Origin of the sequence: Streptomyces sp. IBSBF 3136 (genome assembly GCF_036815105.1) — a bacterium.
GTDB lineage: Bacteria > Actinomycetota > Actinomycetes > Streptomycetales > Streptomycetaceae > Streptomyces.
In genome coordinates, this window is sequence record NZ_JAJSZC010000006.1 from 1 (window position 1) to 57671 (window position 57671).

Annotated in this window: 36 protein-coding genes and 3 pseudogenes (1 of these 39 running past the window's edge); 25 read left to right on the forward strand and 14 right to left on the reverse strand. The window is 66.5% G+C overall.

Features of this window, described 5'->3' with window-relative positions; all coding sequences use genetic code 11:
* Positions 1–707: hypothetical protein (locus V7E45_RS02320; RefSeq protein ID WP_333772343.1), on the forward strand; the 707-nt coding region annotated here is incomplete at its 5' end.
* 36 nt (positions 708–743) lie between these two features.
* On the opposite strand, the gene V7E45_RS02325 is transcribed toward V7E45_RS02320, so the two are convergent.
* The 5 genes from V7E45_RS02325 to V7E45_RS02345 form a co-directional block, all read right to left on the reverse strand.
* Positions 744–2201, reverse strand: a complete 1458-nt coding sequence (locus tag V7E45_RS02325; RefSeq protein WP_333772400.1) for a penicillin-binding transpeptidase domain-containing protein — start codon at positions 2199–2201, stop codon at positions 744–746.
* A 23-nt stretch (positions 2202–2224) separates the two neighbouring features.
* Positions 2225–3586, reverse strand: a complete 1362-nt coding sequence (locus tag V7E45_RS02330; protein ID WP_333772344.1) for an FtsW/RodA/SpoVE family cell cycle protein — start codon at positions 3584–3586, stop codon at positions 2225–2227.
* Positions 3587–3683: 97 nt separating this feature from the next.
* Complete coding sequence (locus V7E45_RS02335) at positions 3684–4934, reverse strand: ATP-binding protein (protein ID WP_443055907.1); 1251 nt, start codon at positions 4932–4934, stop codon at positions 3684–3686.
* Positions 4931–5731, reverse strand: coding sequence for a hypothetical protein (locus V7E45_RS02340; RefSeq protein ID WP_333772345.1), 801 nt, complete (start codon positions 5729–5731; stop codon positions 4931–4933). The genes V7E45_RS02335 and V7E45_RS02340 overlap by 4 nt, the downstream gene beginning before the upstream one ends.
* Before the next feature lie 193 nt (positions 5732–5924).
* Complete coding sequence (locus V7E45_RS02345; protein ID WP_333772346.1) at positions 5925–6431, reverse strand: protein-tyrosine phosphatase family protein; 507 nt, start codon at positions 6429–6431, stop codon at positions 5925–5927.
* A gap of 100 nt (positions 6432–6531) precedes the next feature.
* Between V7E45_RS02345 and V7E45_RS02350 the strand changes: the two genes are divergently transcribed.
* Positions 6532–7338, forward strand: coding sequence for a nuclease-related domain-containing protein (locus V7E45_RS02350; RefSeq protein WP_333772349.1), 807 nt, complete (start codon positions 6532–6534; stop codon positions 7336–7338).
* 43 nt (positions 7339–7381) lie between these two features.
* Here the strand turns inward: V7E45_RS02350 and ligD are convergent, their stop codons facing one another.
* On the reverse strand, positions 7382–8263 hold the full coding sequence (gene ligD, locus V7E45_RS02355) for a non-homologous end-joining DNA ligase (protein WP_333772350.1): 882 nt from the start codon (positions 8261–8263) through the stop codon (positions 7382–7384).
* A gap of 80 nt (positions 8264–8343) precedes the next feature.
* Here ligD and ku (V7E45_RS02360) point away from each other — a divergent pair, with 80 nt between their 5' ends.
* The 3 genes from ku (V7E45_RS02360) to ku (V7E45_RS02370) all read left to right on the forward strand — a co-directional run bounded on the left by ku (V7E45_RS02360) (position 8344) and on the right by ku (V7E45_RS02370) (position 11672).
* Positions 8344–9381, forward strand: coding sequence for a non-homologous end joining protein Ku (ku, locus tag V7E45_RS02360; protein WP_333772351.1), 1038 nt, complete (start codon positions 8344–8346; stop codon positions 9379–9381).
* 48 nt (positions 9382–9429) lie between these two features.
* The gene (locus V7E45_RS02365) at positions 9430–10515 is read left to right on the forward strand and encodes a hypothetical protein (RefSeq protein ID WP_333772352.1); all 1086 of its coding nucleotides are present in this window, start codon (positions 9430–9432) and stop codon (positions 10513–10515) included.
* Positions 10516–10688: 173 nt separating this feature from the next.
* Complete coding sequence (gene ku / locus V7E45_RS02370; RefSeq protein WP_333772353.1) at positions 10689–11672, forward strand: non-homologous end joining protein Ku; 984 nt, start codon at positions 10689–10691, stop codon at positions 11670–11672.
* 110 nt (positions 11673–11782) lie between these two features.
* Here ku (V7E45_RS02370) and V7E45_RS02375 read toward each other — a convergent pair whose 3' ends face one another.
* Entirely contained in the window at positions 11783–13885 is a 2103-nt protein-coding gene (locus tag V7E45_RS02375) for a hypothetical protein (protein ID WP_443055908.1), read from the reverse strand.
* Positions 13886–14803: 918 nt separating this feature from the next.
* On the opposite strand from V7E45_RS02375, the gene V7E45_RS02380 reads away from it, so the two are divergent.
* Complete coding sequence (locus V7E45_RS02380; protein WP_333772355.1) at positions 14804–16078, forward strand: cytochrome P450; 1275 nt, start codon at positions 14804–14806, stop codon at positions 16076–16078.
* Positions 16079–16174: 96 nt separating this feature from the next.
* Here V7E45_RS02380 and V7E45_RS02385 read toward each other — a convergent pair whose 3' ends face one another.
* Positions 16175–16732 carry a GNAT family N-acetyltransferase gene (locus tag V7E45_RS02385; protein ID WP_333772356.1) on the reverse strand — a complete coding sequence of 186 codons (558 nt, stop codon included), beginning with the start codon at positions 16730–16732 and terminating at the stop codon, positions 16175–16177.
* Positions 16733–17088: 356 nt separating this feature from the next.
* On the opposite strand from V7E45_RS02385, the gene V7E45_RS02390 reads away from it, so the two are divergent.
* The 3 genes and pseudogenes from V7E45_RS02390 to V7E45_RS02400 form a co-directional block, all read left to right on the forward strand.
* On the forward strand, positions 17089–17316 hold the full coding sequence (locus V7E45_RS02390) for a ferredoxin (protein ID WP_333772402.1): 228 nt from the start codon (positions 17089–17091) through the stop codon (positions 17314–17316).
* Positions 17313–18683: pseudogene (locus V7E45_RS02395) on the forward strand (NAD(P)/FAD-dependent oxidoreductase); the annotation flags it as partial. The gene V7E45_RS02390 and the pseudogene V7E45_RS02395, both read left to right, overlap by 4 nt.
* A gap of 285 nt (positions 18684–18968) precedes the next feature.
* Positions 18969–19937, forward strand: a pseudogene (locus V7E45_RS02400) (cytochrome P450); the annotation flags it as partial.
* A 331-nt stretch (positions 19938–20268) separates the two neighbouring features.
* On the opposite strand, the gene V7E45_RS02405 reads toward V7E45_RS02400, so the two are convergent.
* Positions 20269–21432 (reverse strand): metallophosphoesterase family protein, encoded by a 1164-nt coding sequence (locus V7E45_RS02405; RefSeq protein WP_333772357.1) that lies wholly within the window; start codon positions 21430–21432, stop codon positions 20269–20271.
* Between the two features lie 401 nt (positions 21433–21833).
* Here V7E45_RS02405 and V7E45_RS02410 point away from each other — a divergent pair, with 401 nt between their 5' ends.
* The 4 genes and pseudogenes from V7E45_RS02410 to V7E45_RS02425 form a co-directional block, all read left to right on the forward strand.
* A complete protein-coding gene (locus V7E45_RS02410) occupies positions 21834–22433 on the forward strand; it encodes a hypothetical protein (RefSeq protein ID WP_333772358.1) in 600 nt (199 codons plus the stop codon).
* 45 nt (positions 22434–22478) lie between these two features.
* Positions 22479–24713 (forward strand): hypothetical protein, encoded by a 2235-nt coding sequence (locus V7E45_RS02415; RefSeq protein WP_333772359.1) that lies wholly within the window; start codon positions 22479–22481, stop codon positions 24711–24713.
* Positions 24714–24832: 119 nt separating this feature from the next.
* Positions 24833–25849: a hypothetical protein gene (locus tag V7E45_RS02420; RefSeq protein ID WP_333772360.1), complete on the forward strand. Its 1017-nt coding sequence runs from the start codon at positions 24833–24835 to the stop codon at positions 25847–25849.
* A gap of 69 nt (positions 25850–25918) precedes the next feature.
* Positions 25919–26184, forward strand: a pseudogene (locus V7E45_RS02425) (tyrosine-type recombinase/integrase); the annotation flags it as partial.
* Positions 26185–26322: 138 nt separating this feature from the next.
* Here V7E45_RS02425 and V7E45_RS02430 read toward each other — a convergent pair.
* Entirely contained in the window at positions 26323–26559 is a 237-nt protein-coding gene (locus V7E45_RS02430; RefSeq protein ID WP_333772361.1) for a hypothetical protein, read from the reverse strand.
* Positions 26560–27531: 972 nt separating this feature from the next.
* On the opposite strand from V7E45_RS02430, the gene V7E45_RS02435 reads away from it, so the two are divergent.
* The 8 genes from V7E45_RS02435 (at position 27532) to V7E45_RS02470 (ending at position 44073) form a co-directional block, all read left to right on the forward strand.
* Complete coding sequence (locus tag V7E45_RS02435) at positions 27532–28515, forward strand: hypothetical protein (RefSeq protein WP_333772362.1); 984 nt, start codon at positions 27532–27534, stop codon at positions 28513–28515.
* The gene (locus V7E45_RS02440; protein ID WP_333772363.1) at positions 28512–29159 is read left to right on the forward strand and encodes a DUF6308 family protein; all 648 of its coding nucleotides are present in this window, start codon (positions 28512–28514) and stop codon (positions 29157–29159) included. Before V7E45_RS02435 ends, V7E45_RS02440 begins: the two co-directional genes overlap by 4 nt.
* Before the next feature lie 1396 nt (positions 29160–30555).
* Complete coding sequence (locus V7E45_RS02445; RefSeq protein WP_333772404.1) at positions 30556–35268, forward strand: DEAD/DEAH box helicase; 4713 nt, start codon at positions 30556–30558, stop codon at positions 35266–35268.
* A complete protein-coding gene (locus V7E45_RS02450; protein WP_333772364.1) occupies positions 35265–36782 on the forward strand; it encodes a nuclease-related domain-containing DEAD/DEAH box helicase in 1518 nt (505 codons plus the stop codon). The genes V7E45_RS02445 and V7E45_RS02450 overlap by 4 nt, the downstream gene beginning before the upstream one ends.
* Complete coding sequence (locus V7E45_RS02455; protein WP_333772365.1) at positions 36779–39955, forward strand: helicase-related protein; 3177 nt, start codon at positions 36779–36781, stop codon at positions 39953–39955. The genes V7E45_RS02450 and V7E45_RS02455 overlap by 4 nt, the downstream gene beginning before the upstream one ends.
* On the forward strand, positions 39936–41738 hold the full coding sequence (locus V7E45_RS02460) for a DUF1998 domain-containing protein (protein ID WP_333772366.1): 1803 nt from the start codon (positions 39936–39938) through the stop codon (positions 41736–41738). The genes V7E45_RS02455 and V7E45_RS02460 overlap by 20 nt, the downstream gene beginning before the upstream one ends.
* A 464-nt stretch (positions 41739–42202) precedes the next feature.
* Complete coding sequence (locus V7E45_RS02465) at positions 42203–42835, forward strand: hypothetical protein (RefSeq protein ID WP_333772367.1); 633 nt, start codon at positions 42203–42205, stop codon at positions 42833–42835.
* Between the two features lie 53 nt (positions 42836–42888).
* Positions 42889–44073, forward strand: a complete 1185-nt coding sequence (locus V7E45_RS02470; protein ID WP_333772368.1) for a DUF262 domain-containing protein — start codon at positions 42889–42891, stop codon at positions 44071–44073.
* A gap of 657 nt (positions 44074–44730) precedes the next feature.
* Here V7E45_RS02470 and V7E45_RS02475 read toward each other — a convergent pair.
* From V7E45_RS02475 to V7E45_RS02485, 3 genes are read right to left on the reverse strand one after another with little or no spacing between them, the layout of a single operon-like run.
* Entirely contained in the window at positions 44731–49779 is a 5049-nt protein-coding gene (locus tag V7E45_RS02475; protein WP_333772369.1) for an FtsK/SpoIIIE domain-containing protein, read from the reverse strand.
* Entirely contained in the window at positions 49776–51209 is a 1434-nt protein-coding gene (locus tag V7E45_RS02480; RefSeq protein WP_333772370.1) for a hypothetical protein, read from the reverse strand. The genes V7E45_RS02475 and V7E45_RS02480 overlap by 4 nt, the downstream gene beginning before the upstream one ends.
* Complete coding sequence (locus V7E45_RS02485; protein WP_333772371.1) at positions 51209–53041, reverse strand: hypothetical protein; 1833 nt, start codon at positions 53039–53041, stop codon at positions 51209–51211. Before V7E45_RS02485 ends, V7E45_RS02480 begins: the two co-directional genes overlap by 1 nt.
* 430 nt (positions 53042–53471) lie before the next feature.
* Here V7E45_RS02485 and V7E45_RS02490 point away from each other — a divergent pair, with 430 nt between their 5' ends.
* The 3 genes from V7E45_RS02490 to V7E45_RS02500 all read left to right on the forward strand — a co-directional run bounded on the left by V7E45_RS02490 (position 53472) and on the right by V7E45_RS02500 (position 56511).
* A complete protein-coding gene (locus V7E45_RS02490; protein ID WP_333772372.1) occupies positions 53472–54689 on the forward strand; it encodes a DNA cytosine methyltransferase in 1218 nt (405 codons plus the stop codon).
* 155 nt (positions 54690–54844) lie between these two features.
* Complete coding sequence (locus V7E45_RS02495) at positions 54845–55501, forward strand: class I SAM-dependent methyltransferase (protein WP_333772373.1); 657 nt, start codon at positions 54845–54847, stop codon at positions 55499–55501.
* Positions 55498–56511, forward strand: a complete 1014-nt coding sequence (locus tag V7E45_RS02500) for an HNH endonuclease (RefSeq protein WP_333772374.1) — start codon at positions 55498–55500, stop codon at positions 56509–56511. Before V7E45_RS02495 ends, V7E45_RS02500 begins: the two co-directional genes overlap by 4 nt.
* A 268-nt stretch (positions 56512–56779) precedes the next feature.
* Here the strand turns inward: V7E45_RS02500 and V7E45_RS02505 are convergent, their stop codons facing one another.
* Entirely contained in the window at positions 56780–57334 is a 555-nt protein-coding gene (locus V7E45_RS02505; protein ID WP_333772375.1) for a hypothetical protein, read from the reverse strand.
* Positions 57335–57617: 283 nt separating this feature from the next.
* Between V7E45_RS02505 and V7E45_RS02510 the strand changes: the two genes are divergently transcribed.
* Positions 57618–57671, forward strand: the 5' end (the start) of a protein-coding gene (locus V7E45_RS02510; RefSeq protein ID WP_333772376.1) for a hypothetical protein. Its footprint extends 252 nt past the window's final position; the window shows 54 of its 306 coding nt (coding positions 1–54); the start codon lies at positions 57618–57620; its stop codon lies beyond the right edge, outside the window.

A 57671-nucleotide genomic window follows, 5' to 3' on the forward strand; every position in this document is an offset into this window, starting at 1 on the left:
GTCCCGGGCCCTACCCCCAGCAGCCCTACCCCGCCTGGGGCATGCCCCCGATGGGCCCGCCGCCGAAGAAGAGCCGGGTGGGCCTGGTGCTCGGCATCGTGGGCGGAGTCGTCGGACTGCTGGTGCTCGGCGTCGTCGGCCTCGTCCTGATCGGGCTGAAGGTCGAGCACGACTTCCCGGCGGCCGAGAACAAGCTCACCGTGCCGAAGACCCTGCTGGACGGGAAGTACGAACTCACCCAGGACCTCTCCAGCACCGAGGGCCAGAAGATCGAGGACGAGGTCGACGGCGCCTGGGACGCCAAGGTCACCGACTCCGTGGTGGCCCGCTACGGCGTGGGCGGCAGCGACGGCAGGGGCAGCCTGGTGATCTCCGGCCTCTACGGCCGTTTCCAGAACACGGCCGAAGGCCGCGCCAACATGCTCAAGGGAGCCGGCAAGGCCGACGGCGTGACCGTGGTGGAAAAAGCCAAGGACGTCACCCCGTCCGGCACGGACACCACCATCAGCTGCGAGGTCGTCACCGAGAACCACTCCGGTCTGAAGGCCACCTACCCGGTCTGCGCCTGGGCCGACGGCAACACGGCCGCCATGGTCGGCGAGATCGCCCCCAGCGCCCTGACCGCCGGCCCCGCCGACGTCGACCTCGAAGCGGCGGCCCGGCTCACCGCCGAAGTCCGCTCCGAGATGGTCCGGCCGATCGGCTGACCGCCGCCCGCCGGGGGCGCTGCCCAGGGCCTCGGCTCACAGGCCGAGAACCGCCCGCATGACCTCCCTGGCGATCGGCGCCGCGTCCCCGCCGCCGCTGATCTCCCCCCGGTCCGCCGAGGCGTCCTCGACCACCACCGCGACGGCGACCTTCGGCTCCAGGTCGCCGTCGGCCTGCGCCCAGGACACGAACCAGGCGTACGGCACCCCGGCGTTGCCCAGACCGTGCTGCGCCGTACCCGTCTTGCCGCCCACCGTGGCACCGCGGATGGCCGCGTTGGTCCCGGTGCCGTCCCGGACCACGTCGGTCATCAGCTCCCTGAGCCGCACCGCCGTCGACGGGCGCATCACCTGCCGCTCGGGCCGCACCCCGCCGCCCGCGACGGTCTCACCGCCCCGGCGGGTGGTGCGCTCCACCAGGTACGGCGTCCGCAGCCGCCCGTCGTCCGCGACGGCCGCCGCGACCATCGCCATCTGCAACGGCGTCGCCCGGGTGTTGTACTGCCCGATCGAGGACAGCGCAAGCTGCGCCTTGTCCACCCGGGCGTCGAAGGTGCTCGGCGCCACGGCGAACGGGACCCGCAGCCGGGTGTCGTTGAAACCGAACGCCTGGGCGGTGGCCGCCATGTCCGCCACCCCCACGTCCACGCCCAGCTTCGCGAACACCGTGTTGCACGACCACGCGAAGGCGTCCCGCAGCGTGGTGTCCCGGCAGCCGTCGCCCTCGTTGGTCAGCCGCGTGTCGGTCCCCGGCAGCCGGTACGGATCGGGGGAGCGGGTGCGCGCGTCCAGGTCCGTGACCACCCCCGCGTCCAGCGCCGCCGCCGCGGTGACCACCTTGAACGTCGAACCCGGCGGATAGGTCTGCCGCACCGCCCGGTTCAGCATCGGCTTCTCCGGGTCGTGGTTGAGCCGCGCCCACGCCGAGGCCGCAGCCTCGCTGTTGCCCGACAGCTCGGCCGGGTCGTACGACGGCGTCGACACCAGTGCCAGGATGCGGCCCGTGGCCGGCTCGATCGCCGCCACCGCGCCCTTGCGCCCGTGCAGCCCCCGGTACGCCGCCTGCTGCGCCTTCCGGTTCAGCGTCGTCACCACGTTCCCGCCGGGGCTCGCCCGGCGCGTCACGTCGTTCCACAGCGGCAGCGGCGCGAGCATCGGATCGGTGCCGGAGAGCACCCCGTCCTCGGTGTGCTCCAGCAGCGTGGTGCCGTACAGCTGCGAGGCGAACCCGGTGACCGGCGCGTACAACGGGCCGTCCCGGTAGGTGCGTTCGTAGCGCAGCTGCTCCCCGGTGTCCGTGGAGCCGGTGACCGGCTCGCCGCCCACCAGGATGTCGCCGCGGGGCTGCTGGTAACGGGCGATCGTGGGGCGGCGGTTGGCCGGGTTGGCGTCGTAGGAGGACGACTGGACCAGCTGCACCCGGGCCGCGTTGACCAGCAGCGCCACCAGCAGCAGCACGCAGAACGCGCAGGCGTGCCGGATGTACCGCGCCATCGGCCGGCCGTTGCCGTACTCGGTCACGGGGCCTCCTGCCCGTCGTACTGGCTGCGCGCCGAGTCGCTCACCCGGATCAGCAGCGCCACGATCGCCCAGTTGGTGACGACCGAGGAGCCGCCCTGGGCGAGGAACGGCATCGCCATGCCGGTCAGCGGGATCAGGCCGGTGACCCCGCCCGCGATCACGAACACCTGCAACGCCAGGATCGAGGACAGCCCGACCGCGAGCAGCCGCCCGAACGGCTCGCGCAGCGCGAGCCCCGCCCGGTAGCCGCGCTCCACCAGCAGCGCGTAGAGCAGGATGATCGCCGACAGGCCCGCCAGCCCCAGCTCCTCCCCGGCCGTCGCCAGGATGAAGTCGGACTTGGTGGCGAAGCCGATCAGGATGGAGTGCCCGAGTCCGAGTCCGGTGCCGAGCAGCCCGCCCGCGGCGAACGCGAACAGGGACTGGGCGAGTTGGTTGGGCCCCAGCCCGGCCTCGATGGTGGCGAAGGGGTGCAGCCAGTCCTCGATCCGGCCGTTCACGTGCGGCTCAAGCCGGCCCACGGCCACCGCGCCGAGCACCGCGAGCAGCAGCCCCACCGCGATCCAGCCGGTCCGGCCGGTGGCGACGTACAGCAGCACGACGAACTGGCCGAAGAACAGCAGCGAGGTGCCCAGGTCCCGTTCCAGCACCAGCACCCCGACGCTCAGCAGCCAGATCGTCACGATCGGGCCGAGCACCCGGCCGGTGGGGAACTGGATCCGCCACAGCCTGCGGCCCGTGTAGGCGAGCGCGTTGCGGTTGGCCGCCAGGTAGGCGGCGAAGAACACCGCCAGCAGCACCTTCGCGAACTCGCCCGGCTGGATGGAGAATCCGGCGATCCGGATCCAGATGCGGGCACCGTTGACCGCCGGGAACAGGATCGGGAGCAGCAGCAGCGCCAGGGCCGCGACCACGCACACGTACGAGTAGCGCTGGAGCACCCGGTGGTCGCGCAGCACCAGGACCACGGCGATGAACAGGGCCACCCCCAGCGTCGACCACACCAGCTGGGTGGGGGCCGCCCGGTCGCCCGGGGTCTCCAGGTCCAGCCGGTAGATCAGCACCAGTCCGAGACCGTTGAGCAGCACCCCGATCGGCAGCGGCAGCGGATCGGCGTACGGCGCCCGGACGCGGACCGCGACATGGGCGAACAGGGCGAGCACCCCGAGCCCGGCACCGTAGCCGGCGGCCCCGGGCGGCACCGTACCGCTGCGCGCCAGCCCCACCGCGCAGTAGCCGTACACCGACAGCAGCACGGCCAGCACGATCAGGGCGAGCTCGACGCCACGGCGCCGGGGCAGGCGCACGGCGCGGGCACGTTCCCGAGGTGCCGCCACGGCGGTTCCGGCCTTGGTCATGTCCGGAACCTACCGAAATGCCGCAGCCCGACCGGACAGGCGCCCCGGGAAGCACGGAGCACCGCCACGGGCGACGGGCCCGGGGCGCTGAGCCCCGCTACGCGCCCCCGGCCCCCGGCAGCGTCAGTACGGCGACGGCGCCGCCGTCCACCGCGTTGGCGAACGTCAGCCGCGCACCCAGCACCTCGGCCTGCCCGACCGCGATGGTCAGGCCCAGCCCGTGTCCCTTGGCCCCGCCCTCGGTGCGGAACCGCTGCGGTCCGTGCGCCAGCAGGTACCGCGGATACCCGCCGCCGTGGTCCCGCACGGTCACCACGGGCCCGTCCACGGTCAGCACCACCGGCGGGCCCCCGTGCTTGTGCGCGTTGGCCACCAGGTTGCCCAGCACCCGCTCCAGCCGCCGCCGGTCGGTCTCCACCCGGACGTCCCGCACCACCCGCACCTCGGTGTCCGTCCCCGAGGCCCGCACCACCCGGCCCACGAGCGCGCCCAGCTCCTCGGTGTCCGCCTCGAGCCGCTCCCGTCCGGTGTCCAGACGGGAGATCTCCAGCAGGTCCTCGGTGAGCGTCCGCAGCGCCGCAACCCGGTCCCGGACCAGCTCGGTCGGCCGTCCCGGCGGCAGCAGCTCGGCCGCCGCGTGCAGCCCGGTCAGCGGTGTGCGCAGCTCGTGCGCCACGTCCGCGGTGAACCGCTGCTCGCTCAGCAGCTTGCCCTGCAGCGACGCGGCCATCGAGTCCAGCGCGGCCGCCACCACCGCCACCTCGTCCTGCGGACGCGTCGGGTCCTTCGCCCGCGGATCGTTCACCCGCGCGTCCAGATCGCCCGCGCTGATCCGCCGGGCCACCCGCGCCGTGCCGTGCAGCCGTCGCGTCACCCGGGTCACCGCGAACGCGCCGACCAGTACCGTCGCCCCGATCGCCAGTGCCGAGGACCACAGGATCGACCGGTCGAGCCCGGCGATCGTGCGGGACTGCTGCGCGTAGTCGACCTCCACCGCCAGCGCCCGGTGCCCGTCGGCCGGCCCCGCCGCCCACATGATCGGCCGCCCCTGGTCCGAGGTCACCATCGTGCCCCGCGCCCCGGTCAGCGCCAGCGTCCGCAGGCGCGCCGGCAGCCCCCGGGAGTCCACCCCGGCACCCGGCGGCAGCGCGTCCCCCGCCTCGTACGCCTGCGTGGCGTCCTGCAGCCGGGACAGCGCCAGGTCCCGGGCCTGGCCGACGGTCTGGTCGGTCACCGACACGTGCACCAGCACCCCGAGCAGCGCGGCCAGCGCACAGCACATCACCGTGATGAACGCGGCCGTCTTCACCGCGAGCGTCCCCGCCCACCGGGGCAGCGCGAGCCTCACCGGGTGCTCGCCGAGGGGGAGACGCCTGCCCTGGCCGACGCCGCGGGAGAGGCACCGTCGGTGGCCGACGCCGGGGGAGAGGCACCCGGCGTGGCCGACGGGGACGGCGCGTGGCTGTGCCGGCCCCGGCCGGTGCGCAGGAACTCGTCCCGGGAGAACACCATCGCGCGCCGCTCCGGGTCCCAGGTCCAGGTGGTGCGGTACTCGTACCCCGAGATCCCCGCCGCGGAGCGGACGATCACCGCCCGCCCCGCCAGCTCGACCCCGAGGATCGCGTCGTTGTCGGCGAGCACCTGCACCAGCCGGTGCTTCTCCACCGCGTACACCCGCACCGCCGTCTGGTTGGTCGGGTACAGCCGGAAGCCGAGCGTCATGTCGGCCCGGCCGTCCCCGGTCAGATCCCGGTAGTACGCCTTCAGCAGCGGGCAGCGCGCCCGGTTCCCGCCCGGCGCGCACTCCTTCATCCGGTCCACCGTCGCGTGGTACGCCCCCTTCGACCCGTAGTCCGACGGATGCGCGGCGAACTCGGCCCGCACGACGTCCACCGGGTCGACCTTCCGGATGTCGTCACCCGGCACCGCGACTTTCTTGACGGTCTCCGTGCTGCCCTCGTCGTACGCGTACGCCGGACTGGACGCCGGCCGCAGATCGGGCCACAGCCGCGCCGGGCGCACCGCGGTCGGGGTCGTCCCGGCGCCTTCGAGACCGCCCGCGTCCCCACAGGCGGCGGCCGTCACCGACAGCAGGACGACAGCGGCCGCGACGACGGCGGTGCGCACGGGACGACGGGCTGACACGGTGCTCCTGGGGCTGCGCAGGCTGGCTGCGGGCGACGGTCACGGGGGCTCGGACAGGACTGGGGCAGGACTTGGACAGGCCTTGGACGGGGCTCGGGCAGAGTTCGGACACGACTCGGGGCGATCAGGGATCGCGTACACCTTATTCGTACGGAAGTCCCTTTTGCGCACCCGGATCGGTGCTGGGGAGAGGCTACTCGGCCAGTTCCTCCAGCAGTCGGGCGGTGGCCAGTCCCGCCCTCAGGTACTCCACGAACAGTTGGTTGTGCAGGGCCCACGGGGAGCGCCTGGCGCGGATCAGTGCGATCGCCTCCTCGGCCGTCCGGCCCCGCCGCACCAGCGTGTGCGCCACCACGAGGCCCGATCGGTTGTACCCGTGGTAGCAGCGCACCAGCACCGAACGCCCCGCGTCTAGCGCCTCCTGCGCCGCCCGGGCCAGTCGCATCACCCCCGCCAGCTGGGTCCCGTCCAGCGGCCCGTCCGGTATCGGCCACACGTGGTGCTCGGTCCCGGGCCCCGGCCCGTGCCCCGGCAGCCGCAGCAGGCTCTGCACCACGTCGAACTGATCACGCACGACGGCGTACTCCAGCCCTCCCGCACGGCCCCGGAACTCGTGCCCGCCCATCCACAGGCCGGGTTCGATCTCGTTCCACGGGCTGTCCGGAGCAGGTACGCCGGGCTGCTCTCCGCGGGTCCGCAAGGGCGCCTCCCCAAGTCCCCACACCGGGCTGCCTCCAAGGTAACCGGGTTCTTGCCGAGGGAGCACCCCGCCTGTTCCCATGGTCGAGGGGTGATGGCTCATGAGCCGACTGCGCGTGGTGCCGACCTGGCGGCACGGCCGGGAGAGGCTGTACGTCTGCGGCCAGGACGGGGAGAACGTCGCCTGGTACGACCGGGAGACCGGCCGCGTGAACCTGATCGGCGAGGACCGCCGGGACGACGTGCTCGCGGCCCTCAAGCCCTTCCTGGCCGGCCCGGTCACCGTGGGCCCGCCCCCCGTGCCCACACCGGCGGAACTGGCCCGGCTGTCCCTGCACCCGGACGACGACCTCGCGCCCAACCGCCCGGGCGAGGCCCTGCTCGTCACCCTCGAACGCGACCCCGGCCCCACCCACCGGCTCCGCCCCGACCCGCGCCGGCGCGCTCTCACCGCCGAGCAGACGGCCGGCGAGGCCCTCGACCGCCTGGAGGGAGCCGGCTGGCACACCCTGCACTCCGTCCCGCTGCCCGGCGGCGACCGCCTCCACCACCTGCTCATCGGCCCCGGCGGCCTGTTCGCCGTCCATGCCCTGTACACCCGCGGGCGGCGGGTCCGGGTCGCCGACCCCATGGTCACCGTAGGCCGCCGCGAGGCCATGCCGCTGCTGCGCCGCCTGCGCGCCGACGCCGACCGCGCCACCTACGCCCTGACCGCGGAGGTCCACCCGGTGCTGGCCCTCGTCGGCCCGCCGTCCGACGTGACGACCACCCTCCCGCCCCGGGGCGTACGCATCCTCCAGGACCCCGAACTGCCCGCCCTGGCGCGCCTGGGCGGAGTCCTGAAACCGGCGGACGTGGAGGCGCTGCACGCGATGGCCCGGGACCGCAGGACCTGGGAGAGGCTGTGAGCGGCGCGGGCCGCCGCGGCCACCGGTGCCACGGGTGCCCGCCTCAGGGCAACGGCGCCGAACGCCCCGCGTCCAGCAGCGGAGCCAGCAGGTCCCCGTGATCCCGCACCCGGGGCGCGATGTCCCCGGCCAGGAACTCCAGCATCCCCGGCTCCCGGCACCCCTCGACCTCCTCCCACCGCACCGGCGCCGACACCAGCGGAGCCGCCCGGGCCCGCAGCGTGTACGGCGCCGCCGTCGTCTTGCGCGCCGCGTTCTGGCTCCAGTCGACGAACACCTTCCCCGGCCTGAGACTCTTCGTCATCCGGTGCACCACCAGCCGGGGCATCGCCCGCTCGGCCTCCACCGCGAGCTGCTTCGCGTACTCGCTCGTCCGCTCGGACGACGCCCCGCGCACGGCCGCCAGCAGGTGCAGCCCCTTGGACCCGGCCGTCTTGGCGTACGCCTCGATCCCGTCCGCGGCCAGCCGCTCCCGCAGCCACAGGGCGACCTCGCAGCAGTGGACGATCGTCGCCGGCGGCCCCGGGTCCAGGTCGAACACCAGCCGGTCGGCCTCCTCAGGTGACTGCACCAGCCACTGGTGCGTGTGGAACTCGGTCACCATGTTCGCCGCCCAGACCAGGCTCGCCAGGTCCTGCACGACCACCATCCTGGCCGGCCCCTCCGACCGGGGGACCTCGGCGGTGGTGACCCACTCGGGCGTACCCGGCGGCACGTTCTTGGCGAAGAACCGCTGCCCGTCCGGCCCGTCGGGAAAGCGCAGGAAGGACATCGCGCGGTCGCGCAGATGCGGCAGCAGCACGGCGGCGGTGGTCGCGTAGTAGTGCACCAGCTCACCCTTGGTGAAGCCCGTCTCCGGATACAGCACCTTCTCCAGGTTGCTGAGCGCGACCCGTCGCCCGTCCACCTCTGTGATAGGCGTCATAAGATGACAATCCCAGACATCGGCTCCCGTAACACCAGAGACCGAGCGATGCCGGAGACCGGAAAGGAAGGCTGCTGCCCGTGCGATCCATCTGGAACGGCGCCATCTCCTTCGGTCTCGTCAGCATCCCGGTCAAGCTGGTGAACGCCACCGAGAGCCACTCGGTCTCCTTCCGCCAGATCCACGCCGAGGACAACGGCCGCATCCGCTACCGCAAGGTGTGCGAGCTCGACGACCGCGAGGTGAGCACGGCGGAGATCGGCAAGGGGTACGAGGACGCGGACGGCACCGTCATCCCGATCACCGACGAGGACCTCGCCCACCTCCCGATCCCGACCACCCGCACCATCGAGATCGTCGCCTTCGTGCCGGCCGACCGGATCGACCCGCTCCAGATGGGCACGGCCTACTACCTGGCCGTCGGCGCGGCCCCCGCCGCCAAGCCGTACACGCTGCTGCGCGAGGCCCTCAAGCGCGGGAACAAGGTCGCCGTCGCCAAGTACGCGCTGCGCGGCCGTGAGCGCCTCGGCATGCTGCGCGTGGTCGGCGACGCGCTCACGATGCACGGCCTGCTGTGGCCGGACGAGGTGCGCGCCCCCGAGGGCGTGGCCCCGGACGAGAAGGTCACCGTCCGCGCCAAAGAACTCGACCTCGCGGACGCCCTCATGGACACCCTCGGCGACGTCGACCTCGACGACCTGCACGACGACTACCGCGCGGCGCTCGAAGAGGTCATCGCGGCCAAGGCGGCCGGCGAGGCCCTGCCCGAGACCCCCGAGCCCGACACCGGCGGCAAGGTGCTGGACCTGATGGCGGCCCTGGAGAACAGCGTGCGCGCGGCCCGGGCGTCCCGCGGCGACGGCAGGGCACCGGAGAAGAGGGCCGCGGCGAAGGCCCCCGAGAAGAGAGCCCCGGAGAAGAAGACCGGGGAGAAGGGGACTGGGGAGGAGAAGACCCCGGAGAAGAAGGCCACGGGGAAGAAAGCCGCGGAGCGGAAGCCTCCGGCGGGGAAGACGGCGCAGGGGTCCGCGCAGAGGACCGCCGCCCAGAAGGAAGAGCGGAAGAGCGGACGCAAGCCCCCGGCGAAGAAGGCGGCGCCGCGCAAGACCCCGGCCTGAAACCGCCTTCCCTCCCCCGGGACGGGAGGACTCGGGCACGATGAAGGCGTGACTTACGTGGTGACCGTGGCCATGGCCCACCCCAAGGGGGCCCCGGAACTCGACGCGCTCCAGCGCGAGGGCGTCATCTTCTTGCTGCGGAAGGGGTTCGACTCACTCGAAGCGATCGAGGGACCCGACGGCATGGAGATCGAACTGCTGGACGACCTCATCGCCGCAGGTCCCTCGGGAGCCCTGCTCAGGATCTTCGTGGACGCACCGGCACTGGAGTTCGCCGAGGACGCCGCCCGGGAGGTCGTCTCGGAACTCCTGGAGCGGACGGAGGCACTCGCCGACTGGCAGATCACCCGCTGCGGGGTGGAGCTGAACTCCGAACTCCTCCAGGAGAGCCTCGACGCGGCCGACGGCCCCGACGCACCGCCGGCCGACCCGGCGGAACGCGCGCGGCGCCACGCGGCGGCCGACACCGCGACCGGTCCCGACCGGCTCCACCCCGGCGAGGTCGAGGCCATGCGCGCCCGGCTCCGCGCCTTGGCGCCCACCCTGGCGGCCGTCCCCCTGGACGCCTTCGGGCACGGCGACGACCCCGAGGAGCGGACGGTGGGCCGGGAAGCCGCCGAGATCGCGGCCGGCGCCCTGGTGTTCGCCATCGACCTGCTGGTGGACGAACTCTTCACCGACCTCGCCGCCCTGGAGGAGGACGGGCCCACGGTGGCGGAGAGCGACGCCGCCTTCATGCTCCTGGACGACCTGCCCCCGCAGTTCGCCGACGAGTACACCGTCCTGTTCGCCCGCCGCCTCACCGTCACCGCCGTGACCCTGACGGGCCGCCTCGCCCAGCCCCGCCCGGTGCGCCCGTCCTGTGTGGCCGAGGAGATCCTGCTGCGCCTGCTGATCACCCAGGCCGAGGTGACGGCCGACCTCTACGACCTCCTCACCGACGAGGTCGCCACGGCCCTGGAGACGTGCGCGGAGGGCCTCGGCGCCGACCCCGACGCCGATGCCACGGACCAGGCACCGCTGGGAGTCGAGGACTGGTTCACCCCCTTCGACGACGACGGGGACGCCGGCTTCGTACACCCGTACGCGGCACACGACGACGAGGAGTCGCTGCAGGGGCCGACCGCCCGCTGACGGGCGCCGCCCGTTCCCTGCGTTCCCTGCGTTCCCGAGTGTCCGCCTGCCCACCTGCCCGCCTGTCCGCCGGAGGCCCCCCGGCCGGGCGTACGTGGCCTGCGTGCCCAGGGAGACTTACGTAGCCTGAGGGTGCTCGGGGCGACAGCGGAGGTCTGCAGCGGAGGTCTGCCATGCCCCGGACCATCTGGTCAGGAGCCATTTCGTTCGGCCTGGTCACCGTGCCGATCCACGTGGTCGGCGCGACCGAGGACCACAGCATCCACTTCCACCAGTACCACCTGGAGGACATGGGCCGCGTGCGGTATCGCAAGGTGTGCGAGCTGGAGGGCCGCGAGGTCGCGCAGGACGAGATCGGCAAGGGCTACGAGCTGACGAAGACACAGGTCATCCCCATCACGGACGAGGACCTGAGCAACCTGCCGCTGCCCACCGCGAAGGCGATCGAGATCGACGCGTTCGTACCGCTGGCGTCGATCGACCCGATCAGGATCGCCGAGGGCTACTACCTCCAGCCGGCCGGCCAGGTCGCCGCCAAGCCGTACAAGCTGCTCGTCCAGGCCCTCGGCCGCTCCAGCAAGGTGGCCGTCGCGAAGTACGCGTGGAGCGGCCGGGAACGGCTCGGCCTGCTGCGCGTGCGCGACGACGTCCTGGTGCTGCACGCGATGCGCTGGCCGGACGAGGTCCGCGATCCCGCCGAACTGCTCCCGCCCCCGGTCGAGGTGACCGACGAGGAGATCGAGGGCGCGCTCGCCCTCATGGACACCATGACCACCGACTCCCTGGAAGGGCCCGAGTTCCAGGACCAGTACACCGAGGCCCTCGCACAGATCATCGAGGCGAAACGCGAGGAGAAGCCGCTCCCGGAGGCGCCCGAGCCGGAGCAGCCCGCCCAGGTGCTCGACCTCATGGCCGCGCTGAACGCCTCCGTCCAGCAGGCCAGGGCGTCCCGCGGCGAGCGGCGGGAACCGGCCGAGGTGCACGAGCTGCCGCGGCCGAAGAGAAAGACGACGGCGAAGAAGGAGCCGGCGGCGAAGAAGGAGCCGGCCGCGAAGAGGACGGCGTCCAAGAAGACGACGCAGAAGAAGGCGGCGACGGCGGGGAAGCAGCCGACGACGGCGAAGAAGACGGCGCCCCGGAAGCCGAGAAGCGCCTGAGGGGCACGGCCGCCCCACAGCCCGTGAGGCGGAAGCACCACGGCCGCCGCACCGGGACGGTACGGCGGCCGTGGGCCGGAACGCTTGCGCAGGCGGCGGACAGCCGGCGGTCAGCCCTTGACGCGATCGCTGTCGAGCACGGCCTCGTTGTCACGCTGCGTCGGGATGACCGGGAGGGTGCGCACGGCCATGCCCGCCCGGTGCTCGTCGGCCTTGGCGCACAGCGCGCGGGACGCGTCGTTGAAGCGGACGACGGACGGCGGGTCGGACGGGCCCAGCAGGTGCAGCTTGAGCTCGGTGCGGTCCGCGGCGTAGGTGTCCTTCTCCGGGTGGCGCACGGACTCCAGCAGGGCCGGCACCCCGGAGGCGTCCGGCGTGAGGACGGCACCCGCGCGGACCGTCGGGAAGGTCTCCCGGAAGTCACGCTCGGGAAGACCGCTGGTGTTGGCGACGGCGTAGGGCTTCTCGCTCGCCAGGTAGTCCGAGATCACGCTGGAGACGTCGCTGATCAGCAGGTCGGCCACGTTGAAGCAGGCGTAGACGGTGGGACCGGCCCCGACGACGATCTGGTGCTCCCACACGGGGAACGAGGCCCAGTAGGCGGCCTCCCAGGCGGCGGTCGCGGCGGCCACGGCGTCGGCACGGCCCGGCTCCGGGGCGGACTGGAGCAGCATCCGCTCCGCGTCGTCGGCGCCCGCCCGGTAGGAGGACGAGGTCAGCCGGCCGAGCTCGGCGGTGCGGGCGGCCAGGTCTGCGGCGGCGGTGGGCGCGGGCCGCTCCTGGGCGTGCTGCGCGGCACGGGCGGTGTTCGCGGCGCGGATCATGTCCTGGATGCGGACGTTCGCGGCGCCCGCACGGGGGTCGACCGAGCCGGTCAGCGGGTGCGGCTTGTACAGCAGCCGGACCTTGGGGTCGGCGAGGAGGGCGCGGACGATGTTCTCGCCGGCCTCGACGACGGAGGTGTTGCCGGGGTTGCCGTCCCAGCCCTCCCAAGTGGGGGCGTAGAGGACGGTGGTGTACTCGCCCGTGGGCGCACCGGCGTACGGCTCGATGGCGTGGAGCTGCGGGCGCCCGATCTCCACGACGTCGCGGTTGTCGACGCCGACGTTGGCGAGGGCGTACCGCTCGCGCGCCGCGGGACCGGCCACCCAGACCTCGTCGTAGGCCTTGGCGTACGGGTTGCAGCTGGACAGCTTGTCGCTCTCGCCGTGGTTGACGAAGGCGTGCTTGATCGTGGGGATCCGCAGGACCTGCGAGGTCTTGCCCGAGTTCGACGGGTGGATCAGCATCTTGAGCGTGGACTGCTCCAGGCGCATCAGGTCGGCGACCTTCGGCAGGCAGACGATCGGGATGTCGGTGGAGGCGATCCGCTTCACCATGAAGCGCTCGCGCAGCACGATCAGCGGACGGCCCTCGAGACGGGCCAGCGGCTCCAGCCACATGTTGGCCTGGTAGGCGGAGCTGGTGCCGCCGGAGAAGTACATGCCGACGGTCGGCTGGTACTCGGCGAGCCAGGACTCGAACCACTCCAGCGTCTCTTCGCTCGTTGCGGGCCGGCGGGACGGCAGCAGCCGTACCAGCAGCATGACGACGGCCACGGCCGCAAGGACGGCGGACAGGGCGATGCCGGCGGCGGCCAGCCGGGCCGAGCCGGTCGCGGCGGCGGCCAGCAGGCCGACCGTCGAGGGCAGACCGAACATGAGCAGCCGCTGTCCGGCACGCTGCATGACCAGCGCCGGGGGAGCGGGGCTCAGCCGCAGGGCCGAGGCGTCGACGTTGCGGGTCAGCACCGGAAGGGTGCGGGTACGGCGCACGACTATCGCCAGCGCCTGGCAGGCGAAGTGCAGACCGTAGAAGACGAGCAGGCCGCAGACGAGGGCCAGGTAGCGCGTCTCGTAGTCCTGCTCCTCGAGCCGGAGCAGGCCGGCCACCATCAGCAGGTCACGGATGACCTGACGCACGGTCACGGTGGCGTGCAGCTTGCCGATACTGCTGGCGAGGCCGCGCTGCCACCGGTGCAGGGCTATGTCGGCCACGAGCCCGACGGCGAAGGACGCCATGAGCAGTGGGACGCTCGGGAGGAAGGCCCCGGCAGCCAGACCGGCGAACGACAGGGCGAGCACCGTGGGGAGAAGGAGACGTGCCGCGGCGGTACGCAACCGAGCGGACAAGGGCGATGCTGACAACTTCGCGGGCTCCAGGCAACTCGACATCCCCGGGCACGGGCTTGCTGACTGGCCCGATCAAGGCCGAGCCCGGAAGCCGATACGTACGGATGTTCTTTTCTTGAAGTTAGTGGTGGGACTTTACCTGCGCGGCGCCATCTTCGGCAGAGGGAGGGCGGGAGCGGGACGTCACACCGCCCTGTATCAGCCGCACCGATGACGACTGTACCGACCGGGACATGACACGTCGATGGGGACGATGGGGAGATTGTCAGATTGCGGGATGATTTACACCTTCTGTCGAAGGCTGGATCGTGACAACGAGATTGACGAGGAACGAACAGGTGGAGGAGGACGAGTGAGGCCGGCTGGAGCGGCCAGGGGAAGCGACGGCCCGTGACGACTCCTGTCCGCCGGCTCTTCCTCGCTGCCATGGCACCCAGACGATCAGCAGAGAGGGAAGGCCGCAGGCGCGGACTCGGACGGGAAAGGATGCGCCGCCTCACCGAGGTGCGAGGTGACCGGTTCGCGCGAAAGCCGTTCCGTTCCTTCGGGGCGTTGGTGCCGCAGGTCTTGAGGTGCCCGGCGCCGCCACACCTGGCGGCCAGGGGGCGGCATTGACCGCCGGCAACGGGGCGACGTCGGCTGCGGACCCGGCCCGCGAGCACGCGCCTTGTAGCCATGTGCTATGTGCGAAAATGAACGTACGGCACATGGTGCTGAAGGCAAGCGAGAGGAGTGCCTCATGATCGCCAAGCTGCTCGCCAAGTTGTCTTTCACCCGCAACTACGGTGCGTACGGTGCCCACGACTGGGGCACGCACACCGGCGACGACAGGGTGTGATCACACGGTCGGCGGGCGCCTCCGGTTCCCGCCGGCTCCTGGCCACGCTGCGGACGATATCGGCCTGAGTGGTACGAGAAGTCAGGGGCGATCCCGTGGGCCGAGTGAATGAGCCGCCGCGGTTGCCCGGAGGCAGCTTCGCGGCCTGGAGTCGTGACCGGCTGGCACTGGCGCGCCGTGGCGCTGCCGAGTGCGGGGACGTCTGGCAACTGGAGCCGGGTGTCTACGTAGCCGCTACGGCCGAGGTGTGTGAAGCGGTCCTGCGTCGCGCGCAGGACTTCCCCAAGCCGTCCTCGCCCCTCTTCCCGCCGTTGAAGCGGGCCGGCGGAGTGCCGATGCCCGAGGAACGGGCGCACGCTCGCGCCGCCCGCATGCGCGGACTGCGCCCGCAGGCGGTTGCGGCCCGGATCGGTGAGATCGCGCCCGGGACCGCTCGGTTCGCCGATCAGTGGCCCACGGGCCGTGTGGTCGAGATTCTGCCCCTGGTCCGGCCCGTCCTGGCGGAGATCGGTGTGCGCTACCTGTTCTCCGAAGACGCTCCCGCCCTGCTGCCCTTCGCCTGGCAGCTCTTCGTGGCCCGGGAGGTGCTCGTACGCCCCTCGCGCTGGGTGTGGCCGCGCTGGGTCCCCACACCGGCACGGCGGTTCCGCACACGGCGGCAAGTCGCCTTCACCAACGCTGTCCGGTCCATCGTCCGCCGGCGCCGTTCGTCGGGCCGGCTCGGTGACGACGTGCTGGGACAGATGCTCCGGCCCTCCGCCCGCTACGGTCCGCTGTCGGAAGAAGTCATCCTCGACACCCTTCCCGGAATCACCGTCGCCACCTTCGAGACACCCTCCCGGGCAGCCGGATGGATCCTGCTCCACCTGGCCCGATACGCCCAGGCCGCGGACCGCGTCGCGGCCGAAGCCGCTCTGCTGCCCGCCGACCCGGCCACGACGACCAGCACTCACCTCGACAACCTGCAGTACACCCAGGCGGTGGTGCGCGAAGTGCTCCGGCTGCACCCCCCGAGCTGGCTGCTCACCCGGCGCGCCCCGCGACAGACTCAGCTCGCCCACTACACCGTCGACGCCGGATCCACCGTTCTCGTCTGCCCCTACACCGCCCACCGCGATGCACGGGAACACCCCGAACCGGACCGGTTCCGGCCCGAACGCTGGCTCGACGATTCGGGCTCGTCGGCGAAGCCCGGGGTCTTCCTCGGCTTTGGTACCGGGCCGCACGGCTGCGAGGGAGCCGCTCTGGCCATGGCCATGCTCACGCTCATGACCGCGCAGACAGCCCGCCGCTACCACTTGAGCGAGCCGCCCGGCGCGGAACCCGGCTACCGGGTCACCACCTTCGAAGGTCTCGCAACCGTCGGCCTGCACCTGCGTGCCACTTTGCGTGGCTGAGGGCAGTCCTGCTTTCGGTGGCTGGCCGCCTCCACCCGCGAACAACGAACGTCGATCAAGTCCGAGTGCCGTTCCACACGCGCTCGGATCACCGGCTCATGGTTCGCTCATCGTGTGTCGCCGGTCGAACTCGTTGACGAGCATGCCCATCATGACGAGGTCGTGGTGCCTGCCGGCGAGGAATACGTGTTCCCGCAAGCGCCCCTCCTCGGTGAAGCCGAGCCCACGGAAAAGTGCCAGTGATGCCTCGTTGTGGGCCAAAACCGCCGCCAGGCATTTGTGATAGCGCCGCTCGGCGAACATGAAGCGCAGCAGCAGCACCACGGCTTCCGTCGCGTAGCCCTGGCGCCGGTGGCCGGCGCTGATGGTGATATCGAACTCGAACCAGCCTGAGCGAGGGCCGGTGCGATGGGAGCCGACTGTACCGACCAGCTCTCCCGTGGCCGTCGCTTCGACCGCCAACCGGAAGCGGTCGTCCTCGCACTCGGCAACGGCCTGCTCCTTCGCCCAGGCACGGTAGCTCTCGGCAGACCTCGGCAGATCCAGCCGGCCCCCTCGCGGCCCGTCATCGTCGGCGAAACGCGCGAACGCCGGCCAGTCGTCGGGCTCGACAGCACGCAGGCGTACCCGATTACCGGTCCAGGACGATGCCATGCCCTATTTGATCACGCCGGGCCATCGGATTCGCCGGTATCGGGGCCGCTGTTACGCTGGTTTTGTGACGGTTTTCCGGCGTACCGTGCCACATGTTTGCGTCGGAACGGCAATCAAAAAAAGCGCCGCTTGCGTAACCGCGCCGCTTGCGTAACCGAAATGCAGCCGCACCAGGGATACGACCCTAGTGAGGCGCCGATCGCCTGAGCCGCGGTATTCAATTTTTTCTTGGTGACCCGACGAGCGCGGTGCACCCTCTCGCGCCTCGCGGGGGCGGGCAGCGGCCGGAAATCCTTGCGCGGCCGAAGTGGCGCCGACTTGAGGATTTGCAGCTCCCACTCCCTGTGGAGGTCGGGGTGAAGGTTGGCGTTGATCTTTCCCGATGTGCGGGGCATGCGCGGTGCGCGTTCCTGGCTCCGCAGGCGTTCCGTATGCACGGTGAGGAAGCGCTCATGTACGACCCGAACCCGGACGACGCCTGGCGCGGCCAAGTGCTACGCGCCGCGGCGGCCTGCCCGGTTCAGCCGATCCTGGTCGACCGGCCGGAGGCGCGGCACGCACCGGCAGAGGCGTCACCGTCGTGACCGGTGCCGACAACCTGCGTGCGTTCAGGCGCGATGGCCGCATCGTGGTCGTCGGGGCTTCCCTGGCGGGGCTGCGGGCTGCCGAGGCGCTGCGAGACGAGGGTTTCACCGGATCGTTGACCATGATCGGTGACGAGCTGGGCGAGCCCTACGACCGGCCTCCCCTGTCCAAGCAAGTACTGACAGGGTGGGTGCCGGCCGGGGGCACCACATTGCCCCGCCGTCGTGACATCGATGCGGAGTGGCTGCGGGGCGTGCCCGCCGGCGGGCTGGACCTCGCGACGAACCACGTGCGTCTCGCCGACGGACGCCAGGTTCCCTTCGACCGGGTGCTGATCTCCACCGGGGTACGGGCCCGGCCGTGGTTCGTCGAGTCCGAGGCGGCCCTGGACGGAGTGTTCGTCCTACGTACACGCGAGCATGCCGAAAGCCTGCGGCGAGCCCTCGCCGCCGGGCCCTCCCGCGTGCTGGTCATCGGTGCGGGATTCACCGGCTCCGAGATCGCCTCCGTCTGCCGCGAGCGGGACATCCCGGTCACCGTCGCCGAACTCGCGCCGGCCCCGCTGGTCGGGGCGCTCGGCGCCATGATCGGCGAGGTCGCGGCCGACATGCAGCGCGCTCACGGTGTCGACCTGCGGTGCGGTGCCAAAGTCGCCCGGCTGGAGGGCGACGCGCAGGGACGGTTTCGCCGTGCTCACTTCGACGACGGCAGCACGGTCGACGCCGATGTGGCGGTGGTGGCACTCGGGAGCATCCGCAACACCGAGTGGCTGCGGGAGTCGGGACTGGCGGCGGGCGTATGGGGAATCACCTGCGACACGGGCTGCCGCGCCCTCGACATCAACGGCCGCGTCACCGACGACGTCTTCGCCGCGGGAGACGTGGCACGTTGCCCGAACCCCATCTACGAAAACCGGCTCATCTCGATGGAGCATTGGACCAACTCCGTCGAGCAGGCAGAGGTCGCGGCACACAACATGGTCAGCGCCCCGGAGGACCGCCGGCCCCACCTGTCCATCCCGTTGTTCTGGTCGATCCAGTTCGGCCTCAACATCAAGTCCGTCGGCGTGCCGACCTTCGCCGACGAGGTGGCCGTCACCCAGGGATCGCTGGACGACCACCGCTTCGTCACCGCATACGGCTACCGGGGCCGCGTCACGGCCGCCGTGAGCTTCAACAATGCCAATTGGCTGAACCACTACCGACGGTTGATCGAGACGGCCGCACCCTTCCCGCCCCCCTGCCCCACGCCGGACCGGCCGGCCGACATGAAACCGGTTCCCGTCGACCTCCCCGGCCCCACCCTGCTCGCTCAGGGCGCCACCGTGGTCGTCACCGGCCATGACCCGGGTGAGCGCCGCGTCACGGCCGTGCACCAGCATCGACAGGCGGAAGGCCGGACGACCACGACCGAGACGCCCGGCACACTGCAACGGATCTTCGACTACTCCGCCCGGGCCGACCCGTACCCGCTGTATGCCGAGTTGCGCGAGACGCCGGTGGCTCGGCAGGAGGACGGCAGCTACGTCATCAGTACCTATCGTGAGATCGCGGACACGCTGAACGACCCGCACCTGAGCTCCGACCTGCGCAATCTGTCGCATCCGCTACCCCCGGTCGAGGGAGGGGCCACGTCGTCGTTCATCCACATGGACCCGCCCGAGCACGATCGCCTGCGGCGCATGGCGATGCGCCACTTCGGCCCCCCGCACACCCCGGGGCTGGTGACCGGCATGGAAGGCGACCTGACCGCCACCGTCGGCAGCCTGATCGACGACTTCGCGAGCAAGGAGCAAATCGACGTCGTCGACGATTTCGCCTTCCCGCTCCCCGTAACCGTGACCTGTCAGTTGCTCGGCGTGCCACGCGAGGACGAACCGAGGTTCCACGGCTGGGTGCACGACATCATGAACTCGGTCGACTACAACCCCGAGACCGACCCGAAGGAGAAACGGGACAAGGGCGTACAGGCCCGCGAGGACTTGCGCCAGCGCCTCGGCGAACTGGTGGAACAGCGCCACGGCCCGCCGGGCGACGGCCTGTTGGGCCGGCTGGCCAACGACGACGGGCCCGACGGCCGGATGGCCGACGCCGACATCGTCGCCACCGCCAGACTGCTGCTCATCGCCGGCCACGAGACCACCGTCAACCTCATCACCAACGGCATGCTGACGCTGCTGCGCCACCCGCGGCTACTGCAGCGACTGCGCGACGAACCGAACCTCGTCGTGCCGCTGGTCGAGGAACTGCTGCGCTACGAGCCCCCCGTGCACATCATTCCCTGGCGGGTGGCGTACAGCGACGTCACCGTCGCCGACACCGTCATCCCCCGGGGCTCGCAGATCATGCTCATGCTGGCCTCAGGCAGCCGCGATCCGAAGCGCTTCCACGATCCGGACCGCTTCGACCCGGATCGGCATGACAACCAGCACCTGGGATTCGGCAGCGGCATCCACCTGTGTTTCGGCGGCCCGCTGGCCCGGCGGGAAACCCAGATCGCGCTGACCGAGTTGGTACGCCGGCTCGACCACCCCAGGCTGGTCGCCGACCCGCCGCCGTACCGGCCCAGCCCCGTTCTTCGGGGTCCGATCCATCTGGACATCGAGCAGGGTGACGGTTGATACGGCAGCCGAGGGCAGTTGAAAGGTCGCGCCGCGGCCGGCCCGGCCGGCCGGCTCGGCATTCGAAAGCAACTCGCCACCCTCCTCAGCTTTCATCCCGTCCACCGTCTGAGCGCCACGGTCCCTCCACAGAGCCGTGGAGCCGACCGCCCCAGCCACAGACGTCTGGGCCTTGGAACCCCCCTCAGGCCAGCCTTTCCAGGCCGAGCTTCGCCAGCCCGCGACCGAATAGCGCTGTCTTGTCTGGGTTGATGCTTGACGTCGTGGCTTCAACGGCTGCCGCGGAGCTGATCTCGATCGTGGCCCACGCCTCAGATATGGAGGAGGGGCCTCAGTTGCAGGTGCCGCTGCCGGAGTCGCTGTACTGCAGCGCCGTGGAGTCGAAGCCGGGGCCGGGCAGGGCGGGCTTGTAGTCCCAGCTGTAGCTGTTGGACTTGAGGGTGAGCTTCATGACGCCGAAGGCGCCGGCCTGGGCGGTGACCACGTTGGGGTTGTCGTAGTTGCCGGGCGAGCCGGCGAGGGTGTCGAGGCCCTCGCCGCCGGAGCCGACGATGAACTCCGGGATGCCGTGAGCCGGGTCGTACTGGCCGGCCGGGTCCATCGGGCGCAGCCGGGCGTACGCGTGCTCATGACCGTTGAGGATGAGCGTGGCGTGGTGCTGGTACAGGAGCTTCCACCAAGCGTCGGTCGCTGCGCCCTCGACGCCGCCGGCGCCCGGCGCGGACGCGGGCACCGTGGCGGTCGACGCCGTCGTGGCACTGAAGGTCGCCTGGTGCCAGTACGCGATGGTGCACTGACGCTTGTTGGCGGCCAGGTCGTTCGAGAGCCACTGGGTCTCCTGGCCGAGGAGGCCGCTGTCCGTCGTGGAGCAGTCGTGTTCGAACGCGTCCGAGTTGCACTCGGCGTTGAGCGAGATGATGTGCCAGTTGCCGAGGTTGTAGGAGTACCACCCCTGCTTGTCGGCGGTGTCGTCGCCGGCCTGGCCCTGGGTCTCCGGCGTGCCGGCCTCGTCGTGGCCGTTGAAGTAGCCGAAGTATCCGGCACCGTTCTGCCCGGCTTCGTTGTCGCCCTTCTTGGTATACGGGTAGTACTCGTGGTTGCCCGGCGCCGGACGTTCGAGCATCTTCAGGCCGCCCCATGCCTGCTCGAAGGACTTCTCGAAGTCGCTCAGCTTGCCGACCTGGTACTGCTCGTCGCCCAGCAGAGCCACGGCATCGGGGTGCATGCCCGTGGCCTGCTTGGCGGTGGCGAACTCGGCGCTCATGCCGCCCAGGGTGGGGCTGCCGCACTTGAGCGACGCCGGGGTGGCGGCGTTCTCCGCGTCGTCGGGCTCGCAGGCGATGTCGCCGACAGCCGCGAGGGTGTACGAGGCCGCGCTGTGGTGGGCGTAGGGCCAGTCGTTGTCGCTCTGGTTCGCGGCGGCCACGGCGGTGCCGGTGACGGCCAGGACGGCCAGGCCGACAGTTGCGGAGGAGAGCTTGGTGACGCGTCTCATGTGCGGTGTCCTTCCACGGCGGGAGTAGCCAACGCACGTTAGGCAGCCGATCTGTCAGTTGACACAAACACGTCCCAACGGTTCGGTGAACTCCGTTCGTGGCAGGTGCTCGTTCCGACGCGCCTCGGGGCTCCGGCACCTTCTCGGCTCCCAGAAGGCCCAGCTGCTGTTCGCCGACGAAACCGCACACTCTGCGACACGAAGCCCCTCGAGGCCGTCAAGAAGATCACCGGTGGCCCGCCCCCGCGATGCAAATGCTCGTCAATCCGCCCAGGCCCGCCGGCACACGGTGAACGCGTCCTACCTTGTCGCCCTCGTCCAGGCCGGAGCCCGTTCGAAAGCGGCCGGCTCGTCGAACGCCACGAACTCGGCGCCGCCTCAGCCACCTCAATCGCTCCAGGATGACGATCACTCTGGCGGGCCACCGGCAGGCCGGTGGCCGTTGCAACGATGCCGATCCATGCTGTTCAACTGCCATATGTGACAATGCCGTTGCCAATGAGACGCGGTACGCCAGAGAGCTGATGGGGACAGGGGCCATGGCAGGAAGTACTCAAGGCGAGCACCACGCTGGAACGGGGCAGCCTGTTGGAATGCGGTTGAACCAGATGCCGGCCGACCTGGGCGGTGGTGGCTCCACGGGCGGTGGGCAGCCGGACCTCGCGTCCTCTCCCGCCGAGAAGAAGGCCGCGGCGAACACGCTCCACAACGAGATCGAGCCGCACACCACGACGGCGGGGGCCTGGGCGGACGACGAGACGAGCGCCGTGGTGAAGGCGTTCGATGCGAAGGACGGGCATGGCTGGGTCACGTCCAGCGCCGTGAGCAAGGCGCACAAGACCTGGAGTGAACAGGTCCAGAACCTGGTGAACCAGTTGTCGGGGGACGAATCGGCCCTCCGGAACAACAACACATTGATGAGCGGGACGGACGTCGGAGTGGGCGCCGGGGTGCGCAAGGTGTCTGTGCTCGACACGTACTCACCGCCACCAGAGCACTGACAGACAGCCGAGCCGTCTCGCACGCCACTGGACTAACGGGGACCCATGCCGACCTACCACGAGATCCTGACGACAGACCTGTCCACGCTCACCACGGCCGCCGAACGCTGGGACGGCATGGCGAAGGAGCTCCACAAGCAGGAGACCGCCTACCGACGGGACGTGCACGGCATCACCCTGCGCCCGACGTGGGTAGGCGAGAGCCAGCAGGCCGCCAACGCGCGCTTCAGAATCAGGCTCACGGAGTTCCAGAACGCCCAGACCGAGGCCAAGGCGATCGCCTCACTTTTGCGCGATGCGCACACCCAGTTCGTGGACCTGCGCAAGAAGCTCGAGTCGGCCCGGGACGACGCCATCGCCCAGGGGATGAAGGTGTCGGACCAGGGCGTGGTCTCGTACGACACCGGGAGGCTCAGTCAGGGAGATCGCCAGGCACTCGCGCATGATCCCGACTACCAGGAGAGCGTACGCAAAGCCGTCGCCTCCTGGCAGGCCGGCATCGACCAGTGCGTGAAGGACCTGGACGACGCCGACAAGGGCGTCGAGGTCGCCTTCGCCGCTGTCGTGAAGGGTCCCGACACGGGCCTCGGCAAGGTCCCCGACTTCAACGGTAAGGCTCAGGGCGACATCGAGAAGTACGAAGCCGACGAGGGCAAGGACATCGCGCAGCGCGTCAACTCCGGCAAGGCCACGGCGGCCGACTACCGGGAGCTGCAACGCCTCTTCCACGACAACTCCGGCGACAAGGCGTTCAGCCAGACCCTGCTGGACGAACTGGGCGCCAAGGGCACGCTGCAGCTCTCCAACAGCCTCGACGGCCTTGCGTACCACAACGACAAACAGCACGGCGGCCAGTACCTGGACATCCAGAAAGGCCTCGCCACCACGCTGGCGACCGCGACCCAGGACCCGCACTCGTCCTTCTACAAGGACTTCCGCGAGGACATGCGCAAGGCCGGAACCGAACAGTTCAAGGTCGATGGCCTCAGTCCCATCCCGGACGAGAAGATCCGCGGCTACCAGAGCCTCGCTACGCTGATGCAGCGGGGGCACGGCTACAACGGGCAGTTCCTGGAGGACACCGCGGACGACATCCGGCACGCGGAGGAGTCGTACACGGCCAAGGGGGACAACCCGACCGAGTCCTTCTGGGCCCTGCGGGACAAGTTCAGCGGCAACGACCGGGGCTGGTTCGCCAACGACCCGCTCGACGGCGTGCTCGGCATCATGTCCCATGATCCCAAGACCAGCACCGAGTACCTGGACCCGGCCCATAACGACAACCTGGAGTACCTGCTCCACGGGCGGGACTGGGACACCGTCGTGGACCACTTCGCGACCCCGCCCGGCGGTACGACGACGGGCATACCCGTCCTGGCGGAGGACGGCGACGTCCGCAAGGGCTTCGGCGCGGCCCTGGAGGCCGCGACGACCGGCCAGGCGCCGGGCGGCTATCACCCGATCGGTCAGCACACCGAGCCGCAGGCACGCATCCTGCAGCACACGATCAATACGCTGTACACCGACAAGCATGCCCAGGACCTGCCGAAGAACCTGGTCCAGCCGCTGGCCCACATCCTGACGTCGTACACGGCCGACACGCACGAGACCTACGCGGAGTCGTCGTCGAAGTACGACATCGACTGGGACAGCGAGGGTTCCGTCTGGAGCGACAAGGACGGCTCGCACATGGCCGTGGGGCACCAGCGCCTCGCTGCCGTCATGCGCGGCATCGCCAACGACCCGGAGGCGTTCGGACACCTCTATGGGGCCGAACAGCAGTACGCACACCATGTCATGGACGGGATCCCCGCAGACGCCGGAGACAAGACGATCCGGGATCGAGTTGTGGAGTCGTCCCGTGCCATGGGCGCCTATGACGGCATCCGGTCGGACATCATCTACGACGAGCGGTTTAAGAAGACGCAGTGGGCCGCCGACTTCAACCACGGCCTGGGCACGTCCCTCAGCACGGCGCTGATGTTCAACCCCGTCAGTGATCTCAGCCCCGTGGGAGACCTCAGCCAGAGAACCCTCGACGTGTGGTCGTACGAGTCGAACAAGGAGCACGTGTCCGAGGCGAACCTCGAGGCGACCGAGAAGAACGCGAAGACCTACGACGCCGGCCAGCACGATGTCGAGAAGCTGGTCAGAGCATGGGCGGACAGCCGCGGCCATGCCGTCGACAGCGACTGGACGAAGTACTACGTCCACGCAGGTCAGAACGACTACGAGCATGGCCGTGACCGGACGCTGAGCACGCTTCGCGCCGACCGCTGACACGGCACCGAACGTCCCCCGACAGAATGAGCACGATGCAGATGAAATCCGGGTTCCGACGTATACACGCCGGGTGGTACGCAGGGGCGTGCCTGCTGGCTGTGGCGCTTGTGGGGCTCGTGCTTTACGGCACTGGGGTCGTCGACCCGGGGAGCGATAACCGCTCACTGGACCGGGCCTGTGACGGCACCCTGGCCCAGGACGGGCTCCGGGCGGCTCTGCACTCGTCACACCTGAGCGCCGGCGACGAGGGCGACAGCGACTACCTGGCCGCCTGCAGTGTCCACAACTCGGCATCCGGCCCACAGGGCAGTTCCCTGGAGCTGAAGCTGCGCTGGAGCAGTACGGCGGCCCCCTCCGGGACCCTCGCCCGGTACAACGCGGACTACAACGGGGTGAAGGCGCAGGCGGCCCCACTCGGCCATGGCTGGTCTGGCGTCGTCAGGTACGACAGCGGCACCTCCCAGGTCATGGTCGCGCTCGACTGCGTGAACCGGAAGAGCAAGGCTCTGGTTGCCTACGGTGACCTGCTCGGTACGGCGAACAGTACGGCTCTGGACGGACTCGGCCGGGTGACCACCGAGACCGCCCAGAAGGCAGCCGAGAAGTACGGCTGCCAGGTGAAGACCGGCAAGCGGCTCACCGGCCTGTCCACCGCACGGCTCGGCGCGCCCGACACGGCCAAGCTGCTGCAACAAGCCGAGGGCTCGTGCGTCGCGCTGCGGGGTACGGCGGCGGCCCAGAACGGCACCCCTGAGGTCATGGAGTACCCAGCGGATCCCGACGCTCCGCAGACCAACTGCTACCTGGTGACGAAGACCGGGAAGCCCGGCTACGGCCTGTACGCCTATTACGGTGCCGCCGCCAAGGACTTCCTCACGAGCGAGCGCAGCCACCTTGAGAAGGGCTACGGCCCCACCGGCAGTGACCGGGACTATGCCTGGGCCACCGCGACGTGCCCTCAGTCCGCGCAGTCGGCGGTGTTCGTGCTGTACCACCTGTACGACAGGGACACGGACAGCTATCCGGTCCCGCACTACTCCGCGTCGTTCGCCGAACTCGCACTGAAGGCCTTCGCCGACCACGAAACGACGCAGCGCGGCTGCACCGCCGTGCAGATGATGTCCCGGGCATGAAGAAATCCGGGCGGACGGTCACAGCCCTGTTGTGCACTGCCCTGATGGCAGCGGCGGCGGGCTGCAGCCCGACCGGTCCCCGTCCCGCCCGTCCTGGTGGCGATCCTTCGGGCTCACCTGGACGCGTTTGGCGCGGCCAAGGAAGGCCGCGTGTTCGGAAACGAACGTGGGGGAGTGGTCGGCTCTTCCACCTACTGGCGGGTGTGGGAGGAGGCGCGGGAGTATGCGCTCCCGAGGTGATCCACCGGCGCTATCACGGCTGCATCGACGGCCACGAGGAAGCCGCCAACGCGAAGATCACAAAGGCATTGGAAGAGGACGGAGACGCTGCATAGCGCTCCGTGTCATCGCGCTGCGAGGGCGGTCCAGGAGATTCGGACCGCCCTTATGGGTCGGCACGTACCTGCGGCTCTCCCGGCTACGCCCGCGTGGGAGCGCCCCGCAGCGCGTGGCTGCGAGGCGCCTAGTGGGGTTTAGTCGACATCCTGCCCGTTGAACTTGCCGCCCTTGCAGGTCGGGAGCCCGGCCGCGGACGTGTTCGACCGATCGACCGTTCCGCCGCCCTGCTCGCACTCACCCGGGGTGAGGCTGGCGGGGGTGGCGGTTGTGGCGGTGGCGGTTGTGGCGGTGGCGGTGGCGGCGCCTGTGAGGCCGAGTCCGGCGAGGGCTGCCGTGGCGATGACGGCGGCGAGGATTCGTCGAATGTGCATTTGGTTCGCCTTTCATGGATTGCCTCGGTTGGGACACCACTCAGCTTGATGTTCATCCATTTGGGCGACACGTCATGTTAGGCCGTTCGGGTGACATTGCTGTCGGGTGCGGGGTCGGTGACGCGACCCGTCGGACAGGCCCTAGCTAGCGCTAGAGGTGCAGCGAGTGTCCAAAAGCCCTGTTGGCCCGCGCTATCGGCTCAGGCATCGCCTAGCGCCGCCCGGTACGCCTCGTATCGAACCCAGGCGTCTTCGAACATCTCGATGGCGGCTGGGATGGCGCCGCACTCTTCGAGGTAGGCGTGCTGCCCGACCACCCCTTCCGTGAAGGCCAGTCGGGATTATTAGCGACATCGCCGGCGAGGTCGCCGATGCCGCTGTTGTGATCGGTTTAGGTCATCAACCACGCTGTGAAGCTCTTTGGTTTGGGCATGTCCACATGCTTCCGCAGAGCCCCCCGACGTCGTCAGGGGTGCGGGTGCCCTGCTCGTGAGGAGCGCGTGTGCGTGTCGGAGGTGTGTCGCGTGCATCGCAGATGCTGCGCGGATAGCGAGAGACAACAAGAGAGGGCGGGAGTCAGTGAGACTGACTCCCGCCCTCTTCTGTCGGCATCCGCCCTGGTCAGCTAGTAAATTTGCTAGGTGATCTGGCGAGTGCCCCCGGCAGGATTCGAACCTGCGCACACGGCTCCGGAGGGCCCCTGCGAATCGCCCATTACTCCTAGTCAGACGGTTGTGTGGCTCCTCACTAGCCGTCCTTGTCCACGTATGGTCCACAGTCCGCCAAGAAGTGGTCGAACTGTGTCCTCTTCCGTCGGCCTGCGGCCCGCTTCGTGTCCAGGGCCTCTGTGTGTGGAAATTGGGAAGGTGGCGTGTGCCTTCAGGGCGTTATCGTCGGCCTATGAGATCAACCAGCCGTCACCGCCTGTCCGTTCGCATGGGCACGGCTCCTGTGCCTGCTCTCATGGAGGGCATGCCAGCGTCCCTCGAACCTGCGCTCCGCGCTTGGATCCAGGAGACGGCGGCACTCGATCCCGACGAGGCACACCACGTGATGGTGCGGTTGGATCTCGTCCTACCGCAGGCGGATTGGGACAGGTACGAACGCCAGCTGCGAAAGCGCGAGGTGGAGCAGGCACGGCTCAACCGGCGCTGGGAGGCGGAGCAGGCAACGAGGACGGAGAGCACTCGTGCCGTCCTAGCGCCAGTGGTGCCGCTGCCTCCTGACCCATACGTGCTCTTCCTGGCCCGGGGAACGGAGCGGGAAGTCCTGTGGGATGTCGTTGACGACTTGCTCTTCTTGCTGTGCACCGAACCGCCAGCCCCGGAGAAGTCGCCGTTTGTTACCTGGTTCAGCGGCAGTGTCAGACGGACCAAGCGCATTGTCGAGCCGCTGAACCGCTTGCTGGTTGAGTCACGGTCGGTATACGAAGTAACACCGGATCAGCGTGGCCTCCAGCGGAGGATGGAGGCGGGTCTTAGCGAGGCGCTGGACGTGGCAGCGAATGCCGCTGAGAGCAGCGGCTACCTTGCGGCTCGGCAGTACCTCGAGCGGGCGCGCAACAAGCTGATGGCGGTGCACACCGACCCAAGCGGTGCCTACGTTGCCTTGATCCGCGCGGTTGAGGCTGTTGCTTGTCCAATGTTCCTGCCACGGGACCAGCTGCCAACGCTCGGCAAGGTCCGGGATCACCTCCGGGACGCTGACGCGAAGTACGAATACGTGCTGACGGACAAGTCCGGGAAGCCGGGCAACACCGGCGGAGTGGTCACCATGCTCACGGACCTGTGGGAAGGGCACAGTGACCGGCACGCGGGTGGTCCGCGGGAGGTTCCCGTGTCCCAGGAGGCGGCCGAGGCCGCGCTGACAACCGCCACCGCCTTGGTGACCCTGTTGAGTAGGAGGGCGGTGCGGCCGCGAATCCATGCAGCGGCACAGCGCCAGGAGACCCGATGACGCTAAAGATCCCGCCGGTCCTGTGGGATCGGCACCACGTTGCTGGCCTGCTGCGTCGTTACTGGGCGGTCCTCCCCAACGGTGCGCCTGCCTATACCGGTGCGCGGTTCGAGCGGTTGTTAGGCGGCGGAGACCAGCCGGAGGTGGCGAACCACTTCACGCCGGCGGACTTCATTGCCGTTGCCACGTTGAGTGTCGACGTGCCAGTACGGGCAGTCCTCCACGTGCTAGAGCAGACGGGTCGCAACCCTTACAGCCGTCTACTCTCACAGATTCCCGTGGACCTCGAGCTCGCGGCAGCGGAGGATCGGCACGTCGCCAAGGACAGTCCAGCGTGGAACCTGTGGCAGAGCCTGCGCGATGTCGACGGCATAGGCTCGGTCGGCGCTGGGAAACTACTTGCTCGCAAGCGCCCTCGCTTGCTGCCTGTCTACGATTCGGTGATCAAGAAGGTCTTCGAGCGCCCCCCAACTGACTTGAGCTTTTGGTCTGACGTGCGCCGCGCACTTCGCGCTGACGACCGCATGTTGGTAGCCCATCTCGAAGACGTCCGCGGCCTGGCAGGCATCGGTGAGGACATCGGTGTGCTTAGGGTCCTCGACACAGCTGCATGGCTCCATGGCAGGGACGAGCAGCTCAGCTGAGAGGCGCTTCTGTGCGGCCCGACGCTATGGCAGCCCCGACAGACACCGCCTACACAATCGGATAGCGTGCCTGAAAGATGCAGAGATCTTCCTGGAGGACTGCGACGGGCGCGTCCTCCCTCGGACCAAGCCGCAGGGAGCACCCGCACCACTGGCGACCGGCAGGGTGCTGTTCGGTCAAGCTATGCGGGTGGTTGCTAGACGCCGCAGAGGATTGACTCCCTCTGTACCGCGTCCTCCGTACTGCGCAGGAGGAGGCGCGAAGCCGGATGCGCTGATTGCGCAGCCCAACCTGACCGCGACCAGCCGCTGACAGTCCTGAGTCCCGAGTCCTGGCACGGCGAGCGCGCCGCCCGCTATGGGACCCAGGTCGACCGGGAGACTGCCCCCGTGCCGCAGCGAGCGCGATGCTCTTCGCTATGCCGCATGCCGTGAGTCGTTCCGTGATCCGGTGGGTGGGAACGGGGGCGCACAAGGGGCGCACTGCCTTGGTGGTGTGCCCCACTGGTCTGAGCCGATTCGGCAAAACTGCTTCCGCTTGCTGAGCGGTTCCTGAAAGCTTGAACAGCGCACAAACGCGTGGATTTGTGAAGATCGATTCATGCGCCACCGAGGTGTGGCGCTGGGAAGCGGTCGCCGTTGGGGTGGCCGGTTGGGTCGGTCGAGGCGGCTCCGGGTGTGAGGCATTTTGCCTGGCAGGCAAACTTCCTGATGGCGTGACGTCTCTGTCGTAGCGCACCGCATGGCGCACGTAGATTGCGAATCGGTAACAGGGGTTCCCTGTCGTGACGTTTTGTTGAACGCTTAAGCTCCATAAATAAGGGGGACTTGTGAGGGTTGTTGAGCACGCCTGGCGGGGGGCCAGGCGGGGGGCTCGGGCGCTTCATTGATCCCGCAGTCACACACGAGGAGACCCGGCTGCACCCCGCTGGGGCTGGCAGGGCCACTCCCGCAGCGCGATGCACCCAGGGTCGATGTCGAAGGCTTCCGCTTTCAGGGCAGTCGGCCGTGCCTCAGCGGCTTCAGATCTGGGTCCGCCCTGAACATCGGTGCGTTGGGGCAGGGATACGCCCGGCTGATCCCGCCAACGAATGTGCGATGCCAGCCTGCAACCCCGATCGCTGGCATCGGGATGCGCTGGTTGCAGAGAAAGTTAGGGCCCTAACTCCGCCGACCCGCTGCAAGTTGGGCGTTCGAACGCCGGATGACCACGGCTCGTCCGCCAAGGCCACAAAAACCGACCTGATCGGGTGGCTGTTCTTACTGTCCGCAGCAGGTCCGGCAGTGTGTGATTTACGCATGAGTGAAAAACAGGGCGATCGTAGTTCAGGAGCCACGTAGATGCAGGGCAGTCAGCCTGCGTCGTGGTGACAGCAGTTGAGGCGGTGTAGTCGTGATGAACAAACGTGCCGATTGGGTCCCCGACGCCGGGTTGGTTCGCGAGGTTGATGCCCTCTTCGGGCGGGCGATTGATTCGTATCGTGCGAATCCGAACCTGATCACGGAGCACGCCAACCAGGAGGAGTCCATCCGGGTCGGGGGCTACTCGAACCGCACGCTTCTGGAACTCGTGCAGAACGCGGCTGACGCCATGTCGGGGGCTGCCGAACACGAGGAGGGAGCGGGGCGGGTCGAGATCGTCCTCGACCTTGACGGCCAGACACTGTACTGCGCGAACGCCGGCCGTCCGTTCTCCCGAAGCGGCCTCACCACGCTCGCCCATGCGCATCTCAGTGGTAAACGAGGCGACGAGATCGGGCGGTTCGGGCTCGGTTTCAAGTCGGTGCTCGCGGTCACCGACACTCCACAGGTGTTCAGCCGATCGGTCGCCTTCGAGTTCAACTCGTCGAAGGCGAAGGCGGCGATCGCGACGATCGCGCCCGCCTCCAAGAGACTCCCGGTCCTGAGGACCCTGACCCGGATCGACGCGGAGGCCGAGTTCGTCAAGGACGCGATCCTGGCCGAGCTGGCGGAGTGGGCGGTGACGATAGTCAGATTGCCGCATGCGACGAGGCTGGAAAATCTCAAGAAGGAGATCGAGGAATTCCGATCCGAGTTCCTCCTCTTCGTCAACTCGGTGCGTGAGATCCGGCTCCGGGTAATCGGAGCCGACGCGAACTTCTTGACGAGTCATGTGTCGCGGGAGCTGGGCGACGGCAGGTTTCGGATCGAGCGTCCAGACGGTGACCACGAAGAGTGGTACGTCGACAACCGAATGCATGCACCCAGTCCTGAGGCTCGGATCGAAGTCGGCGAAGCGGTGTCTCGTGACCGAATGAAGGTCACGGTCGCGATGCCGGCACGCTTCGCACAACTGAGGACGGGCGAGTTCTGGTCGTATTTCCCGCTCCAGGACAGGACATCGGCATCCGCCCTTTTCAACGCCCCCTGGAGCGTCAACGACGACCGCACCACCCTGCTTTCGAACACGTACAACCGAGAGATCCTCGTGACTCTCTCGGGGATGTTCCTGGACATGCTGCCGAAGGTCTCGTCCGTCGACGATCCGGCAGCACACCTGGACTACATGCCGGCGCGTGGCCGTGAGACCCATTCCTTCGGCGACGAGATTCTCTGCGCCCATGTTCCGCAGCTCGGCTGTGAGAAGGCTCTGATCCCCGACGCGACCGGCGTGCTACGCACGCCGCTAGAGCTCCGTCCCCTCGACTTCGGCGTCAGTGAGGCGTCCGAACGTGACCACGAAGAGTGGATCAAATCGCCACACACCGACGACGCCGTGCCGCACTGGCGTTGTTACGCCAACGGTCAGCAGCGTGTGACTCGCTTGAGGGCGCTCTACGTGTGCAGCGTCTCCACCGCCTTCGCCGACTCACGCCCCAGAGATGATTTGAAGGCGTTGGAGAAGATCTCCAAGAGAGGTGTCCTGTCTTGGCTGCGTGAGTGGGCGGAGGGGCCGGATGTGGCCTCTGCAGCGAAGGCGCTCTATTTCGTGCTGCGCAATCCCAACGGCTTCGGTCCCGCGAAGGTCATACCGACGACCGGCGGCATGTTGTCCATCAAGGACCGTGACCGGGTCTTCCTCCATCGTGCGGAGGATGTCGACATCGAAGGAGCGTGCTTCGTCGATCCGGACTTCCTGGCTGTTCCCGGCGTCGAGAAGAAGCTCGGGGACAGAGGCTTTCGGGATCTCGATCCCCTCTCGATGTTCGAGGCCAGGATGGCCAGGCTGTCGCCCGAGGCCGAGGACGACGAACTCCCGAAGTTCTGGGACGCTGCCACCGATGTGCCGATGGCACAGGCACAGAAGGTCGTGGCGGGCAACAAGGCAGGTGCTCTCAAGGTACCGACACGCGACGGTGGTTGGGCTCCACCGACGTACGTGCTGGACATCGACGGTCTTGGCGACAGCGCACCCGATCGAGTTCTGGACCGGACGAAGTGTGTTCCCCAGCTCGCACACGCCGCAGGCGTCATCACCGAGCCGGTCGGCTCGTACTCGCTCGAGGACGAGGTCCACTTCGATGACTACTGCCAGTACGTGCTGGACGAGGTGAATCGGAGGCTCGGGCCCGGAGAACGCCCCGTCGAGCAGGTGGAGTTCGACAGGGGGGACGGTCCCGGTCCATTCTCGGTACTCCTGATGTTGGAGGACGCGGGCGCGTCCGAACTCGTGCGCGAGCGGTGGACGGAAGGACTGCTCAGACTCGACCAGGCAGGTCACTGGCTCTGCACGGACATCGACACGGGGCTCAGCCACCGGGTTCTTTCCCCTGTTCGATGGGCGGCTGGCCGAGCCGGCCTGCTCAAGTCGGCTCGCGGTTACCGGACTCCCGACCGTGTAGTCTCCGCGTCGCTCGTCGAGTATGAGGCCCTACTGCCTCTCTTCCGAGGACTGCGCCACGTTGAGGACGCTCTGTCGCTGCCCAAGGATTTGAGTGAGGTTCCTTCGGAGGTACTGCGTGAAGCCCTCCAGACGGAGGTCACCTCACCCATCAGCAATCCGGCGCTGACGGGATTCGTCCTCACCGCAAGTAGGTTGGCTTACCCGGGCGGGCATCCGGTACTGATCCCTGCCCGGGTGGGACGCATCATCGAGACGAGGCGGCCCGATGCGGTGTATTTGGCGACGACCGAGGAGGAACGCGTGTTCCTCACTTCCAAGCAAAAGCCGTACCTCAAAGTTGATCAGGATGAGGCAGAGCAGTTCGTCGAAATAGTCGGGTGCCGTCGATTCGAGGACAGCTTCACCTTCTCGCTGCTGGTCGACGGTCGGCAGGTCGAGGAGCGCGTCCTCGACCTGTACACCGGACTGCGTTCGACGTTCGTCGAGGACAAGGTCATGAACGCGACCGTGGCGAAGGCCGTCCAGATCACGAAGCGCGCGACCACGGAAGATGGTGTCGAGGACCAGTCGCTCGAATGGCACCTCCAAGGACTGACCCTCGTGGTTCAAGCGGACCTGGACGAACAGCGTGTCCTACAGATCGTCAACGAGGCATTCGACCTGCGCCTGTCGAACGCCGAGCTGAGCGACATCCTCCAGGCACGGGTCGACCAACATCTCGAGACGCAACGGCAGGACGCCCGGGCCGCGTCGAGTGACGCGGAACGGCTGGCGATCTACTTCGGTGACGACACGCTGAAGGAGAACCTGCCGAAGGGACTCTGGCAGGCACTCAAGGGCCAGGGTCTGGTGAACGGCTCCACGTCCGTCGCCGAGCTGTTCCTGACCGTCTATGGCAGCGACTCGATCAAGCTTCTCGCGGAGGAGTTCAGCGCCGAGGGGTACACGGACGTCCCCACGACATGGGCGGGGGGAGCATCGACCGTCGCCTGGCTTCGGAAGATGGGGTTCGGCGCCAAGTACGCCGGGCGTCGCACCCGACACCAGGACGATGAGTTCGTCGTGCCCGGTGCCGTGAAGCTCAAGCCATTGCACGACTTCCAAGAGAAAATCAGGGAGGAACTGCAGAAGGTCCTGACGTCCCGGGGACGGGACGGTCGTGCGCTCAAGGGCATGGTGGAGCTCCCGACGGGAGCCGGGAAGACCCGGGTGGCCACCGAAACCGTGCTGCGGCTGTTCGTGGACGGCGAGATGAGCGGAACCGTGCTCTGGATCGCGCAGTCGGAGGAGCTCTGCGAGCAGGCGGTGCAGACGTTCGGCACCGTCTGGCGTTGGCTCGGGGACGAGCGTCCGTTGACGATCGGCCGGCTCTGGAACACTAATGTCGTCCACGAACCCGACACCGAGTTCAGTGTGGTCGTGGCCACCGACGCCAAGCTCGACCGGGTGGCCGACACTCCTGAGTACGAGTGGCTGAGCAGGGCCTCCGCGGTGTTCATCGACGAGGCGCACCGGGCCGGCGGGTCGAAGATGTACACGAAGATCCTCAGGTGGCTCGGAGTCGACGGGCGTAGCTGGGAACGGCCTCTGGTGGGCATCTCGGCGACGCCGTTCAAGGGCAGCGGCGATGTCACCGAGCCGACGAAGGAACTGGCGGCCCGCTTCGGTCACCACAAGATGAGCGCCTTCGACGGCAACGCCTACCCGGAGCTGTCGAAGAGAGGTGTCCTCGCCAGGGTCCGACACGAAGTGCTGGACGGCGTGAAGGTCCGGCTGGAGCCGGATGAACTCGCACAGGTGCGGTCCCTGCGCAAACTCGAACCCCAGGTCCTCGACCGCATCGGCCGGGACCAGGCCCGCATGAAGATCCTCGTGGACGACATCCTGAAGCGGGATCCGGAATGGCCGATCCTCGTGTTCACGCCGAACGTCCTGTCCGCCCAGGTCCTCGCCGCGACACTGCGTTACCGGAAGGTCGCGGCCGAGGCGGTCAGCGGCCAGACCGGACGGCAGACGCGCCGTGACGTCATCGAGAGGTTCAAGAGGAACGAGATCAGGGTTCTGGCCAACTGCGACCTGCTGATCCAGGGATTCGACGCGCCCGGCGTCCGGGCGCTGTACATCGCGAGGCCCACGTTCAGTCCCAGCGCCTACATCCAGATGGCCGGCCGCGGTCTGCGTGGTCCTGAGAACGGCGGCAAGGAGGAGTGCCTCATCGTGGACGTCGCCGACAACTTCGGCGCGGTCAACGACTTCCTCGGATTCCGTGCCTACGAGGGCCTCTGGCGAAAGCAGGGATCGTGATCGTCATACCGGATCTCGCCGACATCGAGACGACCACCACCAGCAACGCCGAACGGCGGGTGGCCCGGCTGCTGCGAGCGATCGACGGCCCCTCCGACGCAGTCGCCTTCCACTCCGTGAAGCTGCGGAGCCACGCGGTCAAGCAGCAGGGTGAAGCGGACTTCGTCGTGCTCTGGAACGGCGTAGTCATCATCGTTGAGGTCAAGGGCGGGGGCGTCAGGAAGTACGACGGTGTCTGGTACTCCATCGACCGCCACGGTGACTGGAAGAAGTTGCGCGAGTCGCCGATGGACCAGGCGCAGTCGGCGATGTACGCGCTGCGCGACATCCTCCAGGAGGAAGGCGTCGGTTGGTTCGCGACCGAGGCCGTTGCCCTCACCCCCGACATCGACGCGCCTCCGGCAGCCGTCGAATGGAAGGGGAGCCATTGGTGGGCCAAGGAGCAGATGAGCATTGCCGCACTGACCGAAGCCTTCGAGAAGGTCGCCGCCGAAGCGAGGACCGCTCCCCACGGAATCAGAGTCGCCCGGTCCGAGACGCTCCGGGCGCGCCTCTTCGGTGAGTTCACCAGGATGCCCGTCATCGACGCGCAGCGGGGTGCCGTGCTGGAGGAGCAGAATCGAGCGACCGAGGGGCAGGCCAGGGTCTTGGCCGCGCTCTCCCGGAACCCGAGGATGCTCGTCTTCGGTGGCGCGGGCACCGGGAAGTCCCTGGTGCTGGCGGAGGGCGCGAAGCAGGAGGCGGGCGAAGGGAAGTCGGTGCTCATCACCTTTCACTCGCCCGCCCTGGTCGACTTCTTCGGCCCGCGGATCGAGGGCAGAGAGATCGATCTCCTTCCGTTCGCGGACCTGTCCGGTGACAAGCAGTACGACGTCGTCTTCGTCGACGAGGCACAGGACCTCATGAACGCCGGAGGCATGGATGCCTTGGACGCCGTGATCCGTGGGGGTCGAGAAGGTGGCCGGTGGAGGATGTTCCTCGACCCCAACAACCAGGCACGCGTCGACGGCGAGTTCGACCCGGAGGTCTGCGAGTTGGTCCAGCAGGAGGCGCTCCAGTACGACCTGGACCGGAACGTGCGCAACACCCGTGCGATCGTCCACGTCGTGCAGGAGTACCTCGGCGCCGACGTCGGGGACCCGGGCATCGTCCATGGCGACCGAGTGGAATGGCGGTGGTCCGACGGGACGGCCGGCGTCTCCGCGGCCGAGACCGTGGCTCGCGACCTCGTCGCGAACGGGGCCCGCCGACAGGACATCTGGATCATCAGTGTGTCCGAGGATGCCGAGCCGCGCAGGAGCGAGGCCGGATTCCTTGTGACCAACCCCCGCTACGCCAAGGGGCTGGAGGCAGAGCACGTCATCGTCTGCGACCTGCCCCAGGAGTACAACGACCGGGGACTCGCCGCTTTCTACGTGGCCGTCACACGGGCGCGGGTCACGCTCCACGTGGTCGCGTCCAAGCAGGACAAGAAGCGGCTCCAGGATCTTCTTCGAAAGCAGGTTGGGAAGTGAACCTCACAGCAGCCCAGAAGGAGGCCCTTCACCACCTCCGAGCCTCCTACGTGGGGCCCGAGGCCGGAGACGAGGAGGTCACGGCGAACCTGCCTCACCGGCAGTACGCCGTCGGCATGCTGTTCCCTGTCGAAGCCGAGGCACGAGGCTCTCACGGCGACGAGAACACGGACGAAGAGGTATCGGCGGATATCCCCGATGGTGATGTCGAGGAGAGCGGGGCCGGTGTCCCTCTGGCCGAGGACTGGAAGCCCTCATCCGTCGCGCTCTCCTTCGTCACCGACGGCGACTCCGTCGACGTCGACTTCTCGTGCGGTACGTACGCCGCTGTCGAGGGAGACGGGCCGCCCAGGTGGCGGCGTACCCCGTTCTCCGTCGACGGCCTCGACCTCCGACGGGACAAGGGGCCCGAGCGCCTTTCCGTGGGTGGAGTCTCGGTCGAGATCGGGTCGCGGTGGCGCGACTTCCAGGGCGACTCGTTGGTCACCGTCCACGTACGGGTCCTGACCGAATCAACAGGCGACGACCGACACGACATCCCTCGGACGCTGTTCCAGGTCCACCTGGCTGCCGCTCCCTCCGCCGGGGCGGAGATCCGGGAGTACGACACGACGCGCTCGATCGACACCGACCCGGAAGCCGCCGAGCTGCGCCTGCGCTATCGAAACCGGAAGGTTTACGCGGTCGGGCACGGAATGGCCGCGGACTGGGAGTTCGCGGAGGGCCGTTGTGCCAAGGTCTTCCTCGAGCCCGTGCCGGCCTTCGTGGTGCCCGCCGTCGAGACCACGGGGTTCGACGAAGGGACGGCCGAGGCCGAGGCCTTGAAGCTTGGGCACCTCCAGCAGATCGACAAGGATCCCGATGCGGTCCTTCGGTCGTTGGACGCCTTCCTCGAGGCGTTCGCCGGCTGGGCCTCCCGCCAGATGGAACGGGCGGAGGCTTTCAGCGACGACAGGGCCGTGGCCGTCCGCATCGCCGGGCGTTCGCAGGACGCCGTCGACAGGATGAGGGAAGGCATAGACCTCCTCCGGGCGCCGGGAGGAGAGGACCTTCGAACGGCCTTCTCACTTGGCATGGCCGCCATGCGTCTTCAGATGCGGCAGGCGTCCATCAACCGCGGGAAGCCGGAGGAGCAGGTGCCGGAGCCGCGGTGGCGACCCTTCCAGCTCGGTTTCCTGCTCGTGTCGCTGGCCTCCAGCGTGGATGAGGGGCACAAGGATCGGGACCTCGTCGACCTCATCTGGTTCCCGACCGGTGGCGGCAAGACCGAGGCATACCTGGGTCTCGCCGCGATCGAGGTGTTCCGCCGACGGCTCGCTCACGGCACGGCCGGCGGGGGAACCGCCGTCATCACGCGCTACACCCTGAGGCTGCTGACCTCTCAACAGTTCCAACGGGCCGCGGCACTGGTCTGCGCGATGGAGCGGCTGCGGGCCACGGACGACCGGGCGAAGGGCATGGCGCCGTTCTCGATCGGTCTGTGGGTGGGCAACGACGTCACCCCCGGCACGCGAGTAGACGCACGTGAAGCACTCAAGCGGCTTCAGAAGGCCGCGCGCCCGGAAGAGGCGAACGAGTTCCAGGTCGAGAGTTGCCCATGGTGTCTGACGCCCCTGGTGCCGAGGCTCAGGAGCGACAAGCCAGAGGACTACGGCATGCGCTTGGACGGTGTGGACGTCGTGCTCCACTGTGTCGACGCGTCGTGCGACTTCGCCAGCGAGCTTCCGCTCGCTGTCGTCGACGAGGTGCTGTACAAGGAACCGCCCACGATCCTCCTGGCCACCGTCGACAAGTTCGCACGTCTGCAGTTCAAGCCGGAAGCGGGCAGGCTGCTCGGTCTCGGGACCACCTTCAGGCAACCATCCATGATCATCCAGGACGAGCTGCACCTGCTCTCGGGGCCGCTCGGAACCACCGTCGCCGTCTTCGACGCGATGATCCAGCTCTTGCTGAGCCGATCGAACTCCAGTCCCAAAATCGTGGCCTCGACGGCCACCATCCGCGCGTCCGAGGAACAGGTCGAGGGACTGTACGGGCGTGAGGTCGCCCTGTACCCGCCATCGGGACTCGACGACGACCGGACCTTCTTCTCCCGCCCGGTGGAAAGCGGAGAAGGACGTCTCTACATCGGCCTGATGCCACAGTCGGTCTCGCAGCCGTCGGCCGTCATCGCAGCCGTCACCCCCATGGTGGAGATGCCGGAGGCGCTCGCCGCCCGCGCCCCGTCCGCCGCGTCACGCGACGCGTACTGGACGCTGGTCATGTACCACAACAGTCTTCGTGAGCTCGGACGTACTGGGACGCTGGTCGTCGACGACGTCAACGGTCGTCTGGAACCCCGAGCCGAAAGGCTCGGCTTCCCCCTGCGGCGCGTCAGAGCGGTTCTGGAACTGACGAGCCGTCGCGGAGCCGAGGAACTGCCGAACGATCTCCGCGCGCTCAGGGTCAGGGCCGACGAGTCGCCGGAGGCCGTAGACGTGGTCCTCTCGTCGAACATGCTCTCCGTGGGCATCGACATCCCACGGCTCGCGCTGATGCTCATGGTGGGGCAGCCGAAGACCACGGCCGAGTACATCCAGGCCACGAGCCGTGTCGGACGTGGAGACACGAAGGGCGTCGTCGTCACGCTGTTCCGGTCGGGAAGGGCCCGTGATCGGTCGCACTTCGAGACCTTCCGTGGCTACCACGAGGCCCTCTACCGGAGCGTGGAGCCCACCAGCGTCACACCGTGGTCGCTGGCCTCGCGCGAGCGATCGCTCGCCGGCGCGCTCGTGGCACTGCTGCGGCAGTCGTTCACTGCTCTCGCCCCGAACGAAGCGGCGGGTCGGTTCGACCTCAAGGACGACAGGATCCACGAAGCGGTCGATCGACTCGTCGAACGGTTCCTCGTATACGTGACGCGCGCCGACGGCCTCGAAGCCCCGGAAACACGCTCCGCCGTATGGAACCTCCTGAGGGACTGGGACCGACGGGCAGGCCAGGCACGGGAGTCAGGCGAGCCTCTGTACTACCAGCGGACGAAGAAAGACCAGGCAGCAGCTTTGTTGAAGAAGTTCGGCCAGCCCGGCGAAGGGTGGCTCGTCGCCGACTCGATGAGGTCCGTGGAGCCCAACGTGGCGGTCGAGGTCCAGGAACCGCAGGAGGAGGTGCACCATGGAGAAGATCAGGCATGACCTGCGCCTCTCCGAGACGATCTCACCGTTCGGTGTGGGAGCGATCGTCGACGTGCGAGGCGAGTCGCTCATGGCGCCGGACACGTCCTGGTGGGACAAGAAGTTCGCCCATGAGATCAGCTGTGAGCGTCTGATGGCCCGCCTCGGTGCCGGTGTCCTGAGACAACCACCGGCGCACGCGGACCGGGCCGCAAAAGAAACCCCTGCGCTGCCGTACTGGCGCTTTCCCGCTTGGCGGTTCTGCGAGCGCTGCGACAAGCTCTCGAAGCTGACCGGTAGGAAAAAAGGCAAGTGGAGCAACACCTGCGACTGCGGCGGCGCGCTCGTACCGATGCGATATGTCGCCGTCTGCGAAAAAGGCAGCCACATCCAGGACATCAACTGGTTCCAGTGGGCACATCGTGGGCGCGCGGCGAGCCTGAACGAAGCGGTCTGCTTCTGCCGTGACTACAAGGCACTCAGGTTCCGCAAGCTGGCCACTCGTGGCGAAGGCCTCGCGGCCCTGGTGGTGAAGTGCCACGGGTGCGGGAATGAGCGCAGTCTCGCTGAACTCGTGACGAAGGGGGCCCTGCACCGCGACGGGATCCGTTGCGCGGGACGGCAGCCCTGGGAGCCGGAGGCCTCCGTCAAGAAGCCCTGCCCGTACGAGCTGGTTGCGGTGCAGCGCGGTGCCACGGGCAACTACATGGCCGAGAGAATCTCGGCTCTCGACATCCCGGAGGAACGCCCGCAGTCCGCGGAGACGGCCGACAAGATCCGTGGTCACATGCTCTTCGGGAAAGTCGTGACCGACAACGGCGGGCCCCAGTCGGAAGTGCTGGCGCAGCTGATCGCCGACGATATCGGAGTGACGGCGGAAACCGTCCTCGGCGTCGCGGCAGGGGAGGAAAACCCCGCGAGTGAGCTGCTGCTAGACCTGAAGGACGGTGAGTGGGCGGCGTTCCTGAAGAAACTCGGCCAAGGACGCGACCGCACGGGAAGCGACTTCGTCGTCGACGGGAGAAGCCTCGAAGGGCTCGCGGGACCGCAGAGCCTCCTCGCCAAGATCAGCGGCATCGGACAGGTACGCCGGGTACGGGAGGTCCGTGCCCTGCGGGGGTTCCGACGCCACGACGCGGAAGCGAAGCTGATCAACGCCGATCTAGGGGCTGACAAGTCTTATCGGCCCACCTACCCGGCGATCGAACTGTTCGGGGAAGGAATCTTCCTGCGGTTCGACGAGGAGAAGCTCGCCGCATGGGAGGCACAGCCGGAGGTGCAGGCACGCGCCGGCATCCTCAAGACGCGAAGGGGCGACTCTCCTTGGGCCGGCCGCCTCGACGTGCCGGAACCCAGGTACATCGCCCTGCACACGCTGGCGCACCTGCTCATCCGGCGACTGGCGTTCGCCAGCGGCTACGCGTCTGCCTCGCTGCAGGAAAGGATCTATGCGAACTCCGACCGCACGGACAAGACCGCCGGGATCCTGATCTATACCGCGGCAGGGGACGCCCAGGGGACTCTCGGTGGTCTCGTCAGGCTCGGGGATCCAAAGAAGTTGATCCCACTCCTGGTGGCAGCTCTGGACGACGCGGACTTCTGTTCCAACGACCCGGTCTGCATCGAAAGCGACCGTCAGGGAGCCTCACAGCTGAATCTCTCGGCCTGCCACGGGTGTTCCCTGGTGAGTGAGACCTCCTGCGAAACCGGAAACCGGCTACTGGATCGACAGCTGGTCCTGGGCGGAAGCGACGTGAGAGGACTGCTGGACGACGTTCTGACGGAGGTCCGACGGCCCAAGTGACCTACCTGCGGCCTCGTAGCGCATGCTTGGGGCCGCAGAGCAGCCATCCTCGGTCACTGCCGGGCGGGATCTGTAACCGTCGCTCCGGACCTTGAGGCGCTGATCAGCATGCCCGCGGCAGACCCTATGGTTTTCGCCCGTCGACGGGTTCGATCTACTGCGCAGCGCTGCTGCGACAGTTCCGGAGGGCCTTTGATGCCCAGGTTATGCAGCAGTTCACGGCCCTGCACGTGGCAGACCGAGCGAGAGCAGTCCACAGATGGTCCACGGCCTGCAGAGCCCGAGGATGGGGTTCGATGACGGAACGGCCTCGGGAGCTGTCTGTGGCAAAACCAAGCGACGCGATCCGGTGAATTGACCGTTATATTGCATTTATTCTAATTGATCAAGTGCGCGCACGCATGTAAGAAGGGAAGGGTTGTGAACTGACTGACATTGAACCCAGCAGCTGTCAGAATCACCCTGTGGTTATCGAAGCAGAGCGGACAGACGGCTCAAGCCGGGTCGATGGCGCGCTAATCCAGCGAGAGTTGGTGTCGCTCTCCCCTGGAGAGTTCGTCAACCACTACGTCATCGATCGTGTGCCATGGATATTTAGAAACCGTCGTCAGTACGTCGAGTGGAAAATCGAGCTGGGACGTGACCTTGACGTCGATCCGTTTTCAATCGTTGTGGTCGGAAGTGCCTGTGTGGGCGTCAGTCTTTCACCGAAGAAGAATTTCTCTCACTTTCATGGGGGATCTGACATTGACATTGCCATAATCAGCTCCCGCCACTTTGATGAAAGTTGGAGGTGGCTTAGAACATTGACTCCCTCGCAAAGCCTAGCGCTGACCAAGTTCGAGAAGAGCATGTTCAAATGGCATCATAAAAATCTGATTTTTGACGGTACAATTGCGGCAGATCAGCTACTGTCTAAGGTTCCATTCGGCGCCCAGTGGACGTCTGCGCTAGCGAGAGCTTCTCTCAAAGAGCCAACTCAAGGAAGAGAAGTAAAGGCGCGAATCTATCGAGACTTCGAATCCTTGCGTTATTATCAGGTTAAATGCGTCAGGGATTTGCGCTTTGAGTTGACGATGCCAGATAGCGAAGGCTAGGCACGCGGAAACCGTCGAGCAGAGTATACGAGATAATTCAAAGGAGCGGTTCGTTGAGCTATGAAACACCTGCCAATCAGCGCTTTGCGGAAGCCACGCATCAGACGATCGCATGGTTTTGGAAGAGGCTGAACGCGGGGGAGTTGGAACTGAGCCCACCCTTTCAGAGGAACCCGGTCTGGCAAGTTTCTCAGAAGTCTTACCTTATCGATACGATCCTTCGCGGTTATCCTGTCCCTGAACTGTATCTGCAGTCTTCCACTACGGCTGAAGGGGATGAAGTGCACACAGTCGTGGACGGGCAGCAAAGGATTCGCGCATGCATGGAGTTTGTGGATGGGTCGTATGCGCTCACAGATGATGCCGGGGATTACAGCGGTCTAGCCTTTTCGGATCTCGGCGATGATCTGAAGCGGCGAATTTGGCAGTACCGTTTCGTCGTCAGGTCTCTGCCCATCATGGAAGAAGATGAAATCCGAGACATTTTCGGTCGCCTCAACAGGAATAATGTAGCGCTAAATGGTCAAGAGTTGCGTCAAGCGACTTACTGGGGTGAGTTCATCACATGCGTAAATAAGCTTAGCCAAGACGAATTCTGGGTCACCTCGAAGTTGTTCACGGCAAATGATTTCCGCAGGATGCTGGATATCGAATATGTCGGTGAGCTAGTCGTAGCCGCATTGTTTGGTCCGCAAAACAAGAAAGCGAGCCTGGATAAATTTTACAGTGCGTTCGAAACGGATTTCCCGGATCGAGCGAAGGTGGAAGACGTCTTTGCTAAAGTTCTTGGAGAGTTGACGCACATTCTCGAATGGCCCAACAAGTGGCGATGGTCCAAAAAGGTCGACTTCTATTCGCTCTTCCTTGCGCTTTCTTCGCACGTAGATGAACTGCCTCTAAACTCTGCTAGCAGAGCTGCCTTCCGTGACAAGCTTATCGATTTCTCGGAGTCTGTGAATCAGTTGGTCCGACTTCCGGTTGGCGTGTCAGCTGATCCGTCGGTAAGTCTGGCTGCCCGAGTTTATGAAAGCGGGGTTCGGAACTCCAGCGACCTTGCAAGCCGGCGTAAGAGGGTCATGGCTCTTCAGAGCGTGCTATGGGGACCCGAGCTGACCGATGAGCTGGAAGAAGGCGAGGCTAGTCCCGTATCTCGACTCGCGACGATCGAAGACCTGTACGCCTCGGCAGCCAGTAGGGACGGCGAAGATGCCTCATCCCTGGATGACGCGCGAGAGTAAACAGGGAAGAGGGGGATCAGTCATGTTTTTGGTGACCGCTGTACACCCGTCGACGAGCCCGGATATAGCCGCAGCTGCTGGCCGCGGCTCAGTCACTAGGCCACCGCATTAGGAGTTCGATCTAATCTCGGCCTAGTCGGGCCTCGCCTCGTGCGCTGGCGCCGTCCCCGGCTGACGCGTGTTGCCATCGTCTGGGGTTGTTGATATTAGCGGAGCAGATCCGGCACCGGGCAGGCTTCCAAGGGCTCATCGGGCCGGTCTGCCCAACGCCACCAGACATGCTGTCCGCACTACTTCCATAGCGATCGTCAGTGCCGCCGGCCATCGCCCTGCCGCTTCGAGAGCACGAGGCCGACTGACCTCATGGGCTGAATGCACTCTGCACAAGCCGAGCGGTCGTCGCTCGTACAGCTGCGTACGTTAGCGGCATGACCCCTTCGTTCCGATGCAACTTGGGTGAGGGGGCTGCCTTGGGCGGTGTGGCTCTCACCTGCACTAATGGTCCGTAGACGTTCGCACTCGTCTGCGTTGTTCGCTGGCGTTGTCACGCAGTTAGACACTCACGAGCTGCTGCTCCCCGACAATATGCAAGCTTGGCGCGCCTCAACTCAGCCCCACGAACAGGGTGCGACAGCATGTGGCATGCGGCTTGCCCGGCTAGCTTCCGTCGTAGGCAACTTGCATTCGTATGGTGCCCTTGGCCGTGTGCAGGAAAGCGTCACCCTGCCCGGCCAGAGCCTCTGCGCCGGTCTCGTCCAAAATGATGCGGCTGTCAGTCGCGGTCTTTACCCTCAGGGCGAGCTGGGCGGGGAAGTTGGATCGGATGGTTGTCGAGATAACGTCCGCGCTCGGACGCTGCGTGGCAGCGATGACGTGGATGCCAGCAGCGCGTGCCTTCTGCGTCAGGCGCTTGAGTAGCGCTTCGATTCTCTTCTTCTCTTCGGGATCGCTGGTGAGGTCGGCGTACTCGTCCAGGACGATGACAATCCATGGCTTTCGGTCTGCTTTCTCGACCTTGGCGTTGTACTCGACGAGCTTGCGGGTGCGGATCGCCTTCATGTCCTTGTATCGCACGGCCATCTCTTCGACAGTTTCCTCAAGAATCTCGATGGCGTCGGCGGCATCCATACCGATCGTGCCATCAAGGTGAGGGTCGTCCTCGAAGTCCACAAGCTCGGTGCCCTTGGGATCGACGAGGCGGAGCCGCAGGGCGCTTTTGTCATACCGGACCAAGCCCTTGAGGATTGTGTCCAGGGCGACGGACTTTCCTGATCCGGTAGTGCCGGCCACCAGCAAGTGCGGGGAGTCCGCGGAGGACAGGTCGATGGTGACCGGGTTGCCTTCGATGTCGGCGCCAAGGGGGGCGATGAGGCTCTCGGGATCGGCCGGGCATTGCTGCCATAGCGCCTTGGCGTCGACCCCGTATTTCTCGTCGTCGATCTTAGGGATCTCGAAGAGCACGGAGCCGCGGTCGCTGCGGGTTCGAATGCTGAATCCGGAGGGTAGTGCCAGGGCTAGGAAGATCTCGTCGCGTCGGTTAGTCAGCTTGTCCACGGTAACCCCAGGATTGGGGATGAACCGGAAGATGTAGAAGCCGGGTCCCTCCTGCCACTTGCCCACCTCAGGGGCGGTCACCACGACCTTGTGGCGAGCGAAGACGTCGACAATCCTATTGTATCGAAGCCTCAGTTCCTCCTCGGAGAGCCCACCGCGATGAGCCTTCAGAGAGACAGGATCTACCTCTGTGGCAGAGGGATGCACAACTACCGTGCTCGGCATGGTGGCTAGAGCAGTTGCTTCGACAACCTTGACGGGCGCCGCTGGTGCTTCCGGAGCAGGCAGGTCGCCAGCAATTCCTGCTGAGGCGGTCTCGACGCCAGTATCGGGGATCGTCACGGTCCCACTGTGGTCCTCAGATACAACAAGGGGGTCGGCGTTGGTGGGGTCCTGGTTGGCGCGCAGAGCGCCGATGACGTTTAGCAGTTCGCGCTTGTTCAGCCTTACCAGGATGTGCTGGCCGAGGCTCCTGACCGCCGGTGCTGACTGGTCGTCCTCGGCTGAGACGACCACGGCAATGCCGGTGACTTGACCGAGCTGGACCTCCTCGGAGCGCAGGGCATCAAGGACCTTCGCTTCAACCTGACGGTGATCGTCATTGCCGATCAAGGTGCGAGCTGGAAGGTCTGCCGCGTCTAGGGCGTTTTCACTGGTCTGAGCGATTGCAGCGGCAAGCTCGTCCAGCCAGAAGGGACGATCGTGGCGAGCCTCGCCGTCCGAGCGGAAAGCGTCCTTGCACAGTTCGGTGGTGCGGTTGAGCTGTTCCTCAGCCGAACCGACATCGAAGGTCTGGCGGAACTTGGACTCGGCGACCAGGACATCCAGGCGAACCGTGCCGTCGTCCTGGACGGTCAGTACGAACCGGCCCAGATCGGCCCGGGTTTTATGTCCGCGACCGAACCAGCGATGGTGCTCGTCGAAGCTGATCCAGGTGACCAGGCTCGTGCCCTGCCGAGAGACGGGAAACTGCTGGTCGATGACAAACCGTGTGGCGACCAGGCCTACGACTTCGTTGACTGTGGTGCCGATACCGAGGGAGCGCAGCACGGCGCCAGGAGCCACGTTGCGGCCGACCTCGTAAATCCGCTTGGCGGTGCCTTCGGAGTCCTGCGGGGTGACGACACCGATCTGCTCCAAGCGGCGTCGCAGTCGCTGGACGACGAACTGCCGGCCGGTCTGGGAGCTGACAATGAGGGTGTACGACTCGTTCTTGCCGACATGCGGCTTGACGAGAATGACGTCAGGGCGGTTGCGCAGTGCATCGATCTGCTCACGACCGATGAAGCTGTCGAGGGTGACGACCCAGTGGGCTACGCGGTGCAGATCGGCGAACAAGTCTTGATGCTGGTCGAACTGCACCTGCATCTCGAAGTAGTCGATGCCGTCGACACTCTCTCGGGAGACCGGGGAATGGCGGTCATAGCGCACGCACAAGGTGGACCACGACTCAAGGGCCTCGTCGGCGGTTTCGGGCAACAACGCTCTCACGACATTCTCGCTGGTCTGAGCCAGATTATGTGAGGCCGGGTGCTTCCAGGGGTTGAAAAAGCCCGACATGGATTCCTTCTTGGTGCTCTCCTTGATGCTGGTCTGGGTGCCGAACAGTGCCGGAGCGAGGACGAGGTCTACAGTGTCTACCAGCCCAGACAGTTCTACTTTCTGGTCGGGTTCCCATGCCTGCAGGATGAGTTGAACGTCGGGCAGGAAGCTGTCCGCGGACATCTCCGCGCCGGAGAACTGCAGGTCAAATCCCTGGATGATCTCGTGATGGGTGGCCTGTGGGGCCAGCACGATCAGATCAACCTTCAGACGAGGGTTCTTGGCTCGTACTTGCTTGGCCACGCGCATTGGCAGGACGGGATCGCCGTTGCGGTCCAGAAGCAAGACGCGGAGGCCGTCGAGCTTGTGGGGGTAGGTCGTCAGGTAGTCGGTGATGACGCGGACCATCTCATCGATCGCGGTCTCGTCGACGCTGGAGAGCCATTCCTTAGACTCGTTGCCGCCATGGCGGACCGGTGCGTACTCTTCGTGTCCGGCCGACTCCCGCATCGGAATGGCGACCGTGCCGTTCGGCCCGACGAGGACCGCCGGTGTTCCGTGCGGGGAGATGCGGTCGATAGCGTCGAAGAAGAGATCCTCGTTCTCCTGGTTGAGGCTCAAACCTCCATCTTTGTCCAGAGCGATCTCAATGCTGCGGGCGGTCTCTGTGTAGTTCCGCGCCAACCATCGCAGCTTCAGCGGGTGGGTGGCCAGCATCATCATGCGGTGATCGGCTAGCCCGATGACGTCGGTCAGGACGACGGCCTTAAGGTCTTCGTCCGGAGCGTTGTTGGGCACCAGGACGGTGCGAGCTTCGCGGAGGATGCCTTCCCACTCGCGTACATAATCGTTGATGTTCCCGGCCTCGAGCCCTTCGGAGAGCCGCTCGAAGTGTCTCCGCTTGAGACGTTCCAGTTGGCCAGCGAAATGAGACCCAGGGACAGGTGCCGGCTCGTCGACCTGCCATTGCCGAGGGTCGTTGAACTTCTCGAGGAAGGTGTCGAAGGTCAGATCGCTGGTATAGTCTGGGGGGTTTCGCCAGCTGTCGATGAGGGCTGCCAGGGCTATCTGCCCGGGGATACCCAAAGGGTCCCAGCGAAAACGACGCTGGGCGGCGCCGTCCATCTCGACCAGGAAGCGCAAAGGTGCCCACTCGGTGTTCACGTCGAACGGCTCTTGGGTTTCGTGGGCCTCCGGCACGGCCGGCTTCGTCACGTCCAGCAGGCAGCCTTTCACCTCCAGAGTCAGCCGAAGCCCGGTGGAGTCCTGGATGTCATGCAGGGTGCGTGCGTACAGGAAAGCGAACAACCAGCGGCTCCACCGCCCGGCTTCCTGGTTGCCTTCAAGCCCGACGACGACGGTGCCTTCCTCTTCGTCGGAGAAGTAGGTCAGCTCGCGCAGCAGAGCACGCAGTGGGTCTTGGACGAACTGAGAGTCCGGGAAGGCAAGCTTCTCAACTTTGCGGCGCGAACGCTTGGACAGCAGGTCGGCCAGCGCATCAGCGCCACCGATGGGAGCCTCGTCAAGGAAGCGCTGTGCGGATTCCTGGTCTCCGCGGTCAAGCCCCTCTTCGATCATCATGGCGTCGAAGTCGTCGATCCGACCTGCGGCCTTCTTCTCGATTTCTTGCCTGACCTGCTGCCCAAGGCCGATCTTCTTGGACTTCTGCTCGAAGACCTCGAGCCAGAGGGCCAGGTCGTGCCCATAACGCAGCTGACGACGATCCTGCAGGTCAGGCCCACTGCGGTTGAGGTTGAGCACGAGGTTGCGCATGCGGGCTTTAACAGTTTCTGAATCTGCTCCGATGTGAGCCAGGGATTCCTCAGTGAACTCAGCCGCTGCGATGCGGTCTATCAGGTCTTCCGCGGTGATTTCCTTGCCGCTGGGTTGCTTGAAAGCACTGACGCAGACGTTTTTCTTGATCCGGGCAGGCAGTGCGGCAGGCTTGAAGAAGAGGCTTCGGTCCGGGAAGAGACCAAGAGCGGGCAAGGCTGCAGAAATCTCGACACAGACGACGTCAGGTGTGTGGACCCGAGTGGCTACGACCTTCTGTGCCGTCTCGACCAGGAAAGCTGCCCAGCGGTGCAAGGAACGGGAATCTTCATCGGTGACGGCACGCCAGATGTCGGGCAGGGATTCGGCCATAGGGGCTGGAACGGTGCCGCTGCCACCCGCCTCGCGCCATGCGTCGGCCATGAATCTGCCGAACCCGTGTTCGCCTGAGGTGTCATGGTGGTCGCCCAGGATCGCGGCATCGTCAAGAGCGTTCATGGCCGCCAGGCCTTGTTCGTCCGGAGACTGCCCCCACTCGAACAGCAACACCGCCGTGCCTTGCACAGAATTCCGCCATTTGGTCAGCTGGTCCCCCCGATTTAGCAGGAACTCACCAGGTACGCCGTCTATCTGTTCCGAGGTGCCGACCTTGACGACAACCTGAAGTTCTGGGGACTCCGATAGTTTCTGAGCCGTGTGACGAAGGGCCTCGGCTACGGTCGGCTGATCGAACCCGCTGACACGCAGGCCGACACCGGTCCCGTTGGATTCAGCGACCTTGCGCAGTGCTTCATCGGCGACGAACCGGCCGAGCGCTCGGATACTGCTGTCGGTCACCGGGGCTCCCCTCGAACCATGCTGGTTGAGTCTGAATACTGAGTGAGCAGACCGATGGCGGCCAGCTTCTCTCGGAACGCCTTGCCGTTGCGAGCAAGGACTGATGAATCGATCTCATGGGCCAGCGGGCTCGCGGACGCGACCTTGTTCTCCGCCACTAGGCCGTAGTTCTTGTACAGCAGGGCACAGAAGTGGTCGAACTCTACCTCCGTGCCCTGCGAGACAGTGGCTGATGCCAAAGCCTCAAGCATGGGGGGTTTCATGGTGAAGTGTCGACGCCCGACCGTTGCGTTCAGGGCTCCCACAGCGGCGAGGGTCTCGCTGAAGAATGCTCGGGGCGATGCGACTGCGCTGTCCGTCTCCTTGGTGAATCGCTGGTAGCGGTTTTTCTTAGCCTCGTCGCCTTCGGCCTCGTTGATCATTTCTCGGGCCTGTATGTTGATCGCATTGCCGATGTCGTGGCGGAAGCTGGTGAGATTGTTCTGCGACTCGCTGCGCAGCGGGGTCGCCTCGTTGCCGAAGTCCATCAAAATCGACTCGCCCTCGGTGAAACCCAGCTTTCTGCGTGCGAGGTGAAGCTGGTGGCGGGCCAAGCAGTAGGGGACCCAATGCATGAGGCTCTCGGTGCGTTTGGCTCTTGGCGTCGTAGTCCGGGCGACGATGTTACGAGCCCCATTCCTCAGCAGGCCAGGCCACGGGCTGAGGTTTTCGTACAGGTTAATATCTCTTTCTGAATCGTCTTCGTAGGGCTGTTCGTCGTGGTCGAAGTCGTGGGCGCTGAGAGCCTTGGCGAGATTGCCCAGCGGGGTGCCGCTGTCTCGAACAAGGTCGTCCAGGCCCCGTCTTGTAGCCGCTTTGCGGCCAATATCAGGGTCACAGCGCAGGACCTTGTAGGCCCAGCCTCCACCGTCACGGAAAAGATAGCGCTCGATGCTCGGAGCCTTGACCTTGCCAGTTAGCTTGCTCGCTTGTTCACGTTTCTTGGGGGAGGCACCGCGTTGATTGACCTGTCGATCGACTGCGTCGTAGTGGATTAGTTCGCCGACGAACGGATAGATGTGTGCCCCGAACCAGCTGGGCTGACTGCGGCGCCCCGGGATTTCGACCAAAAGGGACGAGAACAGGGCATGGAGCGTCTCCAACGTCTCGGGGGAGTCCAGCTCAACCGCTTTACCGAGTTCTTCGTCGCCTTCAGCGATGGAGGCTCTGGTCGCGATCCGCCGAGCCAAGTCGTGTGACGTCCTCGTGTAGGCGACTCTGTCTCCGTCGTCCAGGAGTCCTGCGTGTTTTTGTGGGTCCTTCTGATGTGCCAAGTAGACGCCGCGGGCGATCGCGAGCATCTCAAGCGCGACGTAAAAGCCGCGGCCCTGCTGTTCAAGATTCACACCGAATAGACGACGGACGACCTCTGCCTTGGAACGATCAGCCATTACGCCCGCACCGACCTGATCTTGTCGCCGACGTCGATCATGAGCTTTCTCATGACGTTGCCCACCAGTACCTGGATCTCGTCGTCCTTGTTCAACGAGTCAGCCAGCTCTGCCAGGGATCCGCTCAGCCCACGGATCTCGGCCTCGTGCTGGACCTCGCTACGCAGGCCGGCGGCCCATCGCGTCAGCAGCTCGAAGCGCAGAAGATCCACTTCGACCGAGACTGCGGGCTGGTCGGGGTCGACGGCTGGGATACGGATGTAGATGGAGCGGTTGAGCCACTCGACAGCGTTCCGCATCCCTGGGGTATCGCCCGTACGTCCTTCCTTCTGCCACTGGGTGACCTGGTCGACCACCTCAACGCCCTTGCTGGACACTCGTCGGGAGATCACGGCGGCGCGGGCGCGATGGGCGAAGAAGGCCGGGTCAAGTACGAGGAAGTCCGGGTTGCTCCCAGCCCGGTGGATACCCTGGACGGCTTCCAAGCCCTTGAGGAAGCGGTCTCGTACTGTGGTGTCCGTCGGGTCCCCATTCTTGTTCTGGATACTGACGAAGTCGTCGCCGGCCTGCAGGCCCATGCGGGCGAACCGGTCCTTGTTGTCTATGCTGTTGAAGAAGTCAGCCCGCCGCAGGAACGTGTACAAGCTTCGCAGCTGTTCGGCCTGCCTCTGTGCATCCCGGATCGTACGAGCCCTTTGCAGGTAGCTCTTGGGGTCCTCGGGAGGGAAGCGGCCGACTGTGTCTGGGTCAAGGCGGTCGTCGACTTGGCGGCGAGAGACCTTGCCCGGGTCTAGCTTGCGCAGCGCGAAAAAGGCAGGCACCCGGTGACGCTGTTGCTGAGTCAACCTGTCGCCGAAGAGCGCTTGGTGGTACAGGTGGGGCGCCTGCCACAGTTTGTTCGAGTGCGACCAGTGGTACTTGGTGTGGACGTTCTCACAAGACAGACCACCGGTAAGCATGTAGCTGGTTACTGCTAGCGCTTGTCGGGTTGTGACCACGGCTCCGGTGCGTTCCGCCGCAGCGAACAGGTCTCGGATCGCAGCCCGGCGCTGGGGCCCGTGGGCGGCATCGTTCAGCTCGTTCCGGTTGGCCAGAATTGGGCAGACATCCTGTGCGTCGCATGTCTCACACGGCTTCCACCGCGACCATTGCGGGGTCGTCCACTGCCTTAGCACCCAAGGGACGAAGCCACCGTTGCCCCCTTCGGCTGCCACGGACTGGTAGTTGAGGTTTATGACAATGACTGTGCCATCGGGGCTGCTGACCTGCCCACGAGCAATGCCGTCGGTGAGGGTCCTCACCAGGATCTTGGTGCACCCTGTGCTGTCGTTGTCGCGGTTGTCGTCTTCGGCGACACATGCACGTAGTTGGCCCTCGTTCGCGCAGACAATCGCGATGCCCTCATCCGGAGGGTCGAGTAGCTCGACGAGCTTTTGGGCACCGGCCTGCGCATCAAGCTCGCTGAGATCTCTCAGGATGTACAACGGGCGCCCGCTACGGGTCTGGCCGAGGGAGCGGCTGGCGTCGCCGGCCTCAGTCAGTTCGTTGAAAACCGCTCTTTTGCGGACATCTGATGGGATCGTCTCGCCGCCGACCCACAGCTCAAACAGGAGGCTGGCACACAGGCTTGTCTTGCCATGACCAGCGTCCCCGGTGAGGACGATGGTCTTTATGCTCGGCTCCTCTATGGCGCTCAGCAGGTAGTCCAGCGTCGCGACGCGGAACAGTGACTGCGTACGATCTGCCCGCTCGTAGATCATCTCCGAGGTGTCGACGTCGAACGGCTGGTAACTACGTATCCGTTGGACATGTTTGTTGACCTCGAGCGGCATGCGGCTGTCCTTCGTCGACCGGGCAGGGAGCGCTGGAGGATTCTAGCTGGCCGCGTTGCTGACGGTAGATCAAATACGTGGTCGGGGCGCCAAAGTACGCCTGGTCAGTCCGCCGGAGACTACGTCGAGGTCCTTGAGGTCCCTGATCACTGCGGTTGGCGCTGAGGCACTCGCCACTGACTGCGGTTTCGTTCAGGACCGGCGGGACGTGGGCCTTGCCGACGCCGCGGTAGCAACAGCGCCGCAGGTGATAACCGATGACGAGATGGTTCAGGGTGCTTGTGATGCCGGAAGGCGGGGCGTAGAAGCGTCGCGATCGGAACGGCTGGCGACACTTACCTACCGGTCGCCCGCGCGCGGTCATCCTTGATCGAGTACGATGACCGCTCGTTCCGCCGGTACTACAAGCAAGGGCAGATGGGGGGCACACGTGGGTAAGCAGTACCCCCTGCGGGCTAAGCGGCGGCCGAAGTTTGAGGAGGGCGTCGGCTCCCTGCGAGTCGTAGACCTCTTCGCTGGCTGCGGTGGCCTCACCTTGGGTATTGCCCAGGCAGCCAACAAGCGTGACGTCTCGCTTGACGTTCGTCTCGCAGTTGACTTCGAGGCAGCCCCCACCAAGGTCTTCAAGGCCAACTTTCCCAAGGCCAACGTCGCAGAAGGAAGCGTTGAGTCCTACTTCGACGGTGACCTCGGCGCCTCGTTGACCGCTCAGGAGACTGCGACGCTCTCCACGGTGGGTGAGGTCGGACTCTTGATCGGCGGGCCGCCGTGCCAGGGGCACAGTAACCTCAATAATCACACTCGACGCGATGACCCCAAGAACCGACTTTACCTGCGTATGGCTCGTGCCGCAGAGGTTTTGCGCCCTCGCGCAGTCGTAATTGAGAACGTGCTGGCCGTTGTCAATGACAAGCAGCAGGTGGTCTCCCGCGCTATCGTGCACCTTAAGAAGCTTGGATATGACGTTGCCACCAGTCGTATCGACCTACTCAAGCTCGGGGTCGCCCAAACGCGCAAACGCCACATACTGCTGGCCATCCGCGAAGACGCGCTGCCTTTTGGCTTTTCCGCTGCCGACCTGCTGCAAGTTGAAGACCACAAAGCCACACCCCCTGACCTGCGGTGGGCGATCGGCGATCTGCTCGACGTCCGACCGAAGTCATTTTTCGATGAGGCTGCCGTACCCAACCCTGAAAACCAGCGGCGTATGAAGTTTCTTTTCGAGAATGACGAGCACAACCTGCCGAACGAAGAGCGCCCTGAGTGTCATCAGGGCGAGCATAAATACACCTCGATGTATGGCCGCTTGTGGTGGGACCGTCCGGCTCAGACTATTACCAGCGGTTTCGCTACGATGGGTCGCGGACGCTTTGTCCACCCTGAAGTACCGCGGTGTCTGACCGCCCACGAGGCCGCGCGTATCCAGGGTTTCCCGGACTATTTCAAGTTCGTCGATGAAAGAGTTAAGCCTCGCTACGAGCTAACTCGCACCGAGGTTCAGGTCATCATCGGCAACGCCGTACCTCCGCCCCTGACAGAGGCGCTGACCTCCAGGCTCTTCGACGCTGAGGTACTGCTGGTGAAGGAAGACGCGTCCCAGCAGCTTGAGGACGACTTCGCAGTCTCTGCTGTCGACCTCGCCTGCTGAGCCTGCAACGGGCTGATCCCATCCGAGGGCATCAAGGTCGGCGAATAGCCCTTCTGGCACGGTTCTGGCACGTCAGCCTGGGTGCCGAATGACTCCGCATCCACCCTTCGTCTCATGCGTCGGCCGTTGTCGGTGCGGTCCCGTAGCTTGAGGCCATGTTTGGTACAGGCGAGAACTTCCCTCACTTCGGTGAGTCGTCGGCGGTAGGCGAGCCCGCTGCGGGCGTCCAGCCTTACTACGCGCAGCGCGCCGAATTGCTGGGGCATAGGTACGGGAGCGTCACCTTCGAGGAAGTGCATGGCGGGGTGTTGGATCTGCTTCCGCTGGCGCCGGCGAAGGTGCTGGACGTAGGTGCTGGCAGTGGGCGGGACGCCGTGGCACTCGCACGGCGCGGTTACCAGGTGGTGGCGGCGGAGCCGGTCCGTGAGCTTCGGGCGGTCGCGCAGAGCCTCAACGCGTGCGAGGACGTCCGTTGGGTCGAGGACTCTCTGCCCGCGCTGTCCCACCTGCGAGGGTCTTTTGAGCTGGTGCTGCTGTCGGCTGTGTGGATGCACCTGGCGCTGACCGAGCGTGGGCAGGCGATGGAGCGGCTGGCCACGCTGCTGGCTCCGGCGGGGCTACTGGTCGTCTCGCTTCGGCGCGGAGTCCCGCCGACAGACAGGGTGATGTTCGATGTGCCCGCGGAGGAGGTCGTGCGGGACGGGGAACGGGCGGCGCTGCGGTTGGTGCGACTGGTGGAGGAGGGCGCGGACCGGCTTGGCCGTGCCGAGGTGTGGTGGCAGACGGTTGCCCTGCGCAAGGGGGGCGAGTGAGCGAGCGCGAGTTCTACGCCCAGGATTCCTCGGCGCGCGCGTCGTGGCGGTTGGCAGTGCTGATGGGTGCCAACTCGCGCACCTATAAGTTCGCTCTCGGGCAGGCCCTGCTGGAGTTCGGGCGGACCGGGCGAGAGGAGATCCCCCTTGCCGAACTCGCCACTGCCTACAGCCTGGGCCTGGTGCAGCATCTGGTCCAGGACCCACAGGCGCCGCAGACGGTGGAGCTGGGCGAGAAAGACTTCCTCACCGTCGCTGAGCAGGAGAGAGCCGCGACGCTGCAGGCCGACCGGCCCACCGAGCGTCTGCTGGCAGCCGCAGTGCGATCCATGCCGATGATGGTGATGCAAAAGTTCCACAATCTCCGTGGTGAAACTGCAGTGCCCCACACCTTCTACGAGCTGGCAGGGACGGGACGGCAGCGTGTCGTGCGCCTGACTCCTGACCTGCTGCGACTGGCGGGCTCGGAGCAAGCCTTGACCCTAGCCGCGGAGTTGGGTGCGCGCTGGAGCATCGTGGAGAGCTCCTTCGCTGCCGGCGTCGGGCGCAGCCTCGTCGAGGAGGGTGTCAGGGTCGACTGGGACACCCTTAAGATCACCGACAAACGCCGACGCCGCTCGGTGACCGGCATCGTTGACGCCACGGTCGGTTTTCAACACGGCCGCTGCCTGATCTGCGGCGATGTTCTGGCCCCGGGGGAAGCCATAGCCGTCGACCACGTCTTCCCGTTCTCCCTGATGCGTCGCTTCGACAGCGTCGGCTCTTGGCACGGTCCAGATCTGGACGCCCTGTGGAACCTTGCCCCCGCACATGCAACCTGCAACGGAGCCAAGAGCGACCGACTGCCCACCCGGGCCGAACTCGCCCGCCTCGCGGCCCGGAATGACGCAATCCTGCAGTCCCCCCATCCCCTGCGCCGCACACTGCAACTCAGCCTGAGACACGCCTTGCCCGGCCAGAAAGTGCCCTCATGGACCGAGTTCTTGGGATCGGTTCAGACAGCATTCTGAGTCCGACTCAAGGAGGCCCGGGCCCATCACGGACGGCCCGCACGGCTCAGAAGTGATCGCGGCGGATGAGCATCGCTCCAGGAGTTCGCTCCGAACGGCGAACTAGGCCCGGCGGCCCCGCATCGGCCGGTCGCGACGTGGCCGCTCACGTACGTGCTTCTCCACTGCTGTCTGCCATCGTTGATGTCGGCCATGGATGTCAGCTGCTGCGCAGACCCGGGTAAGGACGTGGCTTCGAGCCACCCCTGCACAGGCGGACCATCGGTCACTACCGAATCAGCCCATCTAGGCTGGCGATAACGTCTCTAGCAGCCCGTGCGAAGTCATCCCGTGTTCGTTCAACATCGTCGATCGCAGTCTCCAAACCCGCGTCATAGTCGAATTGTGAGACCTCGCCGCGCAGTACCGCTTGCAGGAAGTGCCGCAAGTCTCGAGCAGCTCCCCAGACGTTGACGGCTTCCCCTGCCACAGCCGAAGGCCCAACCAGATCGACACGCGCCTGAACTTTGTAGAGCGCATGCACACCCGAATCAAGATCGTCGATCAATCTACGCAGGACGGGCTCATCCGGCGGCTGTATCACCTCCGGCGCGGGTGGATCATCTTTGTGGGCGATCGTGTGGAGGACCAGGTCAAGAGGCTCCGCGGCTTCGATGAAGGCCAGATACGTCTCCCGCCGCTCAGCTCGCAACTCCTTAGCGTGGTCGACCTTGCCTTGGTCCACTGCCTGGCGTCGAGCGGCCCCGTACGCCAGCAGCGCCGTGCCCAGAGTCCCTAGCACACCTACACCAGCGCCCAGCACGGCTGCTAGCCCTTGATCCATGGAGCGAATGATGCCTAGGTTGGCGCAAGGACACTATGGCTTTCTGAATACTGCCTGGTCGGTTGGGATGGCGGTTCTCTCCTTAGCTGTGTACGGCCTGCGGTCGCCTGCGAGGTTGCCATTTCAGAGCCTGAGCGCTCCCTCTGGACGGTCGGGCCGCGCGCGCCTGTGCCCTCATATGAGCGGCAACTGCCAAGCGTCAGCCTGAGTTGAGCTAAGGCTTGCTTGGCCTTCGGCCGCTGAATCTTCTACGGTGTGCACTCGGCCGCTGTAAGTTGGATTGATGAACACTTACCTGGTCACGCTCCCAGTCGACTTCGATAAGGAACCTACGAAG

Excerpts from the sequence above, each read along its gene's own strand:
- V7E45_RS02325 (WP_333772400.1), bottom strand. The coding sequence starts at position 2,201 with ATGGCGCGGTACATCCGGCACGCCTGCGCGTTCTGCGTGCTGCTGCTG.
- V7E45_RS02330 (WP_333772344.1), bottom strand. The coding sequence starts at position 3,586 with ATGACCAAGGCCGGAACCGCCGTGGCGGCACCTCGGGAACGTGCCCGC.
- V7E45_RS02350 (WP_333772349.1), top strand. The coding sequence starts at position 6,532 with ATGAGCCGACTGCGCGTGGTGCCGACCTGGCGGCACGGCCGGGAGAGG.
- ligD (WP_333772350.1), bottom strand. The coding sequence starts at position 8,263 with ATGACGCCTATCACAGAGGTGGACGGGCGACGGGTCGCGCTCAGCAAC.
- ku (WP_333772353.1), top strand. The coding sequence starts at position 10,689 with ATGCCCCGGACCATCTGGTCAGGAGCCATTTCGTTCGGCCTGGTCACC.
- V7E45_RS02375 (WP_443055908.1), bottom strand. The coding sequence starts at position 13,885 with ATGTCGAGTTGCCTGGAGCCCGCGAAGTTGTCAGCATCGCCCTTGTCC.
- V7E45_RS02385 (WP_333772356.1), bottom strand. The coding sequence starts at position 16,732 with ATGGCATCGTCCTGGACCGGTAATCGGGTACGCCTGCGTGCTGTCGAG.
- V7E45_RS02405 (WP_333772357.1), bottom strand. The coding sequence starts at position 21,432 with ATGAGACGCGTCACCAAGCTCTCCTCCGCAACTGTCGGCCTGGCCGTC.
- V7E45_RS02410 (WP_333772358.1), top strand. The coding sequence starts at position 21,834 with ATGACGATCACTCTGGCGGGCCACCGGCAGGCCGGTGGCCGTTGCAAC.
- V7E45_RS02415 (WP_333772359.1), top strand. The coding sequence starts at position 22,479 with ATGCCGACCTACCACGAGATCCTGACGACAGACCTGTCCACGCTCACC.
- V7E45_RS02430 (WP_333772361.1), bottom strand. The coding sequence starts at position 26,559 with ATGCACATTCGACGAATCCTCGCCGCCGTCATCGCCACGGCAGCCCTC.
- V7E45_RS02435 (WP_333772362.1), top strand. The coding sequence starts at position 27,532 with ATGCCAGCGTCCCTCGAACCTGCGCTCCGCGCTTGGATCCAGGAGACG.
- V7E45_RS02440 (WP_333772363.1), top strand. The coding sequence starts at position 28,512 with ATGACGCTAAAGATCCCGCCGGTCCTGTGGGATCGGCACCACGTTGCT.
- V7E45_RS02445 (WP_333772404.1), top strand. The coding sequence starts at position 30,556 with ATGAACAAACGTGCCGATTGGGTCCCCGACGCCGGGTTGGTTCGCGAG.
- V7E45_RS02460 (WP_333772366.1), top strand. The coding sequence starts at position 39,936 with ATGGAGAAGATCAGGCATGACCTGCGCCTCTCCGAGACGATCTCACCG.
- V7E45_RS02480 (WP_333772370.1), bottom strand. The coding sequence starts at position 51,209 with ATGGCTGATCGTTCCAAGGCAGAGGTCGTCCGTCGTCTATTCGGTGTG.
- V7E45_RS02485 (WP_333772371.1), bottom strand. The coding sequence starts at position 53,041 with ATGCCGCTCGAGGTCAACAAACATGTCCAACGGATACGTAGTTACCAG.
- V7E45_RS02495 (WP_333772373.1), top strand. The coding sequence starts at position 54,845 with ATGTTTGGTACAGGCGAGAACTTCCCTCACTTCGGTGAGTCGTCGGCG.
- V7E45_RS02505 (WP_333772375.1), bottom strand. The coding sequence starts at position 57,334 with ATGGATCAAGGGCTAGCAGCCGTGCTGGGCGCTGGTGTAGGTGTGCTA.